Source organism: Streptomyces sp. NPDC031670 (assembly GCF_055580545.1).
Window position 1 is genome coordinate 111,728 of sequence record NZ_JBVILC010000004.1, and the last position, 55,541, is coordinate 167,268.

Annotated in this window: 54 protein-coding genes (1 of these 54 cut by a window edge); 17 read left to right on the plus strand and 37 right to left on the minus strand. The window is 71.1% G+C overall.

Annotated elements, in window-relative coordinates; translation table 11 throughout:
• The 8 genes from ACZ5ID_RS10000 to ACZ5ID_RS10035 form a co-directional block, all read right to left on the minus strand.
• Positions 1-231, minus strand: partial view of a nucleotide sugar dehydrogenase gene (locus ACZ5ID_RS10000; protein ID WP_468895346.1) — the 5' portion only. Its footprint begins 1,083 nt before the window's first position; only the first 231 of its 1,314 coding nucleotides appear in the window; its start codon is at positions 229-231; its stop codon lies off the left edge, out of view.
• Positions 232-278: 47 nt separating this feature from the next.
• Positions 279-1,412: a hypothetical protein gene (locus ACZ5ID_RS10005; RefSeq protein ID WP_468895349.1), complete on the minus strand. Its 1,134-nt coding sequence runs from the start codon at positions 1,410-1,412 to the stop codon at positions 279-281.
• A gap of 23 nt (positions 1,413-1,435) precedes the next feature.
• Positions 1,436-2,227 carry a creatininase family protein gene (locus ACZ5ID_RS10010; protein ID WP_468895352.1) on the minus strand — a complete coding sequence of 264 codons (792 nt, stop codon included), beginning with the start codon at positions 2,225-2,227 and terminating at the stop codon, positions 1,436-1,438.
• A complete protein-coding gene (locus ACZ5ID_RS10015; RefSeq protein ID WP_468895354.1) occupies positions 2,190-3,149 on the minus strand; it encodes an alpha-hydroxy-acid oxidizing protein in 960 nt (319 codons plus the stop codon). The genes ACZ5ID_RS10010 and ACZ5ID_RS10015 overlap by 38 nt, the downstream gene beginning before the upstream one ends.
• Positions 3,146-3,694, minus strand: a complete 549-nt coding sequence (locus ACZ5ID_RS10020; RefSeq protein ID WP_468895357.1) for a nucleoside 2-deoxyribosyltransferase — start codon at positions 3,692-3,694, stop codon at positions 3,146-3,148. Before ACZ5ID_RS10020 ends, ACZ5ID_RS10015 begins: the two co-directional genes overlap by 4 nt.
• Positions 3,691-5,097 carry an aldehyde dehydrogenase family protein gene (locus tag ACZ5ID_RS10025; RefSeq protein ID WP_468895360.1) on the minus strand — a complete coding sequence of 469 codons (1,407 nt, stop codon included), beginning with the start codon at positions 5,095-5,097 and terminating at the stop codon, positions 3,691-3,693. The genes ACZ5ID_RS10020 and ACZ5ID_RS10025 overlap by 4 nt, the downstream gene beginning before the upstream one ends.
• Before the next feature lie 133 nt (positions 5,098-5,230).
• Positions 5,231-6,586: a condensation domain-containing protein gene (locus tag ACZ5ID_RS10030; RefSeq protein ID WP_468895363.1), complete on the minus strand. Its 1,356-nt coding sequence runs from the start codon at positions 6,584-6,586 to the stop codon at positions 5,231-5,233.
• 267 nt (positions 6,587-6,853) lie between these two features.
• Positions 6,854-7,609, minus strand: a complete 756-nt coding sequence (locus ACZ5ID_RS10035) for a LuxR C-terminal-related transcriptional regulator (RefSeq protein ID WP_468895366.1) — start codon at positions 7,607-7,609, stop codon at positions 6,854-6,856.
• Between the two features lie 642 nt (positions 7,610-8,251).
• Here ACZ5ID_RS10035 and ACZ5ID_RS10040 point away from each other — a divergent pair.
• The 4 genes from ACZ5ID_RS10040 to ACZ5ID_RS10055 all read left to right on the plus strand — a co-directional run bounded on the left by ACZ5ID_RS10040 (position 8,252) and on the right by ACZ5ID_RS10055 (position 14,172).
• On the plus strand, positions 8,252-10,126 hold the full coding sequence (locus ACZ5ID_RS10040) for an ABC transporter ATP-binding protein (protein WP_468895369.1): 1,875 nt from the start codon (positions 8,252-8,254) through the stop codon (positions 10,124-10,126).
• Positions 10,126-12,006 carry an ABC transporter ATP-binding protein gene (locus ACZ5ID_RS10045; RefSeq protein WP_468895372.1) on the plus strand — a complete coding sequence of 627 codons (1,881 nt, stop codon included), beginning with the start codon at positions 10,126-10,128 and terminating at the stop codon, positions 12,004-12,006. Before ACZ5ID_RS10040 ends, ACZ5ID_RS10045 begins: the two co-directional genes overlap by 1 nt.
• Positions 11,990-13,549 (plus strand): class I adenylate-forming enzyme family protein, encoded by a 1,560-nt coding sequence (locus ACZ5ID_RS10050; protein WP_468895375.1) that lies wholly within the window; start codon positions 11,990-11,992, stop codon positions 13,547-13,549. Before ACZ5ID_RS10045 ends, ACZ5ID_RS10050 begins: the two co-directional genes overlap by 17 nt.
• 122 nt (positions 13,550-13,671) lie before the next feature.
• On the plus strand, positions 13,672-14,172 hold the full coding sequence (locus tag ACZ5ID_RS10055; RefSeq protein ID WP_468895378.1) for a VOC family protein: 501 nt from the start codon (positions 13,672-13,674) through the stop codon (positions 14,170-14,172).
• A gap of 91 nt (positions 14,173-14,263) precedes the next feature.
• Here the strand turns inward: ACZ5ID_RS10055 and ACZ5ID_RS10060 are convergent, their stop codons facing one another.
• Entirely contained in the window at positions 14,264-14,692 is a 429-nt protein-coding gene (locus tag ACZ5ID_RS10060) for a DUF3592 domain-containing protein (RefSeq protein WP_468895383.1), read from the minus strand.
• A gap of 140 nt (positions 14,693-14,832) precedes the next feature.
• On the opposite strand from ACZ5ID_RS10060, the gene ACZ5ID_RS10065 reads away from it, so the two are divergent.
• A complete protein-coding gene (locus ACZ5ID_RS10065) occupies positions 14,833-15,585 on the plus strand; it encodes a VOC family protein (RefSeq protein WP_468895386.1) in 753 nt (250 codons plus the stop codon).
• An 80-nt stretch (positions 15,586-15,665) separates the two neighbouring features.
• On the opposite strand, the gene ACZ5ID_RS10070 is transcribed toward ACZ5ID_RS10065, so the two are convergent.
• Both ACZ5ID_RS10070 and ACZ5ID_RS10075 read right to left on the minus strand, forming a co-directional pair.
• Positions 15,666-16,580, minus strand: a complete 915-nt coding sequence (locus ACZ5ID_RS10070) for an aminoglycoside phosphotransferase family protein (RefSeq protein WP_468895389.1) — start codon at positions 16,578-16,580, stop codon at positions 15,666-15,668.
• A gap of 95 nt (positions 16,581-16,675) precedes the next feature.
• The gene (locus ACZ5ID_RS10075) at positions 16,676-17,212 is read right to left on the minus strand and encodes a GNAT family N-acetyltransferase (protein WP_468895392.1); all 537 of its coding nucleotides are present in this window, start codon (positions 17,210-17,212) and stop codon (positions 16,676-16,678) included.
• 296 nt (positions 17,213-17,508) lie between these two features.
• Between ACZ5ID_RS10075 and ACZ5ID_RS10080 the strand changes: the two genes are divergently transcribed.
• On the plus strand, positions 17,509-18,318 hold the full coding sequence (locus ACZ5ID_RS10080; RefSeq protein ID WP_468895395.1) for an alpha/beta fold hydrolase: 810 nt from the start codon (positions 17,509-17,511) through the stop codon (positions 18,316-18,318).
• Positions 18,319-18,419: 101 nt separating this feature from the next.
• Here the strand turns inward: ACZ5ID_RS10080 and ACZ5ID_RS10085 are convergent, their stop codons facing one another.
• The gene (locus ACZ5ID_RS10085) at positions 18,420-18,992 is read right to left on the minus strand and encodes a peptidase inhibitor family I36 protein (protein WP_468895398.1); all 573 of its coding nucleotides are present in this window, start codon (positions 18,990-18,992) and stop codon (positions 18,420-18,422) included.
• A gap of 414 nt (positions 18,993-19,406) precedes the next feature.
• Between ACZ5ID_RS10085 and ACZ5ID_RS10090 the strand changes: the two genes are divergently transcribed.
• The 4 genes from ACZ5ID_RS10090 to ACZ5ID_RS10105 all read left to right on the plus strand — a co-directional run bounded on the left by ACZ5ID_RS10090 (position 19,407) and on the right by ACZ5ID_RS10105 (position 22,994).
• On the plus strand, positions 19,407-19,931 hold the full coding sequence (locus ACZ5ID_RS10090) for a hypothetical protein (RefSeq protein ID WP_468895401.1): 525 nt from the start codon (positions 19,407-19,409) through the stop codon (positions 19,929-19,931).
• Positions 19,932-20,147: 216 nt separating this feature from the next.
• Positions 20,148-21,488, plus strand: coding sequence for a pectate lyase family protein (locus tag ACZ5ID_RS10095; RefSeq protein ID WP_468895404.1), 1,341 nt, complete (start codon positions 20,148-20,150; stop codon positions 21,486-21,488).
• A gap of 196 nt (positions 21,489-21,684) precedes the next feature.
• Positions 21,685-22,209, plus strand: a complete 525-nt coding sequence (locus ACZ5ID_RS10100) for a SigE family RNA polymerase sigma factor (protein ID WP_468896167.1) — start codon at positions 21,685-21,687, stop codon at positions 22,207-22,209.
• Positions 22,209-22,994, plus strand: coding sequence for a hypothetical protein (locus ACZ5ID_RS10105; RefSeq protein WP_468895407.1), 786 nt, complete (start codon positions 22,209-22,211; stop codon positions 22,992-22,994). The genes ACZ5ID_RS10100 and ACZ5ID_RS10105 overlap by 1 nt, the downstream gene beginning before the upstream one ends.
• Before the next feature lie 95 nt (positions 22,995-23,089).
• Here the strand turns inward: ACZ5ID_RS10105 and ACZ5ID_RS10110 are convergent, their stop codons facing one another.
• The 4 genes from ACZ5ID_RS10110 to ACZ5ID_RS10125 form a co-directional block, all read right to left on the minus strand.
• A complete protein-coding gene (locus ACZ5ID_RS10110) occupies positions 23,090-25,144 on the minus strand; it encodes a pectinesterase family protein (protein ID WP_468895409.1) in 2,055 nt (684 codons plus the stop codon).
• 95 nt (positions 25,145-25,239) lie between these two features.
• Positions 25,240-26,691: an amino acid permease gene (locus ACZ5ID_RS10115; protein WP_468895412.1), complete on the minus strand. Its 1,452-nt coding sequence runs from the start codon at positions 26,689-26,691 to the stop codon at positions 25,240-25,242.
• Between the two features lie 167 nt (positions 26,692-26,858).
• The gene (locus ACZ5ID_RS10120) at positions 26,859-28,310 is read right to left on the minus strand and encodes an amidase (protein WP_468895415.1); all 1,452 of its coding nucleotides are present in this window, start codon (positions 28,308-28,310) and stop codon (positions 26,859-26,861) included.
• Between the two features lie 80 nt (positions 28,311-28,390).
• Positions 28,391-29,164, minus strand: a complete 774-nt coding sequence (locus ACZ5ID_RS10125; RefSeq protein ID WP_468895418.1) for a polysaccharide deacetylase family protein — start codon at positions 29,162-29,164, stop codon at positions 28,391-28,393.
• A gap of 466 nt (positions 29,165-29,630) precedes the next feature.
• On the opposite strand from ACZ5ID_RS10125, the gene ACZ5ID_RS10130 reads away from it, so the two are divergent.
• On the plus strand, positions 29,631-31,277 hold the full coding sequence (locus ACZ5ID_RS10130; protein ID WP_468895421.1) for a PP2C family protein-serine/threonine phosphatase: 1,647 nt from the start codon (positions 29,631-29,633) through the stop codon (positions 31,275-31,277).
• Positions 31,278-31,394: 117 nt separating this feature from the next.
• On the opposite strand, the gene ACZ5ID_RS10135 is transcribed toward ACZ5ID_RS10130, so the two are convergent.
• From ACZ5ID_RS10135 to ACZ5ID_RS10155, 5 genes are all read right to left on the minus strand, one after another.
• Entirely contained in the window at positions 31,395-32,423 is a 1,029-nt protein-coding gene (locus ACZ5ID_RS10135) for a C40 family peptidase (RefSeq protein WP_468895424.1), read from the minus strand.
• A 256-nt stretch (positions 32,424-32,679) separates the two neighbouring features.
• Positions 32,680-32,952, minus strand: coding sequence for a hypothetical protein (locus ACZ5ID_RS10140; protein WP_406553644.1), 273 nt, complete (start codon positions 32,950-32,952; stop codon positions 32,680-32,682).
• On the minus strand, positions 32,952-33,185 hold the full coding sequence (locus ACZ5ID_RS10145; RefSeq protein WP_468895427.1) for a hypothetical protein: 234 nt from the start codon (positions 33,183-33,185) through the stop codon (positions 32,952-32,954). The genes ACZ5ID_RS10140 and ACZ5ID_RS10145 overlap by 1 nt, the downstream gene beginning before the upstream one ends.
• Positions 33,186-33,361: 176 nt before the next feature.
• The gene (gene bla, locus ACZ5ID_RS10150) at positions 33,362-34,291 is read right to left on the minus strand and encodes a class A beta-lactamase (protein ID WP_468895430.1); all 930 of its coding nucleotides are present in this window, start codon (positions 34,289-34,291) and stop codon (positions 33,362-33,364) included.
• Between the two features lie 35 nt (positions 34,292-34,326).
• The gene (locus ACZ5ID_RS10155) at positions 34,327-34,557 is read right to left on the minus strand and encodes a DUF7489 domain-containing protein (protein ID WP_468895433.1); all 231 of its coding nucleotides are present in this window, start codon (positions 34,555-34,557) and stop codon (positions 34,327-34,329) included.
• A 214-nt stretch (positions 34,558-34,771) separates the two neighbouring features.
• Here ACZ5ID_RS10155 and ACZ5ID_RS10160 point away from each other — a divergent pair, with 214 nt between their 5' ends.
• A complete protein-coding gene (locus tag ACZ5ID_RS10160; RefSeq protein WP_468895436.1) occupies positions 34,772-35,461 on the plus strand; it encodes an antibiotic biosynthesis monooxygenase family protein in 690 nt (229 codons plus the stop codon).
• Between the two features lie 19 nt (positions 35,462-35,480).
• Here the strand turns inward: ACZ5ID_RS10160 and ACZ5ID_RS10165 are convergent, their stop codons facing one another.
• Positions 35,481-36,344, minus strand: a complete 864-nt coding sequence (locus tag ACZ5ID_RS10165; protein WP_468895439.1) for a LysR family transcriptional regulator — start codon at positions 36,342-36,344, stop codon at positions 35,481-35,483.
• A gap of 165 nt (positions 36,345-36,509) precedes the next feature.
• Between ACZ5ID_RS10165 and ACZ5ID_RS10170 the strand changes: the two genes are divergently transcribed.
• Complete coding sequence (locus ACZ5ID_RS10170) at positions 36,510-37,109, plus strand: short chain dehydrogenase (protein ID WP_468895442.1); 600 nt, start codon at positions 36,510-36,512, stop codon at positions 37,107-37,109.
• A gap of 208 nt (positions 37,110-37,317) precedes the next feature.
• On the opposite strand, the gene lanL is transcribed toward ACZ5ID_RS10170, so the two are convergent.
• Positions 37,318-39,936 carry a class IV lanthionine synthetase LanL gene (gene lanL / locus ACZ5ID_RS10175; protein WP_468895445.1) on the minus strand — a complete coding sequence of 873 codons (2,619 nt, stop codon included), beginning with the start codon at positions 39,934-39,936 and terminating at the stop codon, positions 37,318-37,320.
• A 160-nt stretch (positions 39,937-40,096) separates the two neighbouring features.
• The gene (locus ACZ5ID_RS10180; protein ID WP_406553885.1) at positions 40,097-40,258 is read right to left on the minus strand and encodes an SflA family class IV lanthipeptide; all 162 of its coding nucleotides are present in this window, start codon (positions 40,256-40,258) and stop codon (positions 40,097-40,099) included.
• A gap of 236 nt (positions 40,259-40,494) precedes the next feature.
• Between ACZ5ID_RS10180 and ACZ5ID_RS10185 the strand changes: the two genes are divergently transcribed.
• Positions 40,495-41,808: an MFS transporter gene (locus ACZ5ID_RS10185; protein ID WP_468895448.1), complete on the plus strand. Its 1,314-nt coding sequence runs from the start codon at positions 40,495-40,497 to the stop codon at positions 41,806-41,808.
• Positions 41,809-41,827: 19 nt separating this feature from the next.
• Here ACZ5ID_RS10185 and ACZ5ID_RS10190 read toward each other — a convergent pair whose 3' ends face one another.
• The gene (locus ACZ5ID_RS10190) at positions 41,828-42,373 is read right to left on the minus strand and encodes a GNAT family N-acetyltransferase (RefSeq protein ID WP_468896170.1); all 546 of its coding nucleotides are present in this window, start codon (positions 42,371-42,373) and stop codon (positions 41,828-41,830) included.
• Between the two features lie 197 nt (positions 42,374-42,570).
• On the opposite strand from ACZ5ID_RS10190, the gene ACZ5ID_RS10195 reads away from it, so the two are divergent.
• Positions 42,571-43,470, plus strand: a complete 900-nt coding sequence (locus tag ACZ5ID_RS10195; protein ID WP_468895451.1) for an NAD-dependent protein deacetylase — start codon at positions 42,571-42,573, stop codon at positions 43,468-43,470.
• Positions 43,471-43,529: 59 nt separating this feature from the next.
• Here the strand turns inward: ACZ5ID_RS10195 and ACZ5ID_RS10200 are convergent, their stop codons facing one another.
• From ACZ5ID_RS10200 to ACZ5ID_RS10210, 3 genes are all read right to left on the minus strand, one after another.
• Positions 43,530-43,913, minus strand: coding sequence for a tautomerase family protein (locus ACZ5ID_RS10200; protein WP_468895454.1), 384 nt, complete (start codon positions 43,911-43,913; stop codon positions 43,530-43,532).
• Between the two features lie 124 nt (positions 43,914-44,037).
• Positions 44,038-44,778 carry a VOC family protein gene (locus ACZ5ID_RS10205; protein ID WP_468895457.1) on the minus strand — a complete coding sequence of 247 codons (741 nt, stop codon included), beginning with the start codon at positions 44,776-44,778 and terminating at the stop codon, positions 44,038-44,040.
• Positions 44,779-45,027: 249 nt separating this feature from the next.
• Complete coding sequence (locus ACZ5ID_RS10210) at positions 45,028-45,825, minus strand: alpha/beta fold hydrolase (protein WP_468895460.1); 798 nt, start codon at positions 45,823-45,825, stop codon at positions 45,028-45,030.
• Between the two features lie 36 nt (positions 45,826-45,861).
• Here ACZ5ID_RS10210 and ACZ5ID_RS10215 point away from each other — a divergent pair, with 36 nt between their 5' ends.
• Entirely contained in the window at positions 45,862-46,482 is a 621-nt protein-coding gene (locus ACZ5ID_RS10215; RefSeq protein ID WP_468895463.1) for a TetR/AcrR family transcriptional regulator, read from the plus strand.
• Between the two features lie 10 nt (positions 46,483-46,492).
• Here the strand turns inward: ACZ5ID_RS10215 and ACZ5ID_RS10220 are convergent, their stop codons facing one another.
• Together ACZ5ID_RS10220 and ACZ5ID_RS10225 are read right to left on the minus strand one after the other, a co-directional pair.
• Entirely contained in the window at positions 46,493-46,696 is a 204-nt protein-coding gene (locus ACZ5ID_RS10220) for a hypothetical protein (RefSeq protein WP_468895466.1), read from the minus strand.
• A complete protein-coding gene (locus tag ACZ5ID_RS10225; RefSeq protein ID WP_468895469.1) occupies positions 46,693-46,896 on the minus strand; it encodes a hypothetical protein in 204 nt (67 codons plus the stop codon). Before ACZ5ID_RS10225 ends, ACZ5ID_RS10220 begins: the two co-directional genes overlap by 4 nt.
• Positions 46,897-46,956: 60 nt before the next feature.
• Between ACZ5ID_RS10225 and ACZ5ID_RS10230 the strand changes: the two genes are divergently transcribed.
• The gene (locus ACZ5ID_RS10230; protein ID WP_468895472.1) at positions 46,957-47,184 is read left to right on the plus strand and encodes a hypothetical protein; all 228 of its coding nucleotides are present in this window, start codon (positions 46,957-46,959) and stop codon (positions 47,182-47,184) included.
• Positions 47,185-47,352: 168 nt separating this feature from the next.
• Here the strand turns inward: ACZ5ID_RS10230 and ACZ5ID_RS10235 are convergent, their stop codons facing one another.
• The 7 genes from ACZ5ID_RS10235 to ACZ5ID_RS10265 all read right to left on the minus strand — a co-directional run bounded on the left by ACZ5ID_RS10235 (position 47,353) and on the right by ACZ5ID_RS10265 (position 55,403).
• The gene (locus ACZ5ID_RS10235) at positions 47,353-47,766 is read right to left on the minus strand and encodes a hypothetical protein (RefSeq protein WP_468895475.1); all 414 of its coding nucleotides are present in this window, start codon (positions 47,764-47,766) and stop codon (positions 47,353-47,355) included.
• A 327-nt stretch (positions 47,767-48,093) separates the two neighbouring features.
• Positions 48,094-50,430, minus strand: coding sequence for a collagenase (locus ACZ5ID_RS10240; protein ID WP_468895478.1), 2,337 nt, complete (start codon positions 50,428-50,430; stop codon positions 48,094-48,096).
• 758 nt (positions 50,431-51,188) lie between these two features.
• Entirely contained in the window at positions 51,189-51,749 is a 561-nt protein-coding gene (locus tag ACZ5ID_RS10245) for a CGNR zinc finger domain-containing protein (RefSeq protein WP_468895481.1), read from the minus strand.
• A 66-nt stretch (positions 51,750-51,815) separates the two neighbouring features.
• A complete protein-coding gene (locus tag ACZ5ID_RS10250) occupies positions 51,816-52,010 on the minus strand; it encodes a hypothetical protein (RefSeq protein WP_468895484.1) in 195 nt (64 codons plus the stop codon).
• Positions 52,011-52,108: 98 nt separating this feature from the next.
• Positions 52,109-53,185 (minus strand): alpha/beta fold hydrolase, encoded by a 1,077-nt coding sequence (locus ACZ5ID_RS10255; protein ID WP_468895487.1) that lies wholly within the window; start codon positions 53,183-53,185, stop codon positions 52,109-52,111.
• Positions 53,186-53,436: 251 nt separating this feature from the next.
• Positions 53,437-54,243: a VOC family protein gene (locus ACZ5ID_RS10260; protein WP_468895490.1), complete on the minus strand. Its 807-nt coding sequence runs from the start codon at positions 54,241-54,243 to the stop codon at positions 53,437-53,439.
• 227 nt (positions 54,244-54,470) lie between these two features.
• Entirely contained in the window at positions 54,471-55,403 is a 933-nt protein-coding gene (locus ACZ5ID_RS10265; protein ID WP_468895493.1) for a hypothetical protein, read from the minus strand.
• Positions 55,404-55,541: the final 138 nt, after the last annotated feature.

Below are 55,541 nucleotides of genomic sequence, written 5' to 3' on the forward strand. Positions count from 1 at the left end.
CGCGAGCGTGCCGTCGCCGGCTCCGCGCTCGATCAGCTCGGCGACGCCGGGTTCCGCGAGCTGGAGGCGCCCTTGTGCCAGGGCGCCGGCGACCGCCGGGTCGCTCTCGTAGCCGAGCACCCGCTTGCCGGTGGACAGGAGGGCGGCGGCGAGGGTGACACCGACGTATCCCATCCCCACGACGCAGACGTCGAACTGGCTGAAGTCCTCGTGATCGGTGCGCGATTGCATGTACGTACCCCCTGGGCGCGACTTGGGAAGGTCCGGGTCGGGGCGGTTCAGCCCACGACCCAGTGGGTTTTTTCGGGCCGTCCGCCCAACTGCCGTTTCTGGTCGTCGAGGCCCTTGACCTCGGATCCGCCCGCGTCGACCTCGCGGATGCCGTGGTCCATGAGCTTCTTGAACACGGTGAGCCAGATGTACTGCGGTATGGCGGTGAAACCGGTGGCGTCCTTGAACAGCCCGCTCAGCCGGTCCGCGAAGCGCATCGACATCGTGCAGTACAGCGATGCCCGGTCCGGCGCGGTGCGCTCGCCGGCGAAGAACATCACCGGCACCTCCTCGCCGCCGCTGTGCGCCAGGACGCCGAGGTAGGCGAAGTAGTCGTGTTCGTTGCGGCCTCCCGGCCGCTGGGTGACGATCGCCGTGTAGTCCTCGGGGGTGGAACCGACGACCTCGCCCTGCTCCCGGCGCGCCTCGAAGTAACCCTCGACGACGGACCTGGCCATCTTGGACTCCTCGGGGCCGTAGCCGTAGGGCCGTATGCGGAGCTCCAGATGGTCGTTGCGGGCGAGGAAGTTCTCGAAACGGCGGTAGGCGAGCCGGTTCTTGTTCCTGTGCCGCCGGTTGCCATCCCCCTCCAGGTTCTTCACCACCGGACGGCCGTCGGCGTCCACCGCCAGCAGTTCGTCCAGTCGGTAGACCCGGTTGGGGTAGGTCTCGTCCTCCTCCGGGGCCTCGGGGTGCCAGGGGTCGGCGGTCACCGGGGCGAAACCGGCCGCCAGGAACAGTTCGTGGTCGCTCGGCGAGAGGTGACGGACGTATACGGAGGTCTGCGCCAGGCCCGCTTCGCGCGTCGCGGAGATGAACGACTTGACGGCGGCGATGCGGTCCTTCCCCTTGGGCGCGACGATGTGCAGATGCTTGCGCTCGTCGTGCTCCTTGCTGAAGTAGCCGACTCCGAAGAGGTTCTGCCCGTCGTGGAAGACCATGCCGTTGGGATGGCGGGTGCTGGTGCCCCGCAAGTTGTATCCGTTGGTGTAGAGCATGAGCCCGAGCTGCCCCACCGCGAAGGACCCGTCCTTGAAGTTCTGGATGGCCTCGAAACACTCCTCCACGGGCCGCAGTTTGTCGCCGAAGAGGCTTTGCAGCCGGGCTTCGAAGGCGTCGCGTTCGGTCGTCGGCAGGCGCATGGATCCCCTTCCGCTGGAATTCGTCACTCGCTCGCTCGCCGCTCGGTGCGCGGGGAGGCCCCGTCCGCGAGGGTCCGTGTCACACCGTCCATCACGTGCCAGAAGAGCTCCTCCCCCAGGTCGCCGTCGGCGCCGGAGGTCGTGGTCAGCACTCCCTGGGTGGACATGCGGTCCGCGTCGACGGGATGGCGGTACACGCCGGCGGCGGGCGGAGTGGGGTGGTCGACCCGTATCGGGCGCACCACCTCGGGACGCAGGTACATCATGAGACTGGTCTCGGTCACCCCGGCGTGCTCGGCGTGCCAGCCCGGGAACCGGGGGAGCCGTTTGCGCAGCCACTCCTCCTCCACCAGGCTCCACCAGCTGAAGGCGACGATCTCGGTGGCGGGGAAGGTGTGCGCCGGATCGAGTCCGTCGATCGCCTCGAACAGCAGCGCCTCGTTCTCGTAGTGCCCGTTGACCACCACCAACCGGGCCGGGGCGAGCCGGGCCAGTCCCCGCAGGCACTGGGCGACGTAGTCGATGAAGGTTCCCCCGTCGATGTGGACGGTGCCGGGGAAGCGCAGTCCGCCCCCGCTCTGCGGCAGTGATCTGGCGGAGAGCGGCTGCCCGGGGAAGAGCACACCGTCGGCGTCCGCCACCAGTTGGCGGGCGAACGCGTCGGCGATGTCGTAGTCCACCGACAGCGGCAGATGGGGGCCGTGCTGCTCCAGTCCGCCCACCGGCCACACCAGGGTGGTGCCGCTGAGCGCCGCGGGTGTCCCGGGGCTCGTCAGATCACCGTACGCCCTGACGTTCGTGGCCCGCTGTCGCACGCACCTCACCCCTTCCGCCCTCAAGTGCCCGTCCCACCACGTCGGTTACGGATTCACCGCGTGCGCCGAGCCAGGTGTCGAAGCCCCGGCGGATCTCGGCCAGGGTCTCGTGCATGTGCGTGTGCAGTGCCGTGTAGACCTGTACGGCGTCGGCGCCCACGGTGAGGTACTCCGCCACGTCGGTGCCGCTGCGCACCCCGCCGCTGCCCAGTACGGGAACGGAGAGGCCGCCGCGCCGCAGCTCGTAGATCGCGGCGAGCACCAGCGGTTTGATCCCGGCCCCCGAGTAACCGAAGGGGCGGCCCAGGAGGACTTCCCCGGTGTCGGCGGACACCGCGAGCCCGGCGATGGTGTCGCTGAGGGTGATCGCGTCCGCGCCCGCCTCCACGGCGGCGGCGACGCGTTCGCCCACCTGCTCCCCCACCGCGAGTTTCACGCTGAACGGCAGTCCGGTGGCCCGGCGCACGGCGGCGGTGTAGTCGGCGACCCGCTGTGCGCTGTCGGCCAGTCCGCCGTCCTCGTTGAGACACGAGATGCCGAGCTCCAGGGCGCGGCAGCCGGTGTCGGCGACGCGCGCGGCCAGGTCGGCCAGCGCGGCGGGAGAGTCGGCGTGCAGGGAGGCGATGACCGGCAGGCCGTCCTCGGCGAACCGGCTCAGCATGGCGCACCAGGCGTCCACGCCTCGGCGGGAGTACGTGGTGCTGTTGATCATCCCCGTGGGCAGATGCAGCAGACGTTCGTCGCCGCCGGGGAGCGGTCCGGGATGGATGGTCTTGGTGACCACGGCGCCCGCGCCCCCGGCGAGCAGGCGGCGGATGTTGCGCTCCTGGTCGGTGAGCAGGCCCGAGCCGACGACGAGGGGGCTGAGCAGCCGTAGCCCGAGGATCTCGGTGGCCGACGCGGTGTGCTCGACGGTCGTCATGGTGTCACCACCGCGTCACGGCCGACCTTGCCCAGCCGCAGCAGCAGTTCGCCGGGGCCGCCGCGGTGCAGCTCGGCCAGGTCGACGACGCCGACGTCGGCCACGGACGGCAGTCCGCGCAGCAGATGGCTGGCCCCGGCAGGGACCGGCAGGGCGGTCACCATGACGATGGGGCGGCCCAGCGCCGAGGCCCAGCCCAGTTCGATGTGTGTGCCGTCGGTGCGCATCAGTCCGCCGTCGGCGTCCGTCGGCAGTACGGGTACGAACACGTCGCACCGGCGCATCCACTCCAGGTCCCGTGCGCTGACGTCCTCCGGCGAGAAGAGCGGTGTGTCCTGGCCGAACTTCTCCACGACATGGGCGGAGAAGACGGTGGCCCCGGCCTGCGTGACAGCGGTGATGACGGCCTGGATCGTCTCGCGCAGCGGCCGGTGGAAGCTGTTGTGCCCCAGCGCGTGCTGGATGGGGCCGCCGACGAACACACGCAGCCCCGACAGATCGACCAGGCCGGTGCCGGGGTCGCCGCCGGAAACGGTATCGCTCATGCCTTCCCCTCATCTTTCCCGCGGAGCGCGAGGTGGTGGATGGTGATCTGGGTGTATTCCAGGAGGCCCCACGGTCCGTACTCGACGCCGGTGCCCGAGTGCCGGTGGCCGCCGAACGGCACGTCGTGCCGGAGGTCGCCGTGGGTGTTGGTCCACACCGTTCCGCAGTGCAGCCGCCGGGCCGCCGCGGCGCCCTGCTCCGGGTCGCCCCACAGGGAGCAGCCCAGGCCGTAGGGCGAGGCGTTGACACGGGCCGTCACGGCGTCGAGGTCGTCGTAGGGGATCACGGGGATCACGGGACCGAACTGCTCCTCCTCCTCCAGCCGCGTTCCCTCCGGCAGGTCCGTGACGACGGTGGGCGGATAGAAGTGGCCGGCCCGCTCCAGGGGGCGTCCGCCGGTGACGAGCCGGGCCCCGCGGCGCACCGCGTCGGCCACCAGCGCGTCCACGTGGCCCAGTTGCCCGGCGCTGACCAGCGGCCCCAGCTCGGTCGCGGCGTCGAGGCCGTCGCCGACGACGGCGGCCCCGGCCAGCGCGGCCAGCGCCTCGGTGAGCCGGGCGTGCTGCGGGCGTGGCACGTAGACGCGTTTGACCGCGGCGCAGAACTGGCCGCTGTTGACCATCGCCCGGTCGAACAGGTGGCGCGCCAGGTCCTGTACGTCCGTACCGGGCAGCACGATGGCCGGGTCGTTGCCGCCGAGTTCGAGAACGGTCCGTTTGAAGTCCTCGGCCGCGGAGCGGGCGATGGCGCGCCCGGCGGCGATCGAGCCGGTGAAGGACACGAGCCGGACCGCCGGGTGTGCGGTGAGCCGGGCGCCCAGCGCGGAGTCGCCGCTGACCACGCGCAGAACGCCCGGCGGCAGGACCCGGCCCAGCACCTCACCCATGAGCAGGCTGGACAGCGGTGTGGCGGGCGAGGGTTTGAGGACGACGGTGTTGCCCGCGAGGAGCGCCGGGGCGATCTTGCACACGGCCAGCAGGACGGGGTAGTTGGACGGGGCGATCGCCGCGACGACGCCGTGCGGCACCCGCTCCAGGGTGACCCGGGCGGTGGGCTCGTCCACGATGCGGTCCGGGTGCAGCGCGAGGCCGGCGGTGTGGGCGAACCAGTCTGCGGCCAGGCGCACTTCGGCGTGTGCGTGCCGCAGCGGCTTGCCCTGTTCCCGGGTGAGGAGGTCCGCCATGTCGTCCTCGGCGTCCCGCAGCGCGTCCCGGCAGGCGAGCAGGTGCCGGCGGCGGATCTCCAGCGGCTGGGCAGCCCACCGGGGGAACGCCCCGGCCACCTCGGCCACCACCGCGTCGAGTTCGGCGGCGGTGTGGCGGGGGGCGTGGGCGAAGACCGTGCCGTGCGCGGGGTTCTCCACGCCCATGGCGGTCTCTCGTGCCGGTGCTTCCGTGAACACAGTCGACTCCCCCGTCACCCGGTGCCGCGATATCCCGCACCCCTGTTCGGACAGGTCCCAGTCTCACCACGCGCAAGTGCCTGAGGCAGCCTCCGCTTTGGGGCATGCCCGTTCGGCTACGGCCAAGATCCGGTCACCCCCTGGCGGCCGTCCGCGGTGGCGGCGCGGTGTTCGGCCGCTGCGCCTGTTCGAGGCGTGGGCAGGGGCGTCCGGGCTGCTCGGCGCAGTCCACGAGGAACCGTTCGAGCCGCCGGAGGAAGGTGTGCACCTCCTCGGGCGGCAGGGCCGCGGTCTCGGCGCACAGGACGAATCTCAGCCAGCCGGGGTCGGTGTCGACGACGACCAGGAAGAAGGTCTCGGCCTCCTCGAAGTCGGAGGGGGCGACGACGGTACGGGGCAGGGCGGCGCGGATCTCCTCGGCGGACGCCGTCGGGCCCAGGGTCCGCAGATCGTGGTCGGTGCGGATGTCGTTGAAGCAGCACGACAGATGGAGCGGCTCGCCCCTCCTGCGTCCTTCGGCCCGGATCAGCTCGTTGGCCTCGTCGGGGTCGAACAGGCCGTTGGCGTACGCGAGGGTGCCCGCGGCGAAGGCACGGCGGGCGACGGTCCGTACGTCCTCCGCGCGCAGATCGAGGGTGGTGAGGACTTCCTGGTGCAGGTTGGCCACGGCTTGCTGGAGTGCGGGGTGCGTACGGTTGGCGGCCAGCAGCCGCACGGCGCACACGGGTTGCCCGGAGCGGGCGCCGAGCAGGAGCGCGACTGCCGTGAGGAGCACCGCGGAGGTACTCACCCGCCACTGTCCGGCCAGGGCGCGGACGGCCAGGAAGGCGGCCGAGGAGTCCATGGCGGCGCTGTAGCGCTCCGGCCGGCCGGGGCCCTGGGGGGCGGGGCGGCCGGGAAACATCGTGAGGGGGGCGTTCGCCAGCTGCCGCCGCCAGTACGTATGGGCGCGGGCCAGCAGGGCACGGCCCTGGGGGGAGCGCTCGAACGCGGCCTGTTCGACCGGCCGGCGGGTCACGGCGGGTGGCGGGGCCGCGGTGTGGGCGGTCCGCGCGGCCAGCAGGGTCAGGGCCTCTCCGGCGAGGGTGCGCATGGACATGAGGTCCGCGGCGAGGTGCGAGACACAGAAGGCCGCCAGCACGGGTACCCGGTCGGTGACGACGACGAGCGCCCGCAGCGGCGGCCCGTTGCGTAGGTCGAACGCCCTGTCCCGCATCCGGCGCCGCCAGGCCTCGTATACGAATTGCGCACTCTCGCCGGGTCCGGTGGCGCATATCTGCGCCTCAAAGGAACCGGACCGTGCGACCGCCTGGACGAGACGGTCGTCCGCGTCGTGGAAAAACGCCGTGCGCAGGGACTCGTGTCGGGCGACGAGTTCTCCGCACACGGCGAGAACGTCTTCCACGGTTCCGCGACCGGGAAGAACGACCTCGTGGCAGAAATCATAGAAGGCGCCGTCCGGCATTTCACGGCGGATCAGGTCCCGCATGTGCCGCTGGGCACAGGTGGCCGGTGCCGTGGCCGAACGACGGCCGTAAAAGGGGACGTGACGTGTCTCGAATTTTTCCACGACAGGCTTTCCTTCGGTCGACACCCTGGGGCTTTCGCGTTTTCACGCTAGCCGGGGAATCCCACGAAGAAGACCTGCCCATTGGGGCATGGCCGGACGGGCAGGGCGCCGGTCCGCGGCGGCGTGTACCGCCGGTCGCGGCGCGGCCCGTGCCGGTGCGCTCGGCCGGGGGTGCCGGCCGTCGGGTCAGCGGTGCCGGCCGTCGGCCAGGAAGCGCGCTCCCGGCTCCGCCTCCTCAGCGGCAAGGCGCCCGGCGGGCACCGGGAGGCGGACATCGGCTCCGGCGCCGGCGAGCTGGACCCGTACGACACGACGGTCGGTGGTGCCCTGATCCGGCCGCGTCGTGCGGATCAGGCCCGCGTGGATGGCCAGGACCACGGCGGCCGTCCGGTTCGGCGCGCCGAGCTTGAGCAACAGGCTGGCCACGAGCCGTTTGACGCCGTGGCTGGTGATCTCCAGGCGCCGGGCCATCTGTTTGTTGCTCAGCCCTTCGGCGAGCAGCAGCAGCGCCTCGGTCTCGCGGGCGGTGACAGCGATGTCACCTCTGCCATGGGGAAGACGGGTCGCGCCGGCGCGGTCCATCAGCGCGCGGGCGACGGGGGCGGGCATGGGCACCTCGCCGGCGGCCATGCGGCGCAGGGTGCTGTCCACGGCCGCCGCGCTCAGACCCCCCTGCATCAGGAACCCGTCGGGCGCCGGGGGGCCGGTCAGCATGGCCTCGTCCGGATCGGCGTGGCTCAGCAGTACGAGCGTGCTCGGCATAGGGGATCGGAAATCGTCAAGCAGGTCGGCATGGGCGTCGTAGTCGGTCCTGGCGACGACGAACACGTCGACGCGACCGGAGCCCAGCACCTGGCGCGCCTCGCGCCGGTCGGCACAGTGCCGGGCCTCGCGCACGAGGGCCGCCTCCGAGAGGGCGGCCTGCAGTTCCTGGCGTGCCACGCGGTCGTGGACAAGTGTCGCGACGACCAGCCGCCGCGACGGGGTGGGGGGTTTGCATGCTAAATCGCTCACCGTACTCCTCCGGATCAAGGCTGTAAGTGGGCATTCCCCGGACGCGGCGAGCGTATGCGTCCGGACTAATTCGCCACCGTCGACTCATGTCGCGAATTTGCCTTGACTATAACAACAGGGACTCAGGAGAACCAGTACCATCCGGCCAATTGCCCCAGCAACGAGCCATCATCCGATTTTACAGACCAACAAAGTTAATAAACCGAACAGATCATGCCATAAAGGACATGGCGTGGACATGACCTTCGTGGTCGAGATATCGAACTTTACCGGCCACACGGCCGCCCGGCCCCGGTTTCGTTTTTCGGAAAAAACAGCTAACTTCCCCTTCTGACGCACCGGTTACCCGCCCGGCTCGCGATCCTGCCCTAAAGGGCACACCGCAGGAGCCGGAAATACCGGAAGCCTGCCCGAAAAAACATCCGCGGCGGCTCCCGTCACGGCGTCGCATTCCCGTGGGTAATTCACCGCCCCGAGGAACAGTCCGAGGACAACCCCCAGGAGCAGAGGGAGCACCGAACCGTTGACCGCCCACACCGCCGGCTCCGTGACACCGCACGGGAGAGACCGATGACCACCGAGACCGCCGCGCAGACCCGTTCCACGTCCGCACCGGCGCCGGCCACCGGACCCGAGATCGCCGTGGGGCCCTGGCTCCGCCTGCATATGCGTCACTTCCGCCGGCACATCGCCGTCCATCTGGCCGGAAGCCTGCTCTGGCAGACCCTCACCGCGGCCCTCCCCCTGGTCATCGGGCTGGCCTTCGACGCCGTACTGAAGAAGAACGGGCAGGAACCGGACCTCGGGGCGCTGCACGCCGTGTGCGCCGCCCTGCTCGGCCTGGTCCTCGTCCGGGGCATCTGCGGCATCGCCTCCACCTACGCCCTGGAGGCCTTCGCCAGCGGTCTGGAACGCGACGCCCGTGCGGGCGTGTTCGCCAGCATGCTCCGCAAGAAGCAGGGCTTCTTCAACCGGCACCGCACCGGCGACCTGTCCACCCGCGCCACCGGCGACGCCGAAGCTCTCGGACTCATGGTGTCGCCGGGCTTCGACATGACCCTCGACATGGCGCTCAACACGCTCATCCCGCTGGTCTTCATCGCGGCCGTCGACTGGCGGCTCCTGCTCTCCCCCGGCATCTTCGTCGTCCTGTTCGTGATCGCCCTCATGGATCACGGGCGCCGCCTCGAACCGGTCTCCGACCTCACCCGCGAGGAGTTCGGCGCGATGTCCGCCCAGGCCGCCGAGAGCATCACCGGAATCGAGGCGGTCGAGGCCACCGACGGAGCCGAACGCGAGCAGGACCGCTTCCGCCGGACCGCCACGGCCTACCGGGACGCCGCCGTGCGCCAGGCACACGTGCAGGCCCTGTCCTTCCCCCCGCTGCTGCTGGCGGTGGCCACCGCGGCGACCCTGCTCCACGCCGTCCTCCTGCTGCGCGACGGCTCACTGAGCGTCGGCCAACTGGTCGCCGTCCTCGGCCTGATGAGCAGCCTGCGCGCCCCCACCCAGCTCGCCTCCTTCAGCATCGGGCTCATCTTCTTCGGGTTCTCCGGAGCGCAGCGCATCCTGGAGATCATCAACGACCGGGCGGGAGAGGACGAGGAAGGAGGCCGGCACACGGCGGCCATCACCGGCGAGGTCGTCTTCGACAACGTCACCTTCGCCTACGGCAACGGCAAGCCCGTCCTGCACGACATCTCCTTCCGCGCCGCCCCCGGCACCACCGTCGCGGTCGTCGGGGCCACCGGCAGCGGCAAGTCCACCCTTCTGCACCTGCTCAACCGCACCTATGTGCCGACCGAGGGACGTGTCCTCGTCGACGGTGTGGCCACCACCGCCTGGGACCCGAAGGCGCTGCGCGGCCAGGTCGCGGTCGTCGAGCAGGACGTGGTCCTGTTCTCCCGCACCATCGCCGAGAACCTCGCCTTCGGCGCCGCGCCGGACACCGGCCGGGACAAGCTGGAGGAGGCGGCCCGCACCGCCCAGGCACACGACTTCGTCATGGCGAGCGAACACGGCTACGACACCGTGCTGGGCGAGCGCGGCATCACCCTCTCCGGCGGCCAGCGCCAACGCCTGGCCATCGCCCGCGCGTTGGTGACCGACCCGCGCATCCTTGCCGTGGACGACGCGACCAGCGCCGTCGACAGCGTGACCGAGCACGAACTGCAACTCGCCATGCGGCGCGCCGCCGCGGGCCGCACCACCTTCCTCGTCACGCCCCGGCTCTCCCGTATCCGCGCCGCCGACCACATCGTCGTCCTCGACGCCGGCCGCGTCGTCGGCCAGGGCACCCACGAGCACCTGCTGCGCACCTGCTCGTTCTACCGCACCATCTTCGCGCCGTACGCGACCTCCGCCGCGAAGGGAACCACCACCGCCCCTGTCCCGGCCCGTACCGAGGCCCTAGCAGAGGCCCCAGCAGAGGAAGGAACCGGCTGATGGCACTCCTGGACGGCATCGAGGCGGGCGCCGAGGACACCTACGACCGCCACTACGGCGACCGGCAGCTGCTGCGCCGCATCACCGCCTACTTCCGGGGCCGCGGCGGCGCGGTGGCCTTCGTCACCGCGGCCGTGGTCGTGGCCGCCGCCGCGGGCAGCGCCGTACCGGTCCTCCTGGCCCGCACCGTCGACTCCGCCCTGGACGACGACACCCGCTCCGCGATGGCGCTGCTGGCCGCGGCCGTGCTCCTGGCCGGCGCCGCGGCCTGGCTGTTCACCGTCCTCCAGCAGCGCGTCACCGGCACGCTGGTCGGCGACGCGGTGCTGAGACTGCGCGAGGACGCCTTCGCCGCGGCCATGCGCCAGGACCTCGCGTTCTACGACACCCATCCCACCGGCCTGGTGGTCAGCCGCGTCACCAACGACACCCAGACGTTCGGGGCGCTGCTGTCCCTGGTGCTCTCCCTCATCGGCCAGGTCCTCGTCGTCCTGCTGATCCTGACCGCGCTCTTCGTGATCAACGTGCCGCTGGCACTGCTCACCACCGCGGTCGCCGCACTGATCGTCGCGGTCAGCCTGGCCTTCAGGAAACGCGCGCGGACCGCCTCCACGCGTCAGCAGCAGGCCCTCGCCGAGGTCAGCGGCTACGTCCAGGAGACCCTGCGCGGCATCACCGTGGCACGCAACCACCGCGGCGAAGCGGCGGCCGAGGCGGGGCTGCGGACGGTCAACGACCGCTGGTACCAGGCGAGTGTGCGCCTCAACCGCCTCTTCAGCGGCATCTTCCCGCTGCTCATCTCGCTGACGGGGCTGGGCACCGCGGCGGTCGTGCTGGTCGGCGGCCACAACGTCGCCTCCGGCGACCTCTCGGCCGGTGAATGGGTCCTCTTCCTGGAGGCACTGGCCCTCTTCTGGTCACCGGTCGCCGCCATCGCCTCCTTCTGGCAGCAGCTCCAGCAGGGGCTCTCGGCCGGTGAGCGGATCTTCGCACTGATCGACCGGGAACCGGCCGTACACCAGAGCGCCCAGCTGCCCCCGCCCCGCCTGCGCGGCGAACTGGAACTGCGCGGCGTCAGTTTCCGCTACACCCCCGAGCGCCCCGTGCTGCACGGCATCAACCTGACCGTCGCGGCCGGGGAGACCGTCGCACTGGTCGGTCACACGGGGGCGGGCAAGTCCAGCCTGGTGCGGCTGCTGACCCGCTCGTACGACTTCCAGGAAGGCAGCCTGCTGGTCGACGGTCAGGACGTGCGCACCTTCGACCTGGCGCAGTACCGGCGCTGCCTCGGCGTGGTCACCCAGACGCCCTTCCTCTTCTCGGGCACCGTCGCGGAGAACATCGCGCTGGGCCGGCCGGGCGCCGACCGCGCGGAGATCGAGGCCGCAGCCCGCGCGGTGGCCTCCGGCGCCTGGCTGCGGCAACTGTCCGACGGTCTGGACACACCGACCGACGAAGGCGGGCGCAACCTGTCGACCGGCCAGCGGCAGATCGTGGCACTGGCCCGCGTCTTCCTCCAGGACGCCCCGATCTTCATCCTGGACGAGGCCACCGCCAGTATCGACCCGCTCACCGAGGCCCAGATCCAGGAAGGGCTCGACGCGCTCTCGGCGGGGCGCACCACCATCGTGGTGGCCCACCGCCTCCCCACCGTCCGCAAGGCCGACCGCATCGTCGTCGTCGACGGCGGACGGCTCGTCGAGCAGGGCGACCACGCCACGCTCATGCGGCGCAACGGCGCCTACAGCCGCCTCTACCGGCAGTACTTCCACCACCAGCACCCCGACCACGACCCCGCCGACGAGCCGTTCGGCGGCGAACGGGCACCCGTGAGCGCGGGGGCGCATCCAGCGGAGGCCAGCGATGCCGTCGACCACTGAATCCCCCGCCACGCTGTGGGAGCTCATCGAGCGCGCCGTACACCTCTCCCCCTCGGCCACCGCGATACGTCAGGGGACGCGGACGCTCACCTTCGGCGAACTCGCCGAGCAGGTCCGGGCCACGGCCCACCGCCTGCGCGCGCTTGTGCCGGCCGACGGCGAAGGAACAGTGGGCCTGCTCTTCGAGAACACCGTGGAGGGCGCCGTGGCGTTCCTGGGCGCGCTGCGCGCGGGTGTGCCGCTCACACCGCTCGAACCCGACAGCGCCGAAGCCGCCCTGGTCGGCGTCCACCGGGACCTCGGGCCCCTCCACCTCGTCGGCCGCCAGGACCGGCTGCGCACTCTCGCCGGTGCCGCCGGTGCCGCCCAACCGGACCGATGGCAGGGCGGTGTCCTCATCGACGTGCACGAGCTGACCGCCCGGCCCGGCACCGTGGCCGACCCGGCACCGCTGCCCGCGCCGCCGCCCGACGCCCCCGCGCTCTACCAGTACACCTCCGGCTCCACCGGCGAGCCCCGGGCCGCCGTGCACTCCCAGCGCGACCTGGTGCGGGGCGGTGAGATCTACGCCCACACCTACGCCGTCACTTCCGCCGACCGTGTTCTCGCCGCCGTGCCCCTGCTGCACTCCTTCGGCATGGTCGCCGCGCTCGCCACCGCGCTGCACACCCGCGCAGAGCTCGTCCTGCTCGGCCGGTTCACACCCGCCGGCATGCTGCGGACCATGCGCGCAAACGCCTGCACGATCGTGGTGGGCACCCCACTCGCGTACGACCTGGCGGCCCGTTCGGCGGCCTCGCGGCGCGAGGCGACCCTCCCGGGCGAGACCGTACGGCTGTGCCTGTCCTCCGGGGCGGCGCTGCCCCCGGAGGTGGCGGACCGCTTCGCCCGGCACTGCGGCCCGGCCGTCCAGCAGGTCTACGGGAGCACCGAGGCGGGTGTCATCGCGGCGCAGCTCCCCCAGCCGGACGGCGCGGCCGACGCGGGTGTGGGCAAGCCGGTGCGGGGCGTACGCGTCCGTCTCGTGGACGAGGAGGACCGGCCCGTCCCCCCGGGCGGCACGGGCGCCCTGCTGGTGCGCACGCCCGCCATGTTCACGCGCTACCTGGGGCACCCGGGACCGTCCGAACGTGCCTTCCGTGACGGCTGGTACGTCACCGGTGACCTGGCGCGTCTCGACGGTGACGGCCGGCTGCACCTGGTGGGCCGCAAGGAGTCGTTCGTCAACGTCGGCGGCAAGAAGGTCAACCCCCTTGAGGTCGAGGCAGCGCTGCTGGCTCACCCGGCCGTCGCCGAGGCCGTGGTCTGGGGCGAGCAGGTGGCGGGGCAGAGCAGCGAACGCGTACGGGCCGCCGTCGTGCCGTGCGCCCCCCTCGGCGCCGCCGCGATCACCGCGCACTGCCGGGACCGCCTCCTGGCCCACCAGGTGCCCGCGAAGATCGACTTCGTGGCGTCCCTGCCCAAGACCTCCCTGGGCAAGATCCGCCGCGCGGCCGTGGCCGGTGCCGCCCCCGGTGCGGAACCGGGACGACACGTGACCTGAACGGCGAAGACCGGCCAAACGGGCGCCAACAGGATCCGAGGTGTTTACTTGAAGTCTCACATTGTTTTATCGTCGCTCCCGAGGCCGCCACCACGCGCCTCGCCGCCCCTCAGGGAGACCCCATGCCGGTACGCCGCCTCAACCACGCAGTGCTCTACGTACGCGATGTCGCGCGAGCCGTCGAGTTCTACACGGACGTCTTCGGCTTCCGACTCGACGTCGACATCCCGGGCCGCGCCGCGTTCCTCAGCGCCGAGGACACCCTCAACGACCACGACCTCGGTCTGTTCTCGGTCGGCGCGGACGCACCCGGACCCGAACACGGCCGTGTCGGCCTCTACCACCTGGCCTGGGAGGTCGGCACGCTCGGCGAGCTCGTCGAGATCGCCGACAAGATCAACAAGCGCGGTGCCATGGTCGGGGCCACCGACCACCTCGTGTCGAAGTCCCTGTACGCCAAGGACCCCGACGGCAACGAGTTCGAGATCATGTGGCGCGTACCGCGTGAGGACTGGCCGCCCGCGACCGAGAAGGCCCGCCTCGGTGCGCTCGACCTCGAAGAAGCCCTCAAGCGCTGGGGGCCGGACCTCAAGACGGGCGCGGCGGCCGGATCCGCGACCTGATACGTCCCACTCCGCGCCGGGCCCCGGCGGCCCGTACGGCGCCCGGAAAGACACTCGCCCGCGCGCTCCGGCCGCCGGGGCACAGGGTGGCTCAGAGAGTGACAAGCCACCCGATCAGGACGGCCACCACCGTCCCCCCGGTGAGCACCGCCCCGAGCACGGTGAACAGCCGGTCGATCACCGGCGTGTCCCAGCCCTCGATTTCGAACCGCCGGGGCGTCTGCGGGTCGTACCGGATCGTGACGCCCACCCCCACGCCGAAACGGTTACCGACGCGTACCCGGCCGAACCTGGACGAGTGCTCGCAGGATTGCCCGTCCGCGGTCGTCCAGGCGACGACCGGGTGAGTGAACTTGGCGCCGTCGTCGCTGCGCACAACCTTGTGGCGGACGATCCGGCCCTTGGCGGTGACACCGTTCAGGCGCAGCGCCTTGGCGCGGCGCAGTCCGTATACGCCGATGCTGAGGAAACTCACGCCGAGCGTGAGCGGGAGGAGGGCGATGAACCATTCGCGTCGCATGTGGGGCGGGACGCCTGAACTGGGGTTTTGGTTGCGGCGGAGCGCGGTGACAATCCCCACGGCCTGCCCTGAGGACCTCCTCTGCGGGTGCCGGGCGGGGCGCCCCCGCGGTCGCGGAGGCACTGCATAGGGTTGTCGCCATGCCACTGCGACCCGTCATGGTGAACATCAAAGCGCTTGATCCGTCGGCGGTCGGCCGGTTCTGGGGAGAGGCGCTCGGCTGGAGTGTCCGGGAACCCGGTGTGACCACTTACGTCGGGCCCGGCGGCGACTTCGTCTGGCCGCACCCGGTCGCCCTCGGGATCGATCTCGTCCCCGTCCCCGACCCCAAATCAACAACCAAGAACCGAGTGCACCTGGATCTCGCGACCACCTCCGCGGCGCATCAGACGGAGTTGGTCGCACGTCTGACGGCCCTCGGCGCGAGGCCGGTCCACGTGGGCCAGGGCGATGTGCCGTGGACCGTCCTCGCCGATCCGGAGGGCAATGAGTTCTGTGTGCTGGAGCCCCGGGAGACCTACCGCGACACCGGGCCGATCGCCGCTGTGGTGGTCGACTGCTCGGATCCCCGCGCCATGGCCCGGTTCTGGGGCCGGGCGGTCGACTGGACCGTCCACTCGGTGACGGATGACCAAGCCGTGTTGCGTTCCGCCGGAGGTGTCGGCCCGTACCTCGAATTCCTCCGCACACCGGACGTGAAGACCGTGCCGGACCGCGTCCACCTCGACCTGCTGCCGTACCCCGGTGACGACACGGCAGCGGAGGTGGCCCGGGTACGGGCCCTCGGCGCCACGGATCTCGACGTCGGCCAGGGGGACGTCCCGTGGACGTGCCTGGCCGACCCGGAGGGCCACGAGTTCTGTGTCCTGGCGCCTCCTGACACGACACCCTGACGCCGTCCCGCCACCGGGGCCCGCGTACACGCGGGACCACGGGGGTCGCAGGAGGGACACAGTCACTGTCACCCTCACCGTCACGGCCGGTCTGCCGCGATGAGGCGTCGCAACGCGGCGTGTGCGGGCGGCCCCCAGGTGGGTTTGCCGCCGGGACGGCCCCGCACGCCGGCCTCTCCGATGAGAGCGCAGGAGAGGGCTTTCAACACCGCCCAGCCACGGGCGCGGCGCCGCGTCGCCGCGTCCGCGCCCGGCCGGTAGCCGTCATGGAAACGGTCGACGGCGCCGTCCGGCAGCAGTAGCCACGCCCCGGCGAGGTCGCAGGCCGGATCGCCCGCGAAGAGGTCGCCGAAGTCGATGACGCCGCAGAGAGTACCGTCCGCGGTGAGGACGTTGGCCGGATGCAGATCACCGTGGAGCCACACGAGCGGCCCCGCCCATTCGGGCGCCGCGACGGCGTCTTCCCAGACGGAACGGACGGCGTCCGGATCGGTGACCAAACCCAACTCGGTGGCCGAGGCCAGCGCTTGGGCGAACCCCTGGGTCTGGCCGGCCAGCGGCCCGCCACGGTCACGGCCCATCGGCGCACCCTCGGGGGCGGCCCGATGAAGGGCCGTCAGGAATCCGGCGAGGGTGGCTGCCGCCTCGGGGTCTGTGGCTGGGGCCTGGTCGGCGGGTGTTCCCGGCACCCAGGTGGTGACGATCCACGGCCGTGGAAAGAGCTCGGAGGGCTCGCCGAGGTACTGCGGTACGGGAACCGGGAGAGGCAGGTGTGGGGCGAGGGCGGGTATCCAGGTGTGCTCTTTACGCAGCAGCGCGTCCGCGGACCGCGTCGCCCAGGGCAGCCGGACGGCGAGCTCGTCGCCGACGCGCCACAGCTGGTTGTCCCAGCCCCGAGCGCCGAGCCGCACCGGGTGGTCGGCCAGGTCGGGACGCTGCTCACGCAGCAGATCACGGACCAGCTCCGCGGTGACGTCCATTCTGGTGTCGTTCATGCGTGCCGACGATAGCCGCACCCGGACACACCGTTCGAGGACGGCGTGCCCGCCGCCAGGGGGCCGGCGGCGGTGTGCGCCGCCGGCCCGGAGGGTCACCTCTGCTCGTGGCCGGGCAAGTTGGTCAGCCTGAACCGGACCACACCGTCCCCGGCCTCGACGGCGCTGGTGTCGTACTGCTCGAACCCGGCCTTCTCCAGCACGCGCACGGAGGCGGGGTTGGACAGTTCGACCCCTGCGACCACGGTGTGGACGCCGGGCGCGGTCAGGGCGAACGCGGAGAGCGCCCGGGTGGCCTCGGTGGCGTAACCCCGGCCCCGCCGGGAGGCGACGACGCCGTACCCGATCTCGACGACTCCCTCGGCGGGCGGCCAGAACAGTCCGATCGAGCCGACGACGAGGCCGCTGTCCCGTTCGACGATCAACCGGTGACCGTACGCATCGAGCCAGGCCGGGTTTTCACCGAAGAGACCCGCGATGACGCGGTCGCCGTCGGCGGGGAAGTCCTCGGCCCAGTCCTTCGGATGGACGGTCTCGTCGAGAACGGCCGCGGCGTCTGCCGTGGTCCAAGCGCGGAGCGCGAGCCGGTCGCTGGCGAGCTCGCTGAAGCCATGGGAAGTGGCGGTATGCACGGATGTCTCCTGGTCATGGTGGACGGTCCGTCCCGCGTCGCGTCAGCGGGTGGACCGGAAAAGGGCATGCTGAGAACGGCCGTTGACGGCCATATTCATCAACCTCCCGAATCCGTGCCCGCGTTCGCGCGCCATCCGCGCCGACGTGACGGTAACAGACGTGCACCGAGGAGACCCCTTGATTTCTTACTCGTACATCTGTTTGATTCCTGTGGCTCCAGGCACCTCCCTGGCCCTCCGGGACACAGGCCCCCGAACATGTCGCGGGAACCCCACGACAAGCTCAGTCTGGACCTATGGACCAAAGTCTGGACCTACGCAGAGCGGGCCCGGCGAACGCGGCGCGTCGGGTGCTGCTGCTCCCGGGCGGCATGTGCACCGCCGAGTTCTTCGCGGACGTGATGGGCCAGGCGGCGCCGGCCGAAGCGGGACTGGGCATGGTGGCGGCCACCTTGCCGGGGTTCGGCCGGACCACGCCACCGGCCGACCTGTCGATGGAGAACTACGCACGGCTGATGGGTGAGCTGGCAGCCACGGAGGGCTGCCAGGTGGTGGTGGGGCACAGTCTGGGCGCGAACGTCGCCATCGAGATGGCCGCCCTCGGTGTCTCCCCCGGCCCCCTGGTCCTTCTGTCACCGACGTTCTCGCGGGCGGACGAGGCCAAGTTCCTCGGGGTCCTGGACCAGGTGGGACGGGTGCCCGCGCTGGGGCCCCTGGCCTGGACGGCCATGCTGAAGGCGCTGCCCCCGATGATGAAGAAGGAGATGCTGAAGGGAGACATCCCCGAGGACCGCGCGGAGACGCTGGCGGCGGACCTGGGCAACAACGATCCGGAGTTCTGCCGCCATGTCACCCGGCACTACTACGAGTACCTCGCCCGGCACCCCTCACTGGTGGCCCGTCTGCACGCGTCGGGAGTGCGCTCCTGGGTCGTACGCGGCGACCGCGACGACATCGGCCTGAAGGACGAGGAGCGCCGGCAACTGGAGGCGGACCCGCAGATCACGATGGTGACGATCGCGGACGCGGGGCACGCGGTACTGGTGGAGCAGCCGGCACGGGTGGCCGAGGTGATCGTCGAGGCGGCGGAGTCGGTCCGGGGCTGACCCCGCGACCGCTGCCCGCGGACGCGGCCGGGTGGGAGCGGCACCAAGCCACCCCCACCCCGCCTCCTCAGCTCTCGTCCGAGGCCGTCATCAGTACTTGGTCAGCACGGGCTGAGCCAGTACACCCAGCCCCAGGGGGCGTGGCGGTCCTCGCTGTAACCACCGGGCGAGGTCCAGCCCAGGTTGCCGTTGACGTCGTAGAACCTGGCGTACAGGGTCGAGCGCTGGTTGTTGATCCAGGAGCCGGTCCCGGACCAGTAGATACGGTTCAGGTGGTTGCAGGTGAAGAGGATCATCTCGTCACCCGCGAAGTCCTCGCCGCTGTAGGCACAGACGTAGGTGTACGCGCAGTTGGCCGCCGCACCGCTGGGGGCGTACGGTGCGGCCAGATCGCGGGCTCGCTGCTCCCCGGGCAGGGCGAGCAGCAGAACGCCGTTGTCCAGGGCGATCTTGTTGGCCCCGATCTGCGTACCGTGCGTCTTCGCGAGGTAGCCGTCGACGCGGTTCTGGAGGCTCTTCGCCTGGGGGCCGCTCAGCCCGGCGCTTCTGGCCTGGGCCGAGAAGTCTCCGTGTCCGCCGCTGCCGGCTCCTTGTGCCGCGCCGGCGACGCTGGGGGCGGCCACGAGCGCGAGGATGGCCATGACCAGCGCCATTAATGCCTTACGTATACGCATATGTGCTCCTTCCGGTCTCGATGGCCGCCCGAAACCCGCAGGGGCGACCGGGAGTACTGCGTGGTGCGGCAAGGCGGGCGGGCGCCGGTGGGGGGCAGTACGTCGTTCGGCACTCCGTCCACCGGGAGCCTTCGTCGTGAGCCAATTGGCCGCAAGCGCGAACCGCGGCCCCGCAGGTCAGCCCGGGTGGAGAGGAGGACAATGGGGGTTGTCCGCCGGACAATCCCCCGGCAGTGGCGGGCATGCACTCCCGGGGGAGGCCGGGGGTGTCGAGCGGCACTCCCCCGGGTACTCGTGACGCGCCCGGACACCTTGGAAATCCCGGAGCAGAGCAGTACGGCTGTCACCGGGCGCCGCCGGAAGACGGCCGACGGCCTCGTTCCGGCCGCGCCCCGCACCGAAGGGAAACCCCTGATGAGCTCCCGCACCCCACGCCAGCGTCAGGCACACGGCACAGGTGCCGACCTGCTCGCCATCTACCTCAACGATCACCTGCTCGGTGCCACCGTCGGTGTCGAGCGGGCCCGCTATCTGGCCGAGGAATGCACGGACCCGGAGGTCACCAAGAGCCTGGAGCCCATCGCCAAGGAGATCGCCGAGGACCGGAAGAGCCTGGTGGGCATCATGCGGCGGCTCGACATCCCCGTACGCCGCTACAAGGTCTACGCGGGACGGCTGGCCGAACGGGTGGGACGGCTGAAGAGCAACGGCGGCCTGGTACGCCGGTCCCCCCTGACCACCCTGGTGGAACTGGAGTTCCTGCGTCTCGGGGTGGAGGGCAAGGCCGCCGCCTGGCAGACCCTGCGCGAGCTCACCGACAGCGAGGAGCGTCTCGACGGGCAGCAGCTCAACGTCTTGACCGATCGAGCGACACGTCAGCTGAGCACGCTGGAAGAGTTGCGCCGTCGCCAGGCGAGGAAGGTGTTCACCGACAACTGAGCGCGGAAGCGGCGGAGCGCGAGAGGTGACTCGCCCGGAGAGAGGATGCGGGGCCGGCACGACGTCCGCGGTCTCATCTGCGTCGGCACCGACCAGGTGTGATCCAGATCGCACGGCCTTCTTCTCCTTCTGCGGCAACCCCGGTGGCCACGGCGGCAACTGAGGGGGCGACAGAGCAGTACTCCGCTTCCATTTCCGCACAAGGAACACCACCCCATGCGCCCTTCCTCGCACCGCCGCCTCACCGGCCGCCGTCGCATCGCCCTGCTCTCCACCGGACTCGTCACGGCGGCGGGTCTCGGCTTCCTGCCGTTCGCCATGCAGGCCGACGCGGGGGCCGTCGACCTCGCGCACGCCGGCCTGGCCGCCAAGGACGGCTGGGCGTCGAGCGGTTCCGGCACCACGGGCGGACAGGCCGCCGACGCGGCCCACGACATCACCGTCACCACCCGGGCCGAACTGGTCAAGGCGCTCCGCGCGGGCCCGTCCGGCGCCCCCAGGATCATCCGGGTGAAGGGCCGCATCAACGCCAACACCGATGACCAGGACCGTCCGTTGACCTGCGCCGACTACGCCAAGGGCACGGGCTACTCGCTCGCCGCCTACCTCAAGGCCTACGACCCCTCGGTGTGGGGGCGGTCCAAGCGGCCGTCCGGCGCGCAGGAGTCCGCCCGGGCCGTGGCGCAGGCGCGGCAGGCCGAGCGGGTGGGCCTCGCCGTGCCCTCGAACACCACGGTCATCGGCGTACCCGGCACCGACGCGGGCATCAACGGCGGCAGCCTGCTGGTCCAGAAGGCGGACAACGTCATCGTCCGCAACCTGACCTTCGCCGACACCCGTGACTGCTTCCCCCAGTGGGACCCCAAGGACGGCTCCGAGGGCAACTGGAACTCCGCCTACGACGCCGTCACCCTGCGAGGGGCGACGCACGTGTGGGCCGACCACAACACGTTCACCGACAGCCCGCACTTCGACGCGTCGAACCCGCGCTACTACGGCCGCGAGTACCAGGTCCACGACGGTGCTCTCGACATCACCAACGCCTCGGACCTGGTGACCGTCTCGTACAACCGCTTCACCGACCACGACAAGACCATGCTCATCGGCAGCAGCGACAAGGACACGAAGCTGCGCGTCACCCTGCACCACAACGTCTTCCAGGGCATCGTGCAGCGCGCGCCGCTGGCCCGGGTCGGGCAGGTCCACCTCTACAACAACCACTTCGACACGACCGCGCGCGACGGCTACACCCACAGCTACAGCGTGAACGCGCGGGCCGGCGTCCAGATCGTGGCGCAGAACAACTACTGGACCCTGTCCTCGGACCGCAAGGCCTCCCAGCTTCTGTCGGGCGACGGGACGGGCGCCTTCGCCGGCAGCGGGAACATGGTCAACGGCTCGGTCACCGACCTCGTCGCGGTCCACAACGCCTCGAACAGCAAGAAGATCAAGTCCGAAGTGAAGTGGCAGCCCGTCCTGTCCGCCGGGCTGGAGTCGTCCGCGGCCGGCCTGCCCACCTCCCTGACGCACCGCGCGGGTTCGGGCGTCCTGAAGTGATCCGTCGCCCCGGTGCCCGGGCGTTATGACGCCGCCCGGGCACCGGGGCGGGCCCGCGCGGAGAAAGCGGTCCCCGCATGACATGGAGAGAGCTGACCGAATGCTTGGTATGCTCACCGGCCCCGTCACCAACGACGGGCACGAACACCGGCGCTGGCTCGGGCCGAGCACGGGCACACCCCACGGAGACTTCGGCATGGCCCTTGATGACGCATCCGCGGAGTTCCACGACTTCTTCGAGCGTCACCATGCCGAACTGGCGCGTCTCGCGTACCTGTTGACCGGCGAGGCGGACACCGCCGACGACCTGGCGGCCGACGCCTTCGTCGCGCTCTGGCACCGCTGGGACCGTGTCCGGGGCGCCGACCACCCGGTGGCCTACGCGCGCGGCGTGGTCACCAACATGGCGCGCGCCCGCATCCGTGCCCTCACCCGTGAACGGCGCCGGATCCACCTCTTCTGGGCAACCCTCCCCGGCCGCGCGCACCACCCGGACGTGGACGCGGTCGTGGACGTGCGCCGCGCGCTGGCCCGACTGCCGTTCCGCAAGCGTGCCTGCGTCGTCCTTCGCCACGCCCTGGACCTGTCGGAGAAGGACACCGCCCTCGCCCTCGGGACGTCCGTCGGTACTGTGAAGAGCCAGACCTCCAAGGGCATGGCCGAGCTGCAGCGCATCCTGGGGGCGCAGGCCGCCGAGGAACTGAGCGGAACGAGGAACTGATGGAGGACCTGAAGCGCCGGCTGCGGGACGCGGCGGCGGCTCACGAGCCCGACCGGGACGGTATGTTGTCCCGCGTCCACCAGGGCATCGCTCCCGGTCCCCGTCCCCGGCGCCGGGCCGCAGGGCCGCTTTCCTGGCCCCGTGTCACCCTCGCCACGGTCGCCGCGACGGCAGCGCTCGCGGGGGGCGGATTCGCGATCGCCGGCATCGTCCACGGCGGCGGTCCCGGACGCGAGGTCGCCACGGTCCCGGCGGCGCCCTCTCCCCCGTCCACCCCGGACCGCACCCCTCAGTCCTCCGCCCCGGCCGCGCCCTCTCCCCCGTCCACGCCGGACCGTACCCCTCACTCCTCCGCCCCGGCCGCGCCTCCCCGTTCGCAGGACGGGCCGCTGCGGTCCGAGGCGGTCGTCGACCCGCACGCCAACGCCTACTGGGCCCAGAGCAACGTCACCTTCCACACCGGTGTGTCCCTGGGCGCGCTCACGGTGGAGGTCCGCATCGCCCAGACGGGCGGTGTGGCCTCCACCGGCGCGTGGCGGACCCTGCCCGCCCAGGACTTCACCCTGACCACCGTCGACGGGGAGGGCGCCCTCATCTACCGGTGGACCCTCAAGCCGGGCCGGACCGTCCCACCGGGACAACATGTCTTCGCCGTGCAGTACAACCACGCCCCCGGCCGGCGAGCGGTGACCGCCGACGTCTACACCGCCTCGGCCACCACGTCGAAGGGGAAGCCGTACACCGTCACGGGAAAGTTCCGCCCGGCGCCGGCCGCGAAGGGCTGAAGCGGCCGGGAACGCGGTGTGCCGTCACGCCGGGGGCAGGGAGCCCGGGAGTCGCGCGAGGGCGCGGCTGCCGGGCTCCTTGCTCTTCCTTGCGGTTACGGGGTCCAGTCGCCGAGCCACTCCGCGACCTGCTGGTTCGCGGCCTGGGCGTCGGTCAGGATGGGCCGGTCGGCGCTCTTGGGACCGGCGCCGGGACCGGTGTTCGCGTACTCGGCGAACCGGTCCTCCTTCCAGGAGAAGCCGCCCATGTCGCTCCAGGGAGTCCGCTTGATCGCGGCGCTGAGGCGTGAGTCGCGGACGGTGGTCTGGGGGTCGACGGTCTTGTCACCGCCGGGGTGCCAGTTCCGGCCGAGGGCGAAGGAGGACGCGGTGACATCACCGTTGACCGTGGAGCGGTTGATCAGGATGCCGTGGCGGCCCGCCGGGGTGCTCGGGGCGGTGATGTACCCGGCCGAGCTGCCGTTCCAGCGCTTCTTGAGGGTGATGACCGACTGGTCGACCACGGCGGTGGCACGGCCGAAGATGAAGTCGACGTTGCCGACGATGTAGGAGCGGGTGACGTACACGCGCCCGGGCTTGTCCTTCGCCGCGGTCTCCATCTCCAGGGTGTCCTGGTCGCCGGTGACGATGAGGCCGTCCAGCACGATCCGGTCCGCGGTCGTGAGCAGGGCCACAGCCTGGTGGTCCTTGAGGGACTGGTGCGAGGCCTCGTCGAAGTCGTTGGAGACGGTGAGGTTGCGCAACTGGGAGTCGTCCGCGCGCACGGCGACGGTGGCACTGCCCGGAGTGCCGTACGTGCCCGAACCGTCCGGCTTGCGCATACCGGCCGCGTTGCCGTACACGATCACCGTGTCCTTGCGGCTCTTGCCCGAGCCCTGGATGGTCAGGTGCGGCTTGTTCGCCGGAACGTCGACCGTCTCGCGGTACGTACCCGGCTTGACCGAGATGACCACCCGGGAGGAGTTGCCGGCGGGTACGGCGTCCACCGCGGCCTGGACCGTCCTGTACTGGCCGGTGCCGTCCTTGGCGACGGTGAGGGTCCTGGTGGCCGCGGCGGCGTTCGTGGCCGTCCCGCCCAGGGAACTCCTCGGGCCGGCTCCGGACTTCACCAGCGCGGGCACGTTGCCGGCCGCGTCCGCGGTGTAGCGGTAGTACGTCTTCGGGTCGAAGGCCGTACCGCCGCCGCTCTCGTTGCGCCCGCTCGTGCCGGAGAAGATGTTGCCGCGCTGGACGAGGGCGGCGCCGGAGTCCTTGATGACGGGGTTGTTCATGCCCTGGAAGTAGGAGTTCTCCAGCACCATCCGCGTCCTGCCGCGGGCGTAGTTGCCGTAGGAGGACTTGATGGCGGTGCCGGGGACGTCTTCCAGGAAGTTGTTGTAGAGGTGCGCGTGGGCGGCGTTGTCCGTCGACGGGTTGCGCTGCTCGGTCTCGCGGATCCAGTTGTGGTGGACCGTGATGTCGGTGACGACGTTCGGGGTCCATCCGATGCCGAAGGCCTTGTTGGCGTTGCTGAGCCTGTTCCAGGACACCGTCACGTAGGTGCTGTCCTTGCGGACGTCGATCAGTCCGTCGGCGGTGTGCCGCAGGTCGTTGTGGTCGATCCACACATGGTGGGCGCCATCCATCTGGACGGCGTCGAAGTCGTGCTTCTTGTCGTTCCAGACGCCCTGGTAGGAGTCCCCGATCGTCAGGTTGCGGATGATGACGTTGTGCACGCCCTGGCCGAGGAAGAAGCCGCCGCCGAGGATGCGTCCCAGCGTCCCGGAGCCGATGATCGTCTTGTGCGAGGCGACCTTGATCTCCTTGCCGACGGGGGCCATGTCGATCGTGCCGGCGACGACGATGACGTACGGCTCCGGGGCGGTGGCATACCTTTCGAGGTCGGCGAGCGTCCTGACGGTGACGGTCCTGCCGTCACGGCCGCCGTAGGTGCCGTTCTGGCCGAGCGCGTTGACGGAGGCGAACCCGTCGGCGGCGGCGGTCGCCCACGTCGGGGCCTCCGCCGCCGCGGCCTTCTCCTCGTGGCCCAGCCCCAGTCCGAACACGGACCCGTACGCCAGGACGCCGGACGCGGCCAGCGCCAGCGGCACGCCGATGACCAGCGCCTTGTGCGGTCTGCGGTGACGGGACGTGCGGCGGGTCGAACTCATAGGTGGTTTCCATTCCGTGCGGAGTAACGATCGGTACCTGGTTGCCGCCGCGGTGCGAATGGTTGCCGTGCTCGCCGAGAAAAGTCGAAAGGCCGTCAGATCGTCAGGTCGTCAGTCGCGGTGCGCGCGCGGGGGTCGGCCGGCCCGGAGCGAGCCGTGACCCTCCGCTGGCGCACATACCCGGTCGCGGCCAGCGCGAGGGCCAGCCCGCCGGTGAAGTACACCTGGACCCGCGTCCCCGAGTCGACGCCCATCAGGACCAGGACGCCCACCACCCCGGCGAGAGCCACCCAGGTCAGATACGGGAAGCCCCACATCCGCACCGCGAGCTTCTCCGGAGCTTCGCGCTCCAGGCGGCGCCGCAGCACCAGTTGGGACACCGCGATGAAACCCCACACGATCAGTACGACCCCGCCGACCATGTTGAGCAGCCAGGCGAAGACCGTGGTGGGCCACCAGTACGACAGGAGCACGGCGAAGAAGCCGAACGCGCACGACACGAGGACCGCGGCGCGCGGGACCCCGCCGGAGAGCCTGCCGAGGAAGGCGGGCCCCTGGCCGCGTGAGACCAGTGAGTGGGCCATCCGGGAGGAGCCGTAGATGTTGGCGTTCATCGCGGACAGCAGCGCGACGAGGATGACGGCCTCCATGATGCGCGCGCCGCCGGGGACGCCGAGCCGGTCCAGGACGGCGGCGTACGGGCCGGAGCCGGTGACCGCCGGGTCGTGCCATGGGACGAGGGTGACGATGGCCAGCATGGAGCCCACGTAGACGATGGCGATCCGCCACATGGTCGTCCTCACCGCCCTGGCGACGCCGCGCACCGGGTCGTCGGACTCGGCAGCCGCGATGGTCACCGTCTCCAGGCCGCCGTAGGCGACGACGGAGGCGAGCAGTCCGACGAGCAGTCCGCCGACGCCGGTGGGCAGGAACCCGCCGTCGTGCAGGAGGTGTGCCGTGCCGGGGGAACGGGTGCCGGGCAGCAGGCCCAGGACCGCCAGTACGCACAGGACGAGGAAGAGCGCGATGGCGCCGATCTTGAGGGCGGCGAACCAGAACTCGAACTCGCCGAAGTTCGACACGGCGGCCAGGTTGGCGCCGCAGAAGAGCGCCATGAAGACCAGCACCCACAGCCAGGACGGGGTGCCCGGGAACCAGCCCTGCATGATGTGGGCGGCGCCGATCGCCTCGATCCCGACGCCCACGACGAGCAGGGTCCAGAACATCCAGCCGGCGGTGAATCCGGCCCAGGGACCGATCGCGCGGTCGGCGTGCACGGAGAACGATCCGGAGGCCGGGTCGGCCGCGGACATCTCGCCGAGCATGCGCATCACGCACATCACCAGCACGCCGGACACGGCGTAGGCCAGCACGATCGAGGGTCCGGCGGCGGCGATCCCGGCGCCGGAGCCGACGAAGAGCCCGGCCCCGATGACGCCACCGAGGGCGATCATCGAAAGGTGCCGCTGTTTGAGCCCGTTGGAGAGCGGTGTGTCCTGGCTGTGCTCGTTCCGAAGTGGGGAGGGGGAGGTGAGGGTGCGGCTCATGACGGAGAAAGCCTGTCCAGTTGCTGAGATCGAAGTACGCCCGATTGTGAGACGATTCAGCGATCTTCTGTCTGGTCTGTCCGTTATCCGGAAATTTCCCTCACCGACAGTGACGAGGCCCGTACGTGATCACGGGCCCCCGACACCCCCCACCAGCCGGGCCGGGGCTACCTCGGTGCCTCGAAGCCGCCGATCTCCCGCTCCAGCAGTTCGGCCAGCCGCAGCGGGGTGCGGTCCTCGAACATCGGGCCGATGAGCTGCACCCCGACCGGCAGCCCCTCGGGGGACCGGCCCGCCGGTACGGCGGTGGCGGGCAGACCCGGCATGGTGGCCACAGCGGCCCAGACGAGCTGGTCCAAGTACGGATAGTCGACGCCGTCGATGTCGAGCCGGCGTTCGAGCGAGTCGGGGTTGTGGTCGTGCGGGAACGCGGGGGTGGGCGTGATCGGACACACCACGGCGTCGAACTCCGCGAAGAGCCGCCGCCAGCCGTGGCGGTGGAGCTCGCGACGGTTGTTCGCCTCCGTCCAGTCGCGGTGGCTGCACACCAACGCGCGCAGCCGCGCCGCGTCCAGGCTCTGGTCCTCCGCGCCGAGCTGGGCGGCGCGGGCGCGCAAGTGCTCGTACGCCTCGACGGGGAAACGCGCGCCGGTGCCGGCGAACATCAACTGCGTGTAGATCGTCGCGTTCTCGGTCAGGTCGGGCAGCAGCGGACTGTGCCGCTCGACACGGGCGCCGGCGCCCGCCAGCGCGTCGGCCACCCGGTTCACCCCGGCCCGCACCGCGGACCCGGTGGGAATGAGCGGATGCTCCTCCAGCACCAGCACCCGGAAGTCGCCCAGCCGCTCGTGGCGCGCGGGCGGCAGGGCCACGTCGTACGCCACACCGAACGTCAGCGGGTCCGGCCCGGCCATGACGTCGAGCAGGAGCGCGAGGTCGCGGGCGCCGCGCGCCATGGGACCGACGACGGCGAGGTCGTGGGTGACCGGCAGGGCGGGCGCGGGCGGCGGGGTCATACCGCGGTCTGCCACCAGTCCGAGCGACGGCTTGTGCGCGTAGACACCGCAGAAGTGCGCGGGGGTGCGCAGCGAGCCGCCGATGTCGGAGCCGATGGACAGCGCACCGAACCCGGCCGCGAGAGCCGCCGCGGAGCCGCCGGAGGAGCCGCCCGCCGTACGGGCGCGGTCCCAGGGGTTGTTGGTGGTGCCGTAGAGGTCGTTGAAGGACTGCACGTCCTGGAGCCCCACCGGCACGTTCGTCTTGCCGAGCACCACCGCGCCCGCCGCCTTGAGCCGCGACACCTGTACCGCGTCCTCGTCCGGTATGTAGTCCCGGTGCGCCGGCATGCCCCAGGTCGTGGGCAGACCGGCGATGTTGTAGGACTCCTTGACCGTGACCGGGACGCCGAGCAGCGGGCGGTCCTCGCCGCGGGCGCGCGCCTCGTCGGCGGCGCGCGCGGCGGCCCGTGCACGGTCGAAGTCCGGCAGGCAGATCGCGTTGATGGTCCTGTCGTCCCGCTCGATACGGGCGATGGCCTCGTCGGTCAGCTCCGCCGAGGACACTTCACCGGCACGCAGGGCGGCCGTGAGCTGCTCGGCCGTCGAATAGTTCCGCTCCATGGATCCGACGGTACCGGCCGCCGCGTGAGGGCATGAAATACCGTCTCGTACAACAGGTTTGGGGGCAGAGTGGTGTGCCCTCAGCGCACCGGGAAGCCGAAGGAGTAGCCCTGCTGCTTGAGCCAGGGAAGGATCCGGCGCAGGGCCTGGACCGTCTGGGTACGGTCCCCGCCCGCGTCGTGGAACAGGATGGTCGGTCCGTTGTGCAGTTCCCGTTCGACGGTGGCGACGATGGCGTTCGTACCCGGACGCTCGAAGTCCTTGCTGTCCACGTTCCAGCCCAGCGGACGCATGCCCCGGGAAGCGGCGAGCTCGCGGCTGTACGGGGTGAAGGCGCCACCGGGTGCCCGGTAGTACATCGGCCGTACGCCCCCGGACGCCTTGGTGATCATGCGTTCGGCGTCGAGGATCTGCTGCGACTGGTAGGCCTGGGGCTTCTTGTCCATGGCAGTGTTGTGCGACACCGTGTGGTCGCACAGCCGGTGCCCGGCCGCGACGACCTGCTTCACGAGGTCGGGGTGGGCCTGCGCCTGCGTGCCCACCATGCAGAAGGTGGCCTTCACGCCGTACTCCCGCAGCACGTCGAGCACCTGCGGGGTCCACCGGGGGTCGGGGCCGTCGTCGATGGTGATGTTGACGCCGTGGGGCCCCGCCTCCGAGGCGTGGGCGATGGTCGTCGCGACCGTCTTGGCGTCCCCGGCCCGCGTGGCGGGCGCGGACACCTTGGGCGACGGCTCGTCCGAGGGGCCGGCCTGGGCGGTCCATACCGAGGCACCGGTGGCGAGCACCGTCACTCCGATCGCCGCGCCGACCACCTTGCCGTACCAAACCCGCCCGCCGCCGTGCCGTGCCATGTCCGCCCCTTTGCGCAGTCCCTCGCCGAACCCGGTCGCCCTGCGACCACCTGACAGGACGAGGCACACGGGCGAAGGGATGCCTCCGTTACGGATCACGGACATTTCCGGGAAGGTTCGCGGACAACTCCCCTCGGACGGCGGTCAGATATGCAGGGATTAGTCCTGATTTACACCTATATGACATCGGCACACACCGTCGGGCACCGTCCTGCCGGGCAGGCCCGCGGTGCGGCGGTCGGAGAGGGTGGCCGCTCCTTCCCCGCGGGGGAGAACCGGCACCTGGACGGGCGGTCCGGACCGCCCTTCGGGCTTCGCTTCGCCGGGGAAACCGCGTAACCTCCTCGCATCCCGGGACCGCGGGCCCGCAGGGGCCCGCCCGGCGCTCCGGGAGGCGCCGGCCGGGACGGTCGGCGGATGATCCGTAGTGGCGGGAGCAGGTCCCGCGGCGTGCCATGCTCGTTGCATGACGGACCACGAGGAGCTGGTGGTGGCGGGGACGAGCGGCTTCGGCGCACCCGGCGGCGACCCCGTGCTCGCGCCGAGCCGCTACGCGCTTCCCGGCGCATCGGCTGCCGGAGACGACGCGGCGCCCGCCGCGCCGCTCTCCGCCGTGCAGCAGGTGCTCGACGGCCTGCCCGGCTCCGCGATCTTCCTGATGCCGCTGTACGGGGACGACGGACAGGTCTCGGACTTCCGGATCATGGCGGCGGCACCCGAATCGATCGACATCGGGGCCCGCCGGGGCAAGGAACTGGTCGGGCTGAGCGTCCTGGAGACCTACCCGAGCGTGGCCGGCACCGAGCTGTGGGAGGGATACCTCCAGGTACTGCGGAGCGGTGTCCGCTACGAGGGCGACCCGTTCGAGTACGAGGAGGTCCTCGCCGGCATACCGCGCCTGTCCCGCTTCGCCGTCCGGGCCGCGCCCTGCCAGGACGGCCTGATCGTCTCCTGGGTCCGCCTGGACAGCGGGGAGCGCGAGCAGCGCCGGCTCACGGTGATGCAGCGGCTGGGCAGGATGGGATGGGCGGACTGGGACCTGACCCAGTCCGTGATCACCTGGTCGGACGAGGTCTATGCCATGTTCGGCCGCGACCGGTCCCTGGAGCCGATGACGCTTCAGGACCTGGCCGCCCAGGTCGTCACCGAGGACCGTGTGGCCCTGGCCCGGGCCGTGCGGACTCTGCTGCGGCAGGGCAGGCCCGCCGACCACACCTTCCGGATCAACACGCCCGGGGGTGAGATCCGGCACGTACGGATCGTCGCGGAAGCCGAGATGGACGTCCTGGAGCACCCCGTGGAGGTCCACGGCTTCTTCCAGGACCTCACCCCCGAGAAGCGGACCCAGCAGCAGCTGCTGGCACACCAGCAGGCCGCCCTGGCCCAGCAGAGCCTCCTGACCGCCGAACGCGACCTCGCCGGCCGTCTCCAGCACGCCCTGCTGCCCCTGCCGCAGCAGTCCCTGCGCCTCGCGGGGCTCACCGTGGAAGTGGCGTACCAGCCTCTTCAGGAAGGGCTCAACGTCGGCGGCGACTGGTACAGCGCGATCGAGCTGCCCGACGGGGGCGCCCTGCTGGTCATCGGTGACGTCGCCGGCCATGGCCTGGACGCGGTCGCGACGATGGCCCAGCTCCGCTTCACCGCCAAGGGCATGGCGATCACCGGCATGCCCCTGCCCACGATCCTCGCCCGGCTCAACACGCTGCTGCTGCACACGTCCGAGCGGAGCTTCGGCACGGCCACCATGATCATGGCCCATTTCGATCCCGCCACGTCCGAGCTGACCTGGGTGCAGGCCGGCCATCTGCCGCCCCTGCTGCTGCGCGAGGGCCGGGCGAGCTATCTGCCCGCTCCCCACGGCATCCTTCTGGGGGCGACGACCACACCGCGTTACGAGGCCGCCTCCCTGCGCCTGGTACCCGGCGACCATCTGCTGCTGTACACCGACGGCCTGGTCGAGAAGCCGGGCGAGGACCTCGCCGAGGGCCTGGCCCGGCTGGTAAGCGCCGCCGATGCGGGAAACGGGAGCCGCGTCCTGGACGGCATCCTGGACGCGCTGGTCACTCCGGAGGGCCGCCGCGACGACATCTGCGCCCTGCACATCAGTCTGTGAGGGACGGCGGGTCCGCGACGGACGGCCGCGCGACCGACCGCCGGGCCAGGGGGGCAGCCCGTCCGCCGGTCGGACCGCTCGGCCGCCCGCTGACGGTGGCCGAGCGCGCGTGAGCGTTCAGATCCTCCTGGCGCCGTAGAAGCTGCCGAGGTAGCTCATCTTCTCGTAGCGGACGAAGGCTCCCGGCTTCGGGGCGTGCAGGACCATGCCGTTGCCCGCGTAGATGCCCACGTGCAGAAGGTTGTTGAAGAAGACCAGGTCGCCGGGGGCGAGCTGGCTGAAGCTGACCGGGCTGCCGTCGTTGATCTGCGTGTAGGTGACCCGCGATATGTGGACGTTCACCTGGGCGAAGGCCCACTGGGTGAGACCCGAGCAGTCGTAGGAGTCGGGGCCTTCGTGGCCGGACTGGTACGGCTTGCCGATCTGTGTCGCGGCGGCCTGCAGAGCGGCGTATCCACGCCCGGAACCCGGCTTCTCCTGGCCCAGGTTCACGCGCTCGCCGGCGTCACGGCTGGCGCGGTTCTCGTCCTGCTGGATCGTGGCGCGCTCGGCGGTGGTAAGGGTGTTGAGGAGCTTCTGCGCCTCGGCGAGCTTGCCCTGGAAGGCCTTCTTCTTCTCACCGGCCGTCTTGCGGACGTCCGCGAGGGCGGCGAGCTTGCGCGTGGCCTCCGCGCGCTTCTGCGCCAGGGCCCGCTGCTTGGACTGGATGGTCTGGAGGGCCTCGGCCTGCCTTCCGCCCAACTGGTCCATCGCGGAAGCCTTGTCGAGGTAGCTGTCCGGGTCGGCGGAGAGGAAGAGGGCGACGGAGGGGTCCAGACCGCCGGTGCGGTACTGGGCGCTGGCGAGCGAACCGATGCCGTTGCGCAGGACGTTGAGCTCGGCCTGGCCACGGGCCACCTGGTCCTGAAGGGCCGTCACCTCCTTCTGGAGGGCGGTCTGCTTCTCGTTGGCCCCGTTGTACTCCTCGGTGGCCTTCTCCGCCTGGTGGTAGAGCTCGTCGACCTTCGACTTCACCTCGTCCTTGCTCGGCTTGGCAGGCGCGGCGTTGGCGGCCTGGGAGCTGAGCGCGACAGCCGCGGCGGCCGTCGCGGTGAACACGCTGACGCGCGCGCGGCTCGGATTTCTGGGACGACGGTGGGACCCCACGGTAGGCAGCTCCTTCTTCCTCAGAGCCGCCGAACTACGCAGACATGGCGGCTGCTTCGCCGGCACCCCGATTGGGTGAACGATCGCGCGAAGGTTCGAGACCTGACCCTAGTGACCGAGTTGTGATCTGTTCAAATCCTCGTGAGCAAAATCTGGATCCAAGGGCACAGTTTTCCCACATATCGCACACCTGGTACGGGTCGGGACGGCCCCGGAGGTGTGGTGGGCTCCTATGGCGAGATTCGCGCGACGCGTCCTAGATCTCGACGTACGCGACGACCACCACGGTCTTGAGGGCGGTCACGTAGTACAGGACGCGCACGGCTTCCATCTCGTCGATGTACTGCCGCAGTCGGGGGCCGGCGCTGCTGCCCGGGAGCGGCTCGCCGAGGTCGGGATCGACGGAGATGACGACCAGGGCGCGGTCCAGGGCATGCACCTCGGCCTCACTGGTGGTGTTCTCCACCTGTTTGGCGGCGGCGTCGGAGAAGGCGATCCGGGCGCGGCTCGGCCCGTGCCGGGGGGCCATCAGGCCGTACCCGGACGCTGGGCGGCGAGGCGGGTGAGATGAGCCTCGCGCAGCTCCTCCCAGGGCGTGCAGCCCTCGACCGGCGGCAGCCCGTTCTCCGCGATGTCCTCCAGGACGGCGGCGAGCCGGTCGGCCGTGGCGCGGGCCTTGGCCGCGTACGCGCGCACCGCTTCGGCTGCTGCCGGCTCCAACTGCTGCCGTGCGGCGGTACCGGGGGCCGACTGTTCGCTCATCGACAGCTCCAGAGGCGCGGAAGAGGCCTTGTCCGCTCACCACGGTATCGCCGCGCCGGGGAATCCGGGACCGCTCCGCTGAAGCCGCCCCGGGCGCACGCAAGACCGGTGTACGGGCCGCGGACGCCACCGACGTGGGCACAGTAGCCGTGGACGCGGCAAGCCCGTTCCTGCCGCTACGACACCGCTCGGGAAACCACCCTCGCCGCGTCCGCGATCAGCTTGTTGTCGTAGTCGGCGTCCTTCGCGCCACGGTTCGACACGATCGCCATGACGATCGGCGCGCCGTCGGGACGCCATACCACCGCGATGTCGTTACGGATGCCGTAGACGCCGCCCGCACCGGTCTTGTCACCGACCGTCCAGCCCCGGGGGACTCCGGCGCGGATGAGCTCGCCCCCGGTGGTGTTGGTCCGCAACCACCGCGTCAGCCGTGCGCGTTCGGCGGGACGGAGGCGGTCGCCGAGGGCGAACGCGCGCAGGTCCTGGGCCAGGGCGCGGGGTGTCGTGGTGTCCCGTACCGCTCCGGGGGTCCACTGGTTGAGGTCCGGCTCGCGGCGCTCGACGCGGGTCACCGTGTCACCCGCCTCCCGCAGGGCGTTCTCCAGACCCTTCGGTCCACCGAGCGCGTCGAACAGCAGGTTCCCGGCCGTGTTGTCGCTGTAGCGCACGGCGGCGTCGCACAGCTCGCTCAGCGTCATCCCAGTGTCGACGTGCTTCTCGGTGACGGGCGAGTTGGCCACCAAATCGTCCCTGGAGTAGGTGATCACCTTGTTCATACCGTCCAGGGAGTACTTCCGCAGGACGGCCCCGGCGGCGAGCGCCTTGAACGTGGAGGCGTAGGCGAACCGTTCACCGTCGCGGTACGCCACCTCGCGGCCGTCGCCGGTGTTCACCGCGTACACCCCGAGCCGCGCCCCGTACGTGCGCTCCAGCTCCTTGAACGCGGCCAGGGGCGGCTTGGCGTCCGTCTGCGGCCGTGTCGTCGCGGTGGGACGTTCCGAGGACGGCGTCTTGCCGTCGGCCTGCGCGCAGGCCATCAGGGGAAGGCTGGCGAGCAGGGCGAACCCGCCCAGCGTGGCGCGTCGCGCGCGTGAGTACTGCATGTTCCCACCTCCAAGTACCGCTGCTCCAGGGCGTCCTACCGCGGCGCTTTCACCGGAGCGGTAGTGCCCGGTTCCTTGACGAGACGGTCACCGGCGCCGAGCGACTCCCACAGGGCCTTCTCCACGCGGACCTTCTTGGCCGTGCCGTCCTGCAAGCGGACCTCGACGTAGTGGAAGAGGTTGCTGCCGTCGGTCATCCCCTGGGACTTGTCGATGACGACGCCGTCCCAGACATCTTCTTTGTGTACTTTGCGAGACTTGAACATATCGCCAGGGTAGTCGGCCCGCCGCCGAGGCCTCCGGACGCTTGTGCAGGGAGTGCCAGTCCCTGGATCGGCCGGTCTCTCCCGGCCGCGGTACCGGCCGGGCCAGTGTGGTCACCGGCGCCGGGAAACGGCGTCACGGCAGTGTGAGGGCGGGCGTTGGCCGACACCCCCCGCCCCCTCCCGCCCGTACCACTCACAGGAGGCGTAGAAGGACATGCCCAAGATTTCCGCCGAAGACAAGAACCTCACCGTCCTCAACATCTTCACCACCGACGCGCCGGAGAAGCAGGAGGGTCTGCTCGGCGCGATGCGCGAGATCGTCGACTCGGCGGCCTACCCGGGCTGGATGTCGTCGACCGTGCACGCCGGTGTGGACGAGCCGGGCACGGCCAACTTCATCCAGTGGCGCAGCCGCGCCGACCTGGAGGACCGGTACAACGCCGAGGAGTTCGAGCACCGTACGCTCCCGCTCTTCGGTGAGCTGACCACCTCGATCCGGCTGCTCCAGAACGAGATCGTCTATTCCCGCTCCGCGTCCGGCGATCGGGTCGACATCTCTCCGGCCCGCGGCGACTACACCGTCATCACGGTCTTCGGCGTCGAGGAGAAGAACCAGGACGAACTGGTGGACGCGCTCGGCCCGTCGATGGACTTCCTCAGTGACGTTCCGGGCTTCGTCTCCCACACGGTCCTCAAGGGCATCGCCGCCCGCGGCTTCGAGGGCTCCTTCGTGATCTCCTACTCGCAGTGGGAGAACAAGGAGGCCTGGGACGCCTACCAGGCCGTCGCACAGGACGACAAGCCCGCCGCCCGCCAGGACGCCGAGCGCCGCACCGGGTCGCTGCTCACGTCGGTCGACTCCAACACCTACCGGGTCGTCCACACCCGCGCCGCGGGTCAGTGACGAGCAGGCGCCCCGGGACCTAGGCGCTGACCACCTCCCGTACCGCCGCGAGGAACTCCTCCGTCCGCGGGTGTGTCGGGTGGGCCGGGCGGGCGAGGTAGACCGTGGTGGCGGGCGCGTCCGCGAGCGGGACGAAGCGCACGCCGGGGTGGCCGTGGCTCTCCGCCGTGCCCACGGCCCCCACGCCGAACGCGCCGCCGATGGCGATGAGGTTCAGCCACTCGTCGACGTTGTGCACCTCGACCGTGCGGTGCGGGCGCTGCGCCGGGGGCCACAGGTCCACCGAGGCAGTGCCGGTGTCCGGCCACAGCGCCAGCGGGAGGGGCGGGCCGGAGGTGAGCTCGGCCAGCCGCACCCGGTCGCGGCCGGCGAGCGGGTGGTCGTCGGGCAGGGCCGCGACCCGGTCCTCGGTGTAGAGGGCTTCGGTGTGGATACGCGGGTCGGCGGGGACGGTCCGCAGCACCGCCACATCCGTGTCACCGGTGGCCAGGCCCGCGGTGCTGTTGTCCTGGCGGACCACTTCGAGGAGCGCGTGCGGGTGGGCCTGGCGCCAGGTACGCAGCAGCGGCACGGTCTGCTGCCCGAGGACCGCGCAGGTGTAGCCCAGGCGCAGTGGCCGGTCCACGGCCCGGGTGTCGGCCAGCGCCGCGTCGAGGTGGGCGAGGATGGCGCGCCCGTGCCCCAGCAGGGTCGCGCCCGCCTCGGTGAGCTCCAGATGCCGGGAGGAACGGTCGACCAGGCCGACTCCCACGCGCGTCTCCAGCTGGGCGAGCGTACGGGAGAGGGCGGGCTGCGTCATGTGCAGCCGGGCCGCCGCGGCGGTGACCGTACCCGCCTCGGCGATGGCGGCCAGGGCCCTGAGGTGACGCAGTTCCACATCCATGCCTGTAGAGCATAGTCCCTGTCCAGATGGCATTTCCGGACGATGAGCGGGACCCGTAGCGTCGGATGCGCCGGGTGATCGCCCCCGGCTCCACTCCCCGGGGCACTCCCCTGGGGCCGCCCGGTATCTCCGGGTGTTCGTTTTCCAGGCATGGGACGGTGAGTTGTGAGGATTCTTCTGGTCGGCGCGGCCGGCACGCTGGGCTCCGCGGTGCACAGGGCGCTCGCGGAGCGTGGCCACGAGGTGATCGGCGTGGGCCGCACGAGCGGGGACCTGCTCGCCGATGTCACCGACCCGCAGGCGGTGGCCCGGCTGTACGAGCAGGCCGGTCCGCTGGACGCGGTGGCCGTCGCGGCGGGCGCCGCCGTGTTCAAGCCGCTGGCCGAACTGACCGCCGACGACTTCGCGGCGACGTTGCGCGGCAAGGCGCTCAGCCAGGTGGACCTGGTGCGTCAGGGCGTCCGGCACGTTGCCCCGACCGGCTCGTTCTCGCTGATCAGCGGCATCCTCACGGAGGAGCCGATCGTGGCCGGAGCGGCGGCGTCCGCGGCCAACGGCGCGGTGGAGGCGTTCGTACGCGCCGCCGCGATCGAGCTCGCGCCGCAGCGGATCAACGCGGTCAGCCCGACGGTGGTCGAGGAGTCCCTGCCCGCCTACGGGCCGTTCTTCGTGGGCATGGAGGCCGTGCCCGCGGCGCGCGCCGCGATGGCTTACGTCCGCTCCATCGAGGGTGCGCAGACGGGGCAGATATACCGCGTGCACTAGTGCCCGGGAGCCTGGGTTTGGCCTAGCCGTACCGGGGGGAACCCACGCACCTCCGAGGGCGCGGCGGCCCCGGGCGCCATGCCGTACGGACCGGGGCACCTCGCCCGGATGGCACGCATCCGGGCAGGCGGCGCGGTCCGGACCGGTCGTTGCCGAGGCCGGGTCCACCGCGCCGCCTCCGCCCGCACGGCGATGAGCGCCGGTGGGCTCAACGGCCCGGCAGGGCCTGCCCGGTCGCCGGTGTGCCCTCGCTCCACAGGCGCGGGCCTCCCCGGTCGCGCAGGCGGCGCAGGAAGGACAGGACGCCCGCGCTGCCCGTGGCCCATCCCGGCCCGGACGCGGCCAGGGTGTTGTCGGGGAACAGCGGTCGGCGTGGGGTGCCGCCGCTGCGGCACAGGATCAGGGCCAGCACCTCCTCGGCGGCGCGGTGCGGTTCGCGGTCGCCGGTGGCGGCCCCGGCGTCGATGAGCAGTTCGCCGACGCCGGCCAGTCCGCAGCACTGCGACACGGGGCTCATACGGGGTGCGAGGCCGTGGCACGCCCAGGCGCACCGCACTCCCAGCTCGGTCAGGTGCGGGTCGCGCTCGTGACCGCCCGCCTCGATCAGCAGGGTTCCGATCCCGGCGAGTCCACGGCACCAGGACCCATAGCGCCGGTGGGCCTCGGGGCGGGCCGCGAGTTCCAGCAGGCGGGGTGTGTGACCGGCGAGCTCGGCCAGTCCGGAGCGGGCCACCGCCCCGGAGGCGGGATCGCCGGTGAAGCGGTGGTAGGCGTGGAGGAAGTGGATGACACCGGCCCGGCCGTGGGCGAAACCGAACGGGAAGGCCGCCTCGGACGCCGCCGCCGAGCGCTGCGGTCGCGGACGCTCCCGGCCGCTCTCCGCGGCCAGCAGAGCCCGGGCACACTCCCCCGCCGCGGCCAGGTGTACGTCCGCCTCCTCGGCTCGCCCCGCCGCGTACGCACGCCGTGCCAGTACCAGCAGTCCCGTCCCCGCGCCCGCCGCCCCACCGATCTGGTCACCGGAATCGTCGTAGGGCCGTGAGCCGACGGGGGCCGTCAACGCCGCTGGTGTGCTGCTCACTTGGGCGGCATTGAGGAACAGGTCGACGCCGGTGCGGCCGGTGTGCAGCGCGGCGGTCAGCGTGGGCAGGGCGGTGTGGCGGGCGGTCCGCTGGGCGAGGCCCGCAACGGCCTCGGGGACGCCCGGGTGTGCCGTGTGGTGCAGCAGCTCCAGGCCCACACCGGCCGCCCCGTCGTAGAGGGTGAGCCCGAAGTGCAGCTGCCCGGCCCGAGGTTGCCGCCCCACCGGCAATTCGGCGGCGGCCGTGGTACAGACCGCCACCGTGTGCGCGATCAGATCGTCCAGGAGGCCGCGGGTGATCCTCGGTGGTGCGGGGAGCCGCTGCCCGGTGGGCTTCGGTGGCGGCTGCCCGGTGGTCGCGGATGGCGGCTGCCCGCGCCAACGCCGGGCGCAGGCCGCACGCCGTATCGGCTCGGGATCCAGGAGCCCGGCGACGAGTTCGCGTACCGGACGGTGTGGTCCACCCGGCAGCACGGCGGCCAGACAGGCGAGGGTGCGGTCCCGGTTCACGCGGTCGTCGCGGTCGACGACGACAGGGTCCATGCCGGTCAGCGCGAAGTACAGGGTCGCGCCGAGCGCGTACAGGTCGTCGGCGGGACCGGGGGGCTCGCCCGCGCGGTACACCGGCATCGAGTAGCCCGGCGTCGCACCCGCGGGCCGGTCGCCGTGCAGGGCGCTGACGCCGAAGTCCACGAGGTACGCGGTGCCGTCCTCGGCGAGCACCACGTTGGACGGTTTGAGGTCGCCCACCACCACGCCCCGGGCGTGCACCGCTTCGAGCACGGCCAGGAGACGACGCGCCAGCACGGTCGTCTCGCGGGTGTGCGCACGCGCGTCGGCCACCGCAGGGCTTGCGGTCGCGGCTCCGCTCGCGGCGGCGTACGGTCCGTGGGCCAGCACGTCGCGGCGGAGGTCGCTCGGTCCGCAGTCGGTGATGACCAGGTACTCGTCGTCGCCGTGCCGGACGTGGTCGCGCACCAGGGGCACGCCGTCGACACCCGCCAGTGTTTCCAGCACGGTGTGCTCGTGCCGCAGCCGGCCTCGGGCGTCCACACCGTCGGGACCCTCACCGACGTGGGCCCTGGCCTGCTTGACGATCACCCGCTCGCCGGAGCCGTCGTCCACGGCGCGGTAGACGTCTCCGTGAGGAGAGCGGGCGACGCCCGTGGTGAGCCGGTAGCGCCCGCCGATCAGGGGAGTGGGACGGCCCGTGGGCGCCGTGGCGGAGCGGAACGGGTCGGCCGCCCAGGGGGGCTGGCGGTAGCGCGTGCCCGCCCGGCCCGGGAAGCGCTCCCCCTCGGGGCCGGTCATGACGAGTGAGACGTCGTCGGTGCCCGTGGCCCGGAACGTTCCGTACCGGTAGTAAACGGGGGCGTCGGAGCGGATCTGCCGGTCGCTGAGTACCCGGGGTCCTGTCCGGCCGGCCAGGAGGTCCGCCAGTTCACGTCCCAGCGCCGCAACGTCCTGGGAGCGCGGATAGACGGTGACCGCCTTCCCGACGAGCGCGGCATCGAGCGATCCGCTGTTCATCAGACCCAAGGTCGCCGCGTCGCGTGCGAATTTGGCGTCGCAGACATGGCGCAGCAGCACGGGGACGATGAGGCCCGCTACCTGGTCGAGCTCCTCCGCGCGGGCGGATATGTGCAGTTTCCAGCCGTGAGCGGGGAGTTCGGCCGCCCGGGACCGTGGTGCGAACAGGTAGAGCCACTGGTCGTCGGCAACGAGTCGCCGCTCGGCTCCGGCCACCAGGGTCCGGAGGTGTTCGTCGAGGTTCCGCTCCGGGCCCGGGCCACCGGCGCCGGGGGGGCCGGGCCTCCTCTGACCCCGGGAAACGCACGCCGGTGGCGGCCGACCCGGGCCCGTCCTCACCGGCCCGGACCGGTCCGGCCGCCACCGCGCCGCTCGCCTAGTCGCAGGCGAAGCGGGTCGTCGCCGTCACCCAGGGGTCCGCCAGACACGCCTGGAGGCCCCGGGAGGGGTCTGTCTGCTCCTCGAAGGTGATCTCTTCTTCCTCCACGGCCACGTCGAGCGGGCCGGCGTCCCGGATCTGCAGTGCCACAGGGCTCATGACGGTCCTTTCTGTGCACAAAAAGGGAAGGTTCGATGGAGAGATTGTCAAGCGCATGCCAGTTTCACCGAAGTCGAACGAACGGGCAAGAGGCGGGACTTGAGTGGTACGGCGATCAACGCGACGTCCGGACGTCCCCACGCGTCCAGGCCCGTGGTGGCCGGCATGTCGTAGCCGTCGCGGTTGGACACCGGGCCACTGGAGCCCAGCGATTGGTCCAGTCCAATATAGGGACCGTGACCACCGCGCAGACACAGAAGCAGACCGCACCCACCGAACCACCAGCCGTCCGCCCCCCGTTGTGGGACCGGCGCTTCACGCTGTACTTCACCGCCCGCTCCGTCTCGCTGGTCGGCGACGCGATGATGCCGGTCGCCACGGCACTCGCGGTCGGCGCGGTGTACGGGGTGTCGGGCGTCGGCTACGTCCTCGGCACCTGGACCGGGACGTTCGTGCTCCTCGTCCTGTTCGGCGGGGTGTTCGCCGACCGGTTCGGCGCGCGCCGGATGATGGTCGGCGCGGACCTGGCCAGGGTGCTCACCCAGGGAGCGCTGTCGGCGGCCTTCTTCGTCGGGACGCCGCCGTTCTGGTTGCTCCTGTCGATGGCGGCGCTGGCCGGGGCGGCCGTAGCGATGTTCCTGCCGGGAGTGAACGGGATGGTTCCGCTCGTCGCCCGCGAGCCACAGCGGGCGAACGGCACGCTCAAGGTGGCCGACGCGCTCGCCCACCTGCTCGGACCGACGCTGGCCGGTGTACTGCTCACGCTGACGGGCGCCGGGACCGTGTACGCCATCGACGCCGGGACCTTCCTGCTCAGCGCCGTATGCCTGGGCCTCGTCCCGCTCGCCCCGCACGCCGCTCCCGGCAAGTCCCCGGCAGGCTCCGACTCCCCCGCCCGTACCGGCCGTTCGCTCCGGCGCGACCTGCGCCAGGGATGGCTGGAGTTCCGGGCACGCACCTGGATGTGGGCGGTGATCCTGATCTGGGTGGGCTACGGCGTGCTGCTCTTCGGCCCCCTCGTACCGCTGGGCTCGACGCTGATCAGCGCCCGGCACGGTTCGAAGACCTACGGCCTGGCGGTGTCCTTCCTCGGCGTCGGAACGGTGCTCGGCGGTCTGCTGGCCCTGCGGCTGCGTCCCGCCCGGCCGCTGGCCGCCGGCGCGGCGGCGATGGTGCTGTACACGGCACTCCCGCTCTGCGTGGCACTCGGCGCCGATCTGCCCGTCCTGCTGGCGGGCCATGTCCTGGGCGGCGGGGCCTGGGCGTTCTGGTCGGTGATGTGGGCGACCAGCGTGCAGACCCACACCCCGCCCGCGGTGCTCAACCGCGTCACGGCGTACGAGCAGGCGGGTTCGGTGTCCGGTATGGCGCTCGGCCAGATACTGGCCGGCCCGGCCACCGCGCTGGTCGCCCCCGAGCATCTGATGCTTGTGTCGGCGGGCGCGTGCCTGGCGGGCTGTGTGGCACTGTTCGCGGTCCCGGCGATCCGCACCCTGGGCCGTGCCGTCCCTGGGGACGGGGGTGAGCCGCGGCTGCCGGACGGGCGGTGAACGGGCCTCGCGCCCGCCGTCAGTGCGGGGGCGGGTCGTCGTGCAGCAGCCGCTGGAAGAGGCGGTGGTCGCGCCAGGCACCGTTGATGTGCAGGTACTTGGGGGCGGTGCCGAACTGCTCGAATCCGGCCTTGGCGAGCACCCGCTGCGAGGCGATGTTGTCCACCAGGGTGCCGGCCTCCACACGGTGCAGACCGAGTTCGTCGCGGGCGATGCGGCAGGCCTCCCGCACCGCGGCGGTGGCCAGTCCCCTGCCCGCCCACTCCTGGTCCACCCAGTAGCCCAGTCCGCCGCTGCGGAACGGGCCGAGGGCGATACCGCCGAGGTTGATGGCGCCCACCGGGGTGCCGGTAGCCGCTTCGATCAGTACGTACGGCCGCAGGCGCCCTGCCGCGCGCTCCGCGAGCAGTCCGCTGATCCTGTCGCGCTGGCCGTGCTCGGTATAGAACTCCTCGGGCCGGTACGGCTCGAAGGGCCGCATCGGCACCCGGTTGCGGCGCAGCGTCTCCGCCAGGCCCGCCGCGTCCCCGGGTGAGACCTCACGTATCGCCACCCCGTCGATCATCACGGGCGCAGCATACCGACGGGGGGTGCGAGGGTTGTTTCCGGGCGCCCGGGATGGCTGAGCACCGCGACGGGGGCCGCTGAGCGCCGCGACCCCGGACACTCGCGAGCTCACCCGGCGCGGGGGGGGCGGCTCGGCCGGGCACCCGGACACGGCCGCCGTGTGCCGACGCCCCGCCGGTTTCGTACGCTGGCGGCATGCGCATGCGACCCACGCTGAGCTGGACCCCCGACACGAGCCTCCCGCCCGGCACCACGGACCTCGGGCCGGTCGCCGACGCGCTGAGCACCGGCGGTGTGCTCGTGCTCAGCGGGGCCGGCCTCTCCACGGAGTCGGGCATCCCCGACTACCGGGGCGAGGGCGGAAGCCTCAGCCGGCACACGCCGATGACGTACCAGGACTTCACCGCCAGTGCGCAGGCCAGGCGCCGGTACTGGGCACGCAGCCACCTGGGCTGGCGCACCTTCGGACGGGCGCGGCCCAACGCCGGACACCGGGCCGTGGCCGCGTTCGGGCGGCACGGCCTGCTCAACGGTGTGATCACCCAGAACGTGGACGGTCTGCACCAGGCCGCGGGCAGCGAGGGTGTGGTCGAGCTGCACGGCGGCCTCGGCCGTGTCATCTGCCTCTCCTGCGGCGATGTCAGCCCGCGCCGCGAGCTCGCCCGGCGGCTGGAGGAGGCGAACCCGGGTTTCGCGCCGGTGGCCGCCGGAATCAACCCCGACGGCGACGCCGACCTCACGGACGCGCAGGTCGCGGACTTCCACGTGGTGCCCTGCACCGTCTGCGGCGGCATCCTCAAGCCGGACGTGGTGTTCTTCGGCGAAACCGTCCCTCCGCGGCGGGTCGCGCGCTGCCGCGCGCTGGTGGCCGAGGCGAGGTCCCTGCTCGTCCTGGGCTCATCGCTGACCGTGATGTCCGGGCTGCGTTTCGTACGCCAGGCCGCGCAGGCCGGTACCCCCGTCGTGATCGTCAACCGGGATCCCACCCGCGGCGACCAGCACGCCGTCACCCGGGTCGCGCTCCCCCTGGGCACGGCCCTCACCACCGTCGCCGAGCGCCTGGGCATCCCCGTGGACGACCCGGCGGCCGTCTGACGAGCCGGGCCACCGGGCCGTGGGAACTCGCCGCGCGCCGACCCTCCGTCAGCCGCGGGTCAATCGAGGTACTGTGCCTCGCCGTTGCCCAGCGACCAGTCGGCGTCGGTGTTCTCGGTCAGCACCACGAAAACGTTGCGGGGCTCCGTTCCGGCGTATTCCTGGGCGAGTTCGGCGATGCGCCGGTACAGGGCCCGCTTCTGCGCGGCCGGCCGGCCCTCGCGCAAGGTGATCGCCACGTAGACGATGCCGTCGTCCCGCCGTACGCCGAGGTAGGTGCCGTGCCGCAGGACGCCACCGCGGCCGTCGTGTGCCGTCAGGATCTGGAACCGGTCGTCGTCGGGAAAGCCCATCACCTCGCCCAACGCCTCGTGGACCGCCCGCCCCAGCGCCGTCAGCCGCTCGGCGTCACCGCCCAGCACATCGATGCGTACGAGCGGCATACATCCTCCTGAGGCGGGATCGGCAAAGTACTCTCCTGATCGTACATACTAGTAGGTACAGACTCGCGGCGGCCCGGCCCTGACGGACGACTGATCCCGACCATCCCGGCCAACAGCCGTCCCGCTACCGGCCCCTCCGCAACGCGAACTCGTTGCCGTCCGGGTCGAGCAGCAACGTGCGACCCCCGGCCGGCTCGCCGGTGTGCGCGTCGGCCTCGGTGTCGGGGCGCCTCGCGCCCAGCGCGACCAAACGGGCCACCTCCGCCTGCCAGTCCGCGTCCACGGGAAGCGTCAACTCCAGGTACAGCCGGTTCGCACCCGTCTTCGGCGCCACGGGAGGGCCGCCCCAGGTGATCTTCGTGCCGCCGTCCGGCGACTGGATCGCGGTCTCCTCGTCCTGGTCCCAGACCAGCGGCCACCCGAGCGCACGACTCCAGAAGTAGCCGACCTCCTGTGTACCGTCGCAGGCCAGCGCTCCGATGAAGCCGGTGTCGGCGAGGAACTTGTTGCCCGCCGGAATCACGCAGAACTCGTTGCCGTCCGGGTCGGCGAGCACCACATGGCCCTCTTCCGGGAGTTGGCCCACATCGATGTGCTGGCCGCCGAGCTCCAGCGCCCTGGCCACCGTCCGCCCCTGGTCCTCGGGGAAGGTGCTCGTCAGGTCGAAGTGCGCCCGGTTCGGGCCGGTCTTCGGCTCCTGGCTCGGCAGGAAACGGATGCGGAACCCGGTGGGATCGGGAGGCAGGATCGCGATGCCCTCGCCCGGGTCGTCGGTCGGCTTCCAGCCCAGGACGCCGGACCAGAAACGCGCCAGGTCCGACGGCCTGGTCGCGTTGAAGCAGATCGCGGACAGATGACTGCTCATACCCCGTACAACTCCGATCCTTGACGGCCCGATACGGTGCCTGACCCGCGCCGCGAGCGCAGCCTAGACGTGGCCGCGCGGCCCCCGCATCCGGATTTTCCGGCGGACAACCACCCGCCTCCCACTTGGAGGCGCATGCCCTGGAGATGTCCATCTCCGCGGCAACGTGGGCGATCGGACGTGACTCGCACCGCTCGACAAATCGTCTGCGGCCCTCAATGGAGAGCGGTGCGTTGGCATGGGTGCCCGTCAGATGGCGGCGAGGCTGTTGAGCAGGTGGCCAAGCTCTGCCGGCGCCTCAATGTGGGCCAGATGGCCCTGCCCGGCGAGCTCGTGGACTCCGGCGTGAGCGACATGCTGCCGCACATGGTCGAACGACGTTCCGTAGGGGGCTGTTCCGCGGTTGCGCCGGCCGATGATCAGGTCCACTTGATCTGCCCGTCGCGCCATCACCTCCGGAGGCGGCGCCGCGTTGAGCGCGCCGAGTTCGGCGTACAGCGGTTCGCTCAAGCGACGCAAGATCGCCCAACCGTGCCGATCGGCCCGAAGATCCTCGACATGCGCAGCGGAGAAGCCGGAAATCTGCCGATTGATGATCTCGACGCTGCGATCCCAGTCCGCCGCCTCCGCTGCGCTCTTCAGGTCCGGCACCGCCTGGCGTCCGAACGGCCGCATCACCGGTTCGTAGGCGATCACTTGGGGAACCGGGCGGTCGTTGGCGGCCAGCAAGGTGATCAAGCCGCCGTAGCTCCAGCCGAAGAGCGCCCTCGTGCTGTCGAACTCGTCGAGGACCACGCCCAGGTCCTCGACCTCTGTCCGCAGCGAGTAGGAAGTGGTCAAGGGCCCCGAGGGAGTGCGTCCCCGACGGTTTACGACTATCACCGAGGGCCAGGCCTCGATGGCGCCCACGACCCGGCGCCACGTGTGCGCATCGCTCATGACGCCCGGGACGATGACGAGGCCCGGAGCGTCCGGCTCCCCGTATACATCGACCGTGACCCAGCTGTCCCCGCCGACTGCGACCTTTTTCTGAATCGTCCGCTCCATAAATCTATTATGGAGCGAACGATCTACAATGCAAGCGTGACCGAACGCACCCGTGGACGCCCCCGAGCCTTCGACCGCGACCGTGCGGTCCTCGAAGCCGCTCGCCTCTTCTGGCGACGCGGCTACTCCGGCACCTCGACCCGCACCCTGACCGCGGCCCTCGGGCTCTCCACGTCCAGCCTCTACGCCGCCTTCGGCAGCAAGGCCGGACTGTTCGAGGAAGCGGTGCGGACCTACGCCGAGCGGTACCGCGAGATCTACCAGCAGGCTGTCGCCGAGGACCGCATCCAAACCGTCATCGAACGCGTCCTGACCGACTCGGTCCGCGAGTTCACCCAGCCGAGCGGCACACACCCGGGGTGCCTCATCAGCAGTGCCGTGATGACCGACAGCACGAGCACGCTCGACACCAGCGCCTACGTCGCCGAACTGCACAGCTCGAACGAGCAGGCCCTCCTCGTGCGCGTCGAGCGAGCGATCCGGGACGGAGAACTGACCGCGGGCACCAACGCGGCGGTCCTGACCGGGCTCATCCAATCCGTCTGGCACGGACTGTCAGTGCGGTCCAACGTCGACACGGCTCGCGAGGACCTGCTCGCGACGGCGCGACTTGCTCACCAACTGATCTGCCGACAACTCACGTCACCAACGTCCTGACCCGCGACGGCTAGCGGTCGGCAGCGGTGTCGGGGCCGCTGCCCAGCGGGCGACGGCGGCCACCGGGCGGGGGTCCGGGCTTCGGGGACGGGAGCGGGGTGCCGCCGCCGACGGCCGGCGCGCGCTCGACGGCCGCGCCGCACTCGTCGGTACGGGACTGCTCGTCGTCGGCCGTGCGGGGGCCGGTGCCCAGGGGGCGGCGCGTGGTGCTCACGGAGTCGAGTCTTCCAGGGGTACGGGGTTCAGTACGCCCCGAGCCCGGAGATCGTCGACATCGGGGAGGTGGGCCTGGTCCAGGGGGCCGGTGTCGAGGTCGGCCTCGGTGGCGCGCAGGCGGGGACGGGTTTCGGCGGTCGGCGCCGGGGACTGTGGGGCCCGGGGGCCGGTGCCGAGGGAACGGCGGGTTGGAGTCACGGCGGGAGTATTCCACCTGCGCTTTTGCCTGCCAATTCGAACGCACTGTCTAATACCGCCATGGCAACCTTCCCCTTCCCCCGTGATCTCGTGATGGCCCAGGTGGCGTGGTACGACGCGTACCGGCGGCTGACCGACCCCGCGCCGGGCGGGACGGCCGCCGCCCGGCGCAGGCTCCAGCGGCTCTCCGTCCTCATCGCCGCCCACCCGCACTGGGGCCCGGAGGGCCCCTCCCCCGCGGCCCGGATGGCGCTGCGCGAGCACGCGCGCCGGGAGGTACGGCCGTAGGCGGCCGGGCGACGACACGTACGCGGGACGCCTCAGCCGGGCCGGACCGTACGGCCGGCCCCGAGGACGGGCGACGAAAGGGCCCCGGTCGGTATCGCAGCCGGCCGGGGCGCTTCCCTCAGTCGCGGTCCGCTGACTGCCGGCACCACCTCACGAGGCGGAAAGGGGTCAGCGAACCGCCACACGGAACACCGGCGACGCGGTGTTTCCGTTCACGATGCGCAGGTCGTTCCTGCCCTTCAGCCCCAGCATGACGCCGAGCGAGTAGGTGCCCTTGGACTTGAGCGGGGTCACAGCGGGCAGGCTGACCCACCGCTTGCCCTGCTTCTGCTGGAGGACGACCCGGCTGCCCGGCTTCAGACCGGTCGCCGAGCCGGTGACCCGGAACAGCCGCCACGCCTTCACCGAGGTCACCGAGGACTGCGCGGTGATGCCGGCCTTGACGGTGGTCGCCTTCGCGGCGGAGGCTCCGGCCGTGGCCGGGGCGGCGGCGGAGGCGACGGTTCCCGCGAGCGCGACGGATGCCGCGCTGACGACGCCCACGGCGGCGATACACAGGGAGTGCCGCTTGGTGATGGCCATGAAGATCCCTCTCAGTTGAAAAGCCCTAGATCTCACGCTTGAGCGAGTTGGGTCTGTTTGTTCGCTTCTTACCTGATGAGATGCTTTTCATCCTGGAGGTGTTGTCCTGCGCGTGTCACCGGCCCATGCCAGCGGTCCCATGGCCCCGCGAGCCGCCACCACCCGCACCGACCACCCCACCGCGCGGCTTGCGCTCGCCCATCGGGGTGTACGCCGCACCCCTCCCGGTGGGTGCAGTGGTGCCCTCCTCGCCCGCCCGCACAGGCGGACGGACGAGGAGGGCACAGAGGAGGGCACAGCGGATTCGAGCCGCCGTTCGGGAGGGGATCAGTAGGCCGTGGTGACCGTGACGCCGCTGAACGCGGTCTGCGCGTACAGGCTGACGTACCGGTATCCGGCCGTGGTGTTGGTGACGGTGATGGCTTCGGTGTTCCCCGCGTTCGTCGAGCGGACGGTGTACGCCGACGGTCCCGCCCAGGTGGTGGGGTTGTAGTAGAGGTCCGCGTTGCCCGTGCCTCCGGCGGTGGTGATGCGCAGCGTGACGGTGCCGGCCGGCATGTACAGGTACAGGTAGTCCAGGTCGCCCGCCTTCGCGGAGCGCCCGGAGCGGGAGCAGTTGCGGTCCAGGACGCGGCTGTCGGCGTTCGTGCAGGTCGGCAGGGCGCCGCTGAGGGTCACGGCCTTGCTGCTGGTGGAGGTCAGGCCTTTGGCGTCGGTCACGGTCAGGGAGATCGTGTATGTGCCGGGGGCGGTGTAGGTCTTGGACGGGCCGGCCGCCGTGGACGTGGTGCCGTCGCCGAAGCTCCACGAACGGGCAGTGATGGTGCTACCGGTATCGGTGGAGCGGTCCGTGAGGTTCACGGTCAGTCCGGAGACGCTCGCGTCGAAGGCGGCGGTGGGGCCGTTGCCCGTACTGCCGCAGGCTCCGGCGGCGCAGGCGTCGAGCCAGGTGACGAAGTCGGCGTCATAGCGGGTGCCGATGCCGGTGTGGTAGACCGCGTATCCCCCGGCGTAGTCACCGGCGCGGAACTTGGCCAGCATGTTCTGCACGTCGACGGGGTGCTTCTCGATCATGTAGCGGGTGGCCAGATACCCCCATGGGTAGGTGCGCGACAGATTCGAGTTGGTGTAGGTGCTCTCCCACAGGGTGCTGAGCGCGTAGGTGTGCTGGGCCGCGTCGGCGATGGCCTCGGTGTCGGGCAGCCCGCGGTAGCTGTACGAGACGTACTCCGCGAAGCCCTCGATCCACCAGATGTCCGGCACGGCGTCTCCGGCCTTGAAGTCGCCGGCCATGTCGTAGCGTCCGTCGAGGTAGTGGGTGTACTCGTGGTTGAGGTTCCAGATGTCGCCCGGGAAGCCGTCGTTGACGCTCTTGACGTACGAGAGGAAGCGGGCCTGGTTGGCCGGATCGGAGGGGTTTCCCTCCAGGTATTCACCCCCGTTGTCGGTGCTGTTGCCGAAGATCCAGCCGGAGTAGGTCCGGTAGTCCTTGGGGCTCGCGAACGTGACGATCTCGATGTTCGCGTTGTGGTCGTCGGCGACGGGCCCGTTGTCCTTGACGATGCTGTGGAAGTACGCGTCCTGGCCCTGGAGGCTGGTACAGGCGGCGGTGAGCGCCGCGTTGGTGAGGGACTGGGCGCGGAAGGTGTGGGCGGCGTCGCACCGGTAGGTGATCGGCAGCGCGGCGGCGGTGAGCCGGCCGACGAAGTCGCACGTCCCGTAGTACGAACACTGGGCTCTGTCGTAGGTGTCGGTCATGGCGGCGACCCCGACCCACAGGGGCGCTGTCGCACCGGTGACGGCGGAATCCCCGAGGAGCCCCTTGGCGAGCGGCCTCACCTTGGCCTGTAGCGCCGGGGTGTCGAGGAAGCGGGCGGTCTCGGTGCCGGCGTTGGAGTCGAGGTAGAACCAGGTGTCGTTCAGCTTGTCGCGGTGGTTGTGCGCGAACGTGCTCAGCGTGTCGATGAGGCTCGTGTCGGCGGTCACGGCCTTGAGGAACGCCGGGTTCCAGTGGCCGCGGAAGATCGGGGTGAACACGTCGTTGACGGCGGTGTCCATGCTCCAGTACGCGTCGTAGGAGCTGTTGTAGCCGTTGAGCACCCGCTGGTACGTCTTCAGATAGCGGGCCTGCTCGTCGGCGCTGTCCGTCAGGATGACGACCTCGCCCATGACGTCGCCGTTGGCGGAGCTCACGTCCATGAAGTGCGGGGACGCGAAGAAGGTGTCCAGCGCGGCCTCGGTCGCCGAGGAGAGCGTCGCCCCGTACGGCCCGACGTCCGAGGCGTGGTTGAACTGCACGTAGTACCCAGCGCGCAGGAACAGCACGAGCTGCCACACATGGGTGGAGTTGTCGCCGGGGTAGGTCCGTGCGGTGTTCTGGAACGCGTTGGCGACGGTGACCATCTGCACCTCGCGGAACGCGTTGCGGGCGTCGGTGCCGGTGAGGGCGAACAGGGTGTTCACGCAGTCCGTGGTCGATGCCTGGACGAACGCCACGAGGGCCGATCCGCTGCGGCTGCCGAAGTCGGCCGGCGTGCAGGAGGCCGCGGTCAGGCCCTCCGCATGGCTCGGCTTCGACGGGGCGGTACGGGTGGGGACCGGGTTCTGCGGCGGCCGGTGTGAGGCGTCGATCGGGGTCCGGCGTTCATCGGCGCGGTCGGACACGGCCGTCTTCGATCCGGCCGGCGGCGGGGCGGTGTGCGCGCCGGCCGCGGGCCGCGGGGCCGGCCCTCGGTGCTCGACCGCGGCGGCGTGACCGGCCGGGGTGAGCACGGCTATCGAGAGACACAGCGCGAGCGCGAGTATGAGCAGGCCGCCAAGGCTTTGTCCTGGTCTGACTGTTGGGGTCTTCACGTGCCGCCTCCCAGCGGAGTGAAAGCCGCGCTGCCGCGCGCGGCGGTGGGGGGTAGCCCGCAGGCCACCGGACTCCTCCGCCGGGCCGCCTCTGTACGTACGGACGTCCCGGCGCAGGCTCCGATGACCCACGGACTGTTGTTCCGTTGGCTTGAACGCGACGTGGGGTGGTCGCAGCCAGCAAAATTGCACATGTCACATGGCTTGGGAAGGGAGCGCGGGTAAAGCAGCCGCAATACCCGGCAGTTGAGGAATCCCGACGGACGCGTGGGGCGCCTGCGACGAACGGGACCCACGGGGAGCCAACGGCAGTGCTCAGCTGGGTGTTTGGGTCCGGGGTACGCGGCGGCGGTGAGGAAGGAGCGACCGGGTGACGGGCTGAGGGGCGGATGCGCCGAGGTGTTGGGATCAGCTCCAGGTCCGGCGGAGCCGAAAGGTCTTTTCCAGCCAAGCGGGCTTGTTATATACGTCAGGTGCGGTGGGTGTGCTGATCCGTATCGGCTCAGGAAGGCGTGGGGGGCCCAAGCGGCAGGTGAGCCAGGCCGCGCAAGCGGGGGGCACCGGTTGCGTCAAAGGGCCTGTGCGGGGGTGGTCTTCTTGCGGGCGCGGTATGCCGCTGCCTTGATCTTGTTGCCGCAGGACTCCATCCCGCACCACTGCCGACGCATGCCGCGCGATCGGTCGATGTAGGTGCGGGTGCACTCCGGGTTGCCGCACTCCTTGAGCAGGGGCACGTCCGGCCCGTTCAGGAGCTCGATGGCGTGCCGCGCCACCAGGGAGAGAGCTTCCTCCGGGGTCGCCTGCGTCCATCGCCCCGAGGGGGTGAGCTGGGGCACCGCCGACGGCCTGCGTGCCGCGTTGTTGAGTACGGTCAGTGCGGCGCCGTCGTATTTCTCCGCGAGCCTTCGGGCGGTGACCAGCTGGTACATGGCTTCCCGTACGGTGGTCGCCTCCTCGACATCGGCCTCCCGGCAGGGGGAGACCGCGTCGACGATGCCGGATTCCACGTACCACGCGTTCAGCCTGTCCGGCTCGGCGAACATCTCGAAACGCAGCGAGCGGCGCGCCCGGAGGGTGGCGACGAAGTCGAGTGCCGGGTTCCCGCAGACGAAGACATGATCGAGATTCACATCACCATTTTGACAGGTGACGACAGAGCGTCGCAAGCCTCGCCGCACGCCGGGAAACTGGGCCGCTCACAGGCCCAGGTCGACGGCGAGGCAGGAGAAGGACCTCCACGAGGCCTCCGCATTGAAGGCATACCGGGTCGGGTCGGGCGGCGTCGCGACCTTCTCCTCGACCATGTCCTCCTGGCGAATCCGGTCGGGCAGGCTGCCGAACCGTGCTCGACGTGCCGCCGCGGCGTTGTCCGTCGTGCGGGTGCTCTCCATGGCTGGACTCCGTTCGGTCGTGGGGATGTGGCCTCGGTGGCAGATGGCGCTCGCGGATCAGGTCCCGCGCGTCACCCTGCTGTCAGGTGACGGTGGTGTCACATGCTGTCCGCGTCGAGGACGGCCTGGGCGAAGGCGGCGGGCGCCTCCTGCGGCAGGTTGTGACCGATCCCCGTGAGGGTGCGGTGCTCGTACGCACCGGGGAACCTGTCCCGGTACGAGGTGCCGTTGCCCGGAGCCGTGAAGGGATCCCGCTCGGCATCGAGAGTGATGGTGGGAACCCCGATGAACGGCCGGGCGGCGAGCCGCTTCTCCAGCGCGTCGTAACGGCGTTCCCCGTCCGCGAGGCTCAGCCGCCACCGGTAGTTGTGGATGACGACGGCCGCGTAGTCGGGATTGTCGAAGGCCGCGGCCGTACGCTCGAAGGTCGCTTCGTCGAAGGCCCAGGTCGGGGAGACCGTCTCCCAGACGAGTCTGGTCAGATCTCGTCGCAGGCCCTCGTCCTCCATGGCCTGCCGGCCTCGCTCGGTGGCGAAGTAGTACTGGTACCACCAGGTGTGTTCGGCCTTCGCGGACAACGGCTTCAGGTTGGCCTCGCGACTCGTGATGAGGTACCCGCTCACCGACACGAGGGCCTTGCAGCGGTCCGGCCAGAGCGCAGCGATGATGTCGGCGGTCCGCGAGCCCCAGTCGAAGCCGGCCAGGACGGCCTTCTCGATCTTCAGGGCGTCCATGAGGGCGACGATGTCGAGTGCGATGGCGGACTGCTGGGCGTTGCGGAACGTCCGGCCGGAGAGGAAGCGTGTCGTGCCGTGGCCACGCAGGTACGGGACGATGACCCGGTAGCCCGCCTCGGCCAGGATCGGCGCGACATCGACGTAGCTGTGGATGTCGTACGGCCAGCCGTGCAGACAGATGACGGCGGGACCGTGGGCGGGCCCCAGCTCGACATAGCCGACGTTCAGCAACCCGGCCCTGATCTGCTTCGGCCGACTGAACGCGGTGTGCGGGCCGGTCGCCACCGCCGGGGCGGAGTCCGGGGCCGAGTCCGGGGCCGTGGGCTCGTGCAGCGGGGCGGCGGACGCGGCCTGCGGACCGTGCGGCCCGGTGAGGGAGAGGGCAGCCGCACCCGTCCCCAGCCCTATCGCCTTGCTGAAACCACGCCTGTTGATCATGTGAAGCCCCCTCGTCCGTTCACGTGTACGGCGATGCGCGATGACCTGACTTTCGCACGGGATGCGTCACCGGTCAAGACGGTGACGCATCCCGGGCCCGATCCTGGTGCAGCACAAATCTGACCGTCGGCGTGCTGGTTACCGCGCACAATGACGCGCGACAGAGTCACCCTTTGAACGAGTGATGAACGTGCTCCCTGGAGCGGGCAGGGCCCGGCCGCCCCAAGTCGGACGGCCGGGCGCCTGCCGGGCTACTCCGGCTGCTGCGGCGCCCCGGCCTTGATCACCGAGAAGCTCCCGCCCTGCGGGTCCGCGAGCACCGCCATACGGCCGGCGGCCATGTCGAACGCCGGAGCGAGCACCGATCCACCCGCGCGCACGGCGGCGCTCTGGATGCTGTCGACGTCGTCCACGCCGAAGTACGGCATCCAGTTCGGCGGGACTCCCGGCGGGAGAGCGGCGAGGTCCATCATGCCGCCGATCGCGCGTCCGCCGACCTTGAACTCGATGTAGCCCTCGGCGCCCGCCATCTGGGTGGGTGCGGCCTCAAGCGGCAGGACCGCCCCGTAGAACTCGGCGGCGGCGCGGGTGTCGCCCGTGTTCAGTTCGTTCCAGATGAGAGCGCCGTGCTCGTTGACGATGCCCGCGCCGTCGAAGGTGCCGGCCTGCCACAGGCCGACGACGGCGCCGGTCGGGTCGGCGATGACGGCCATCCGGCCGAGGTCCATGACGTCCTGCGGGCCCATCACCACCGTGCCGCCCGCGTCGGTGACGGCTTTGACGGTGGCGTCGACGGAGTCGGTGGCCAGGTACGTGGTCCACGCGGTCGGCGGCATCGGGTCGGGCACGGAGCCGTCAGGGCCCATCGCCTTCATGATTCCGGCGACCGGCTTGCCCTTGAGGAGGCATACGGAGTAGCCGCCGGTCTCCGGCGAGCCGATTTCTCCCTGCCAGCCGAAGAGATCGCAGTAGAAGTCGAGGGCTGCCTGCTGGTCGGGGACCATCAGGTCGATCCAGCAGGGGGTGCCGGGCTTGTAGGGACCGGTTTTGTCGGGCACGGATGCCTCCGGGGGAGGTGGTGGGGTCGGACGGGGCGTTCTGTACCCGGCCCCCGGACCGCCAACCGAGCCGAACGGATGAACGGTGGCGCAGCGCGCCCGGTGGGCGGCGGCGCGCCGGGTCACCACGACGACGGGCCCGCCCCGCTCGTTGCCGCGCCCCTACGGATGGCCGACGGCGCGCGGCACCGCCGCCACTCCCCCGCCCACGCGTCCCCCTACTTCACTCACTCCCACTCCCAGCGCATCGCCTGGAACCCCGGCCCCGGGTCCTCCACGGTGAACGCGGCGCGGCCCGACGCGCTGATCCAGACCTGTTCGGCGGGGTGCATGGGGCCGCCCGCTGTGGTGCCGGAGTAGCGGTGGCAGCGGACCGGGACGGCGTCGGGGTGGAACTGGACCTCAAGGGTGTAGAGCCGGGCGGGCGCGCGGAAGCCGGTGCCGACCTCGCTGGTGCGGGCACCGGTGGTCGAGAAGGCGTAGGTGTACTCGATCACGTCGGTCTCACCCTTGGTGAGCACCCGGTCGAGGAGCAGTTCCGCGACGGACAGCGGCACGGACGTATCTGAACGCACCCGCCCTTTACGGGCATTGCGGATACCGACGATCTCGGGCAGGTCGCGCTGCGGGTCGTCGCCCCGGCTGATCAGCACCAGCCGGTCGACCCGCTCGTGCTCGGCGCGCAGCACCATGGTGACGGTCAGCCGTCGCTCGGCGCCGTTCTCGTCGATCTCGTACCGGTCGTGCACGGCGAGCCGGGTCAGTCCGTCGTCGGTGGAGCCCATCGCGTCGAGCAGGCCGGGCAGGCTCTTGTACTGCTGCCACAGGTGCTCCGTATCCAGGGTCTGGGGCGCGCGGTTGACCCAGCGTCCGCGCGGGCGCTGCGGGCCGAGCAGGGAGACCAGGGAGTCGGTTGGCAGGCCGAGCAGTTCCTCCAGGAGCCGTACGGCCTGGCGGGACTGGGGGCGTTCCGGGCGGCTCCGGCCGCGTCGCCAGTAGCTGAGCGTGGTCACGCTGACCGCGACCCCGCGGGCCGCCAGCCGGTGCTGGATGCGTTCCAGACTGAGGCCACTGGCGCGCACCGCACAGTCGAGCGCGGTCTCGAACGGGCCGTGGCGCAGGGCGTCGGCCAGTTCGGGCAGGGGGGCTTGAGTGGGCACAGGTGATCCGTCCTGCGTGCCGTGCGGGGTTATCACATGCTAGCGACTTCCGGCCAAACGGCGGGTGACGCAGGTCACGATCTGAACAGTCTTGACGGAGGCCCCGGTTGCGCCGGGAGGATCACCGACCGTTCGGTC

Excerpts from the sequence above, each read along its gene's own strand:
- ACZ5ID_RS10085 (WP_468895398.1), bottom strand. The coding sequence starts at position 18,992 with ATGCGTATACGTAAGGCATTAATGGCGCTGGTCATGGCCATCCTCGCG.
- ACZ5ID_RS10030 (WP_468895363.1), bottom strand. The coding sequence starts at position 6,586 with ATGCGGGACCTGATCCGCCGTGAAATGCCGGACGGCGCCTTCTATGAT.
- ACZ5ID_RS10020 (WP_468895357.1), bottom strand. The coding sequence starts at position 3,694 with ATGAGCGATACCGTTTCCGGCGGCGACCCCGGCACCGGCCTGGTCGAT.
- ACZ5ID_RS10255 (WP_468895487.1), bottom strand. The coding sequence starts at position 53,185 with ATGATCAACAGGCGTGGTTTCAGCAAGGCGATAGGGCTGGGGACGGGT.
- ACZ5ID_RS10145 (WP_468895427.1), bottom strand. The coding sequence starts at position 33,185 with ATGAGCGAACAGTCGGCCCCCGGTACCGCCGCACGGCAGCAGTTGGAG.
- ACZ5ID_RS10080 (WP_468895395.1), top strand. The coding sequence starts at position 17,509 with ATGGACCAAAGTCTGGACCTACGCAGAGCGGGCCCGGCGAACGCGGCG.
- bla (WP_468895430.1), bottom strand. The coding sequence starts at position 34,291 with ATGCAGTACTCACGCGCGCGACGCGCCACGCTGGGCGGGTTCGCCCTG.
- ACZ5ID_RS10205 (WP_468895457.1), bottom strand. The coding sequence starts at position 44,778 with ATGAGCAGTCATCTGTCCGCGATCTGCTTCAACGCGACCAGGCCGTCG.
- ACZ5ID_RS10115 (WP_468895412.1), bottom strand. The coding sequence starts at position 26,691 with ATGAGCCGCACCCTCACCTCCCCCTCCCCACTTCGGAACGAGCACAGC.
- ACZ5ID_RS10130 (WP_468895421.1), top strand. The coding sequence starts at position 29,631 with ATGACGGACCACGAGGAGCTGGTGGTGGCGGGGACGAGCGGCTTCGGC.
- ACZ5ID_RS10050 (WP_468895375.1), top strand. The coding sequence starts at position 11,990 with ATGCCGTCGACCACTGAATCCCCCGCCACGCTGTGGGAGCTCATCGAG.
- ACZ5ID_RS10090 (WP_468895401.1), top strand. The coding sequence starts at position 19,407 with ATGAGCTCCCGCACCCCACGCCAGCGTCAGGCACACGGCACAGGTGCC.
- ACZ5ID_RS10180 (WP_406553885.1), bottom strand. The coding sequence starts at position 40,258 with ATGAGCCCTGTGGCACTGCAGATCCGGGACGCCGGCCCGCTCGACGTG.
- ACZ5ID_RS10060 (WP_468895383.1), bottom strand. The coding sequence starts at position 14,692 with ATGCGACGCGAATGGTTCATCGCCCTCCTCCCGCTCACGCTCGGCGTG.
- ACZ5ID_RS10195 (WP_468895451.1), top strand. The coding sequence starts at position 42,571 with ATGCGCATGCGACCCACGCTGAGCTGGACCCCCGACACGAGCCTCCCG.
- ACZ5ID_RS10100 (WP_468896167.1), top strand. The coding sequence starts at position 21,685 with ATGGCCCTTGATGACGCATCCGCGGAGTTCCACGACTTCTTCGAGCGT.
- ACZ5ID_RS10105 (WP_468895407.1), top strand. The coding sequence starts at position 22,209 with ATGGAGGACCTGAAGCGCCGGCTGCGGGACGCGGCGGCGGCTCACGAG.
- ACZ5ID_RS10045 (WP_468895372.1), top strand. The coding sequence starts at position 10,126 with ATGGCACTCCTGGACGGCATCGAGGCGGGCGCCGAGGACACCTACGAC.
- ACZ5ID_RS10065 (WP_468895386.1), top strand. The coding sequence starts at position 14,833 with ATGCCACTGCGACCCGTCATGGTGAACATCAAAGCGCTTGATCCGTCG.
- ACZ5ID_RS10140 (WP_406553644.1), bottom strand. The coding sequence starts at position 32,952 with ATGGCCCCCCGGCACGGGCCGAGCCGCGCCCGGATCGCCTTCTCCGAC.
- ACZ5ID_RS10110 (WP_468895409.1), bottom strand. The coding sequence starts at position 25,144 with ATGAGTTCGACCCGCCGCACGTCCCGTCACCGCAGACCGCACAAGGCG.
- ACZ5ID_RS10200 (WP_468895454.1), bottom strand. The coding sequence starts at position 43,913 with ATGCCGCTCGTACGCATCGATGTGCTGGGCGGTGACGCCGAGCGGCTG.
- ACZ5ID_RS10005 (WP_468895349.1), bottom strand. The coding sequence starts at position 1,412 with ATGCGCCTGCCGACGACCGAACGCGACGCCTTCGAAGCCCGGCTGCAA.
- ACZ5ID_RS10055 (WP_468895378.1), top strand. The coding sequence starts at position 13,672 with ATGCCGGTACGCCGCCTCAACCACGCAGTGCTCTACGTACGCGATGTC.
- ACZ5ID_RS10160 (WP_468895436.1), top strand. The coding sequence starts at position 34,772 with ATGCCCAAGATTTCCGCCGAAGACAAGAACCTCACCGTCCTCAACATC.
- ACZ5ID_RS10165 (WP_468895439.1), bottom strand. The coding sequence starts at position 36,344 with ATGGATGTGGAACTGCGTCACCTCAGGGCCCTGGCCGCCATCGCCGAG.
- ACZ5ID_RS10125 (WP_468895418.1), bottom strand. The coding sequence starts at position 29,164 with ATGGCACGGCACGGCGGCGGGCGGGTTTGGTACGGCAAGGTGGTCGGC.
- ACZ5ID_RS10120 (WP_468895415.1), bottom strand. The coding sequence starts at position 28,310 with ATGGAGCGGAACTATTCGACGGCCGAGCAGCTCACGGCCGCCCTGCGT.
- ACZ5ID_RS10235 (WP_468895475.1), bottom strand. The coding sequence starts at position 47,766 with ATGGCCATCACCAAGCGGCACTCCCTGTGTATCGCCGCCGTGGGCGTC.
- ACZ5ID_RS10210 (WP_468895460.1), bottom strand. The coding sequence starts at position 45,825 with ATGGAGCGGACGATTCAGAAAAAGGTCGCAGTCGGCGGGGACAGCTGG.
- ACZ5ID_RS10015 (WP_468895354.1), bottom strand. The coding sequence starts at position 3,149 with ATGACGACCGTCGAGCACACCGCGTCGGCCACCGAGATCCTCGGGCTA.
- ACZ5ID_RS10230 (WP_468895472.1), top strand. The coding sequence starts at position 46,957 with ATGGCAACCTTCCCCTTCCCCCGTGATCTCGTGATGGCCCAGGTGGCG.
- ACZ5ID_RS10070 (WP_468895389.1), bottom strand. The coding sequence starts at position 16,580 with ATGAACGACACCAGAATGGACGTCACCGCGGAGCTGGTCCGTGATCTG.
- ACZ5ID_RS10040 (WP_468895369.1), top strand. The coding sequence starts at position 8,252 with ATGACCACCGAGACCGCCGCGCAGACCCGTTCCACGTCCGCACCGGCG.
- ACZ5ID_RS10155 (WP_468895433.1), bottom strand. The coding sequence starts at position 34,557 with ATGTTCAAGTCTCGCAAAGTACACAAAGAAGATGTCTGGGACGGCGTC.
- ACZ5ID_RS10250 (WP_468895484.1), bottom strand. The coding sequence starts at position 52,010 with ATGGAGAGCACCCGCACGACGGACAACGCCGCGGCGGCACGTCGAGCA.
- ACZ5ID_RS10190 (WP_468896170.1), bottom strand. The coding sequence starts at position 42,373 with ATGATCGACGGGGTGGCGATACGTGAGGTCTCACCCGGGGACGCGGCG.
- ACZ5ID_RS10095 (WP_468895404.1), top strand. The coding sequence starts at position 20,148 with ATGCGCCCTTCCTCGCACCGCCGCCTCACCGGCCGCCGTCGCATCGCC.